This is a genomic window from Novosphingobium subterraneum (assembly GCF_000807925.1).
Classification (GTDB): domain Bacteria; phylum Pseudomonadota; class Alphaproteobacteria; order Sphingomonadales; family Sphingomonadaceae; genus Novosphingobium; species Novosphingobium subterraneum.
Window position 1 is genome coordinate 337652 of sequence record NZ_JRVC01000001.1, and the last position, 56481, is coordinate 394132.

Sequence of the window (56481 nt, forward strand, 5' to 3'; positions counted from 1 at the left end):
TCTCGCCTTCCTGAAGTGCTCAGGCGGCAGCTAGCCGCCTGAGCACCGAGTTGCCTACTTGTGTTCCATGCCGCCCATGGCGTGGCCCGCATGATCGTCGGACGCTGCCTCGGCTTTGTCCTGACAACAGGCCATCTTGCCATGTTCGTCCTTCTTGCAGCAGCACTCCTTCTTCGGAGCGGAAGGCGGTTCTGCGGCAAAAGCCGCTGTCGACAGGGTGAGCGCGAACGCGCCAAGCAGATAGTTGAGTTTCATGATCTATTGCTCCGTGATCAGGTTGAATGATTTGGCATGGCCTGATCTCGCGGCGGCGGATGCGGTGGTTTGAGGGCAATTCCCTTAATCGAGGTTGCTGCCTCCTCTTTGGGCACCGGATCATTCCAGACTGCGACCGGCTGCACGGTCGGCGGCTCGGCCGCGCGTGAGGCGCAGGCATGACAAGCCATGGCAGAATCTTTCGCGTGACCATCGGGCACCGGAAGATGACCGTCTTGCGCGTTCGAGCAATCCATCGCCATCGATGTCGCCGCGGCTAGCGGTGCCGCATCAGCACACAACGGCCCGGTCTGTAATGCGAGGCCGAGAGCGAGAAACAGAACAGCCAAAAACTTCATGCCGCCCGCCTTTTCCGGCGAAACGGCCAGCGCATGAAGAGCAGGATCGCGCCCGCAATAGCGAGCACCAAGCCGCCGCACGCAAAGGCCAGCAACCACCAAGTGTTGAAATTCTCGTGGTTCTTCCAGTCCATGATGTGGAGGCTCCAGAAGAAATCGTAGAGCCGCCACGTCCCGTTGCGAACCGCCGTCAACTTGCCCGAGTCCGCCGCGACGAAAACGCTGGTGCTGTCAGGATCGGCAAAGGCCACGCGCCATGCGGGAAGCGCGCCGCGATATTCGGGGCTTTCGGCAAGGACGCGAGAAACTTTGGCATCGGGCTTGACCGGAGCCTTCCACGCATCGCGTGCAATTGCGAGGGCAAGCGCTGCGTCAACCGGCAGTAGTGGCGCGCCGCTCACCGCATCGAAAAGAGTGGTTCCCTCCGCCGTCGCGACCAGGGCGACTGGGCGATTGGCGAGCATGGCGAAGGATACCGACTCGACCGGGGTCTTGGCCGCCGCGACCAGGCGGGTCGGCGCGACGAAATCGACGCCTTTCGGCATCGCGACAACGCGCTCGCGGTCCACAAGATGTTCGCCGCGCACTTGCTCGATGGGCAGATAACTCATCAGCACACCGCTCGAAAACCAGATCAGGAGCTGCGCCCCGATAACCAGCGCCAACCATTTGTGAATGCGGCTCGCGGCGACATGAACCCTTACCTTCGCTCCCATTGGTCCCCCGATTTGCACCCATTGCGACCGCCTCCGATCACCATCGGCGTTCCGATTGTTGCCTTATCTTATGTCGCTCATGTCATGGCCCGCATGAGGATCGGCTTCGCCGGGCGGCGGTGCGGTCTTGGTGGGCACGGGCGTTGCAGCCTTGGATTCCGCTCTCTGTTGAGGTTTTGGTGCGCCGGCCCTTGAAGCTGGTTTTGGTTTCGGGGTGCTGGGCTCTGGTACCGGTTTTGCTTCGGATCGTTGCGGCGCGCCCTCCGGCCCCGCCGGTGATCCGCTTGCGCCACTATCCGTTGCCGTCACGTCTGCCTGGGCTTCCGCTAAAGCCGGTCCCGAATTTGCCGATTGGTCGGGCGCAAAGGGCTGTTTAGTCGCGCCGCAGCCGGCAAGCGCAGACGCCGCCGCTATTAATGCGAGAGGAGCGAGCTTATTCAAGAAAATACCCTTGGAAAGATGGATCTGCTGGTCCGCTACGAACCGTTCCTCCAGACTAACTCCTCTAGAACCAGACCCGCACGCCCATCACAAAGTGCGGGTCAGAGACTTCTCCTCCGTTCGCTCTGACGAAGCGAGCGGATTCGCCAAACTGCCTAGTCCACTCAAAGCCTGCATAAGGTGCAAACTCCTTTCTGATTTCGTAGCGGAAGCGAACCCCAAGCTCGAGGTTCGAAAGGCCATCTCCGACCCCAAGCTCGGGAATGGCTTGCGCGGAAAAATTGGCCTCGATCCGGGGCTGCAAGATCAGCCGCTGGGTAATGCGCTGATCGTAAAATCCCTCGAACCGGCCGCGCAGTTCCCCCTTGTCCGACAAGAATGCCGACGCCGTGACCTCGAACCAATTGGGTGCCAGACCTTCAATGGCGACGACAGCATAGGTGCGCGACGGATCAGGCGTCACGTCGTAGCGGACACCCGCCTGCAGGTTCCAATAGGGTGAGATCGCGCGGGAATAGACGCCGGTCAGCTCAAGATCGTCCAATGCCCCCCTGAACTCGCCCTCGCCTTCATACTTGAACACGAAGCGGTTGATGTCGCCGCCGAACCAGGCCTCGCCATCGAAACGATAGCTGTCCTTGCCCTTGTGGACGACGTATTCGGCAAGATCGAAGGATACATAGCGAAAAGTCGTGCCCCCGGCTTCTTTCATCATCTCGTCGCGCGAGCGCCGCATGGTTTCACTCGGGAAAAACCGGTCGGCATACCAGTCCGAAGGCGGCGCGGGGGCGGGCGCGTTGCCAGGCGCGAAGTCGGTGCCGGTCGCCGTCCCGGACCCGCCTTGGGGCAATGAAGGAGCGACCTTTGGCGTGCAATGGCCCATCTTTGCATGCTCAGGTGGGCAGTCCGGATCGACACCGCTTGCTACCGACGAGGCCGTGCCCATAGAAATGCCTGGCATTTCATCGGCTGCGGATCCCGGAGCCGTCTCCGACGGCTTGGGAGTTTCGGCAGCCGGAGTGCAATGCCCCATCCTTGCGTGCTCGGGCAGGCAACCGTCATCGGATGGCGCGGGCGGCGGTGCCATCTTCATCGCTGGCATTGTGTCGGGCGTGGATGGCGTCGAACCCGTTGGTTCGGGAACGCAGTGCCCCATTTCCGCGTGTTCAGGCGAGCATGTGCTTGCCGAAGGAGGCGCCGCCGGCTTCTGAGCGACTGGCTTTGCAGAAGGCGCCTTGGGTTTGGCGGGCTCGCTAGCGGGCGGCATCGAGCCATGATCCATGCTTTGCATCGATTGTGCCGAAGCGGGGACGGCTGCCGCGCAAAACATCACGCTGGCGAGCAACAGTTCGGCTCGGCTCATGCGCCTACCCCCCGCGGACGCACGCTGACAACGCGCATCATCCCTGCGTGCATGTGATAGAGCAGATGGCAATGGAACGCCCAGTCACCGACGGCATCGGCGGTAAAGTCGAAACTTGCCTTACCGCCTGGCTGCACCAGCACGGTGTGCTTCCTTGGAGAGTATGCGCCCTTGCCGGTCACCAGCTCGAAGAAATGCCCATGGAGATGGATCGGGTGGCTCATCATTGAATCGTTGATGAGGTTTATCCGCACCCGCTCACCTTCGATGAACGGAATGGGCTCGTGAAAGTCCGACATTTTAACGCCGTCAAACGACCACATGAATCGCTCCATGTTGCCGGTCAGGTGAATGTCCAACGAACGATCAGGAGCGTTGACATAGGGATTGCGCTCAAGCGCTACGAGATCGTGATAGGTGAGCACTTTGTGCTCGACATTCTCCAATCCCTGGCCCGGTTCGCCCATTCGGTCCACAGGCATCGGCGAGATCGTCTGTACGCCCGGATTTTTCTCGACTTGCGGTGCCACACTGAAATCACGCATGTTCATCGAACCGTGGTCCATCCCGGACATGGTATCGGAATTGGACATCTCCATGCCGGGCATCGAGTCTGTCGACGGAGCGGGTGCTCCGGGCATGTCCATCGAGCCGCCGGAGCCATGGCCCATCGCTGCATGATCCATGCCGGACATCGAGCCACCGGACATGTCCATCTCGCCCATGCCCATGTCCTTCATATTGGCTAGCGGACGCTCACGCAGCGGCGGGACTGCGGCGACCATCCCCGGGCGCGGCGCTAACGTTGCGCGGCCCATGCCCGAGCGGTCGTTGGCTTCGGCGACCAGCGTGTAGGCGCGGTCTTCGGCCGGCGTCACGATAACATCATAGGTTTCGGCAACCGCGATCTGAAACTCGTCGACCTCGACCGGTCGAACGTTGAGCCCATCGGCTTGCACGATCGTCAGGCGAAGCCCCGGGATGCGGACGTTAAAAATCGACATTGCCGAGGCATTGATGATGCGCAGTCGCACCCGCTCGCCCGGCTGGAACAGCGCCGTCCAATTGTCCTTCGGGCCATAGCCGTTGACCAGAAAAGTGTAAGTCGAACCGTTGACATCGGCGATATCGGTGGGATCCATGCGCATCGCGCCCCAATCAAGCCGGTCCTTAAGCGGCTGATCCTTGCCCGACAGCAGACCTCCGAGCGTCTGGCGCTGCATATTGAAGTGCCCGGGATTGACCTTGAGCTTGTGAAAAATCGCCTCGGGCGAGAGTCGGCTGTGATCCGAAAGCACGACGACATGCTCCCGATCATAGGCCACCGGATCGGCACCCTTGGGATCGATGACGATCGGTCCGTAGTGTCCAAGCTGCTCCTGAAGACCCGAGTGGCTGTGATACCAGTAGGTCCCCGACTGCATGACAGGGAATTCATAGACGAAGGTTGAGCGCGGCTTGATGCCAGGGAAGCTGACGCCTGGAACCCCGTCCATCTGGAACGGGAGCAGCAAACCGTGCCAGTGGATCGAGCTGTCTTCGTCGAGGTCGTTCGTAACAGAGAGGCGAACATTCTGGCCTTCGCGTAGACGGATCAACGGTGCCGGGACAGTCCCGTTGATCGCGATCGCGCGGCTGACCTTGCCATCGACACGCATGGTCTGACGGGCAATCCGCAAGCTGATGTCGTTACCCGAAACCGTTGGAATCGGCTCCGTGATCCCCGGCGAGACGGGCTGCGCCCATGCCGGAAACCAGGGTGCAAGGGCGGCTGTTACGCCACCGGCGGCAGCGACGCCGATAAAGGATCTTCTGTCGAGGGTCATATCTTGTCCAGGTTCGACGATGGGGATTACACATGGCTTTACGCGGCGGGCACATGCATCCCTCACGCATAATCAGAAAATATTCCGCCAATTGCCCCGCCGCATCGCCATGCAAGTACGGCTCGCGAGCGACCAAACCCCACCGGCTGTCCATAAATGCTGCAAGCGGTGGTACGCTTTGCTAATGACGTGCGTGATTAGGGCCGACCGGATACAGGCTCGGCCGCCAACTGCGCCTTCAGTTGACCTCGCGCTCGATAGAGCCTCGTTTCAACTGCCTTTTCGCTGATCCCCAGGATCGCGGCGGTCTCGGCTTGGCTCGCTTCCTCGATAGTTCGCAGGATGAGCACTTCGCGAAGCGGCTGCGGCAATTTGGCAATCTCCCTTTCAACCCGCAGCAGCTCCGCACGGCTCTCGGCTTCGCGCGCAGGCCCAGGCGCATCGCTCCCGAAATCCTCATCGCGTTCGATCGGGCGGGCCAGCGAGAAGAATGAGCGCACGGCCCGCCGCCGCGCCCAGTCGCGGCACTTGTTGAGCGCGATCCTGGCAATCCAATGCCGAAACGGCCGATCCGGGTCATAGCGGCGGATGGCGCCAAACGCCGAAACAAAGCTCTCCTGTAGCAAATCGAGCGCCTCGTTCGGATCGCCGACATTGTTGCGGATTAAACGATAAACCGGATCCTTGTGGCGACGCATCAATTCCCGAAATGCCTGCGCTTGACCGGCTACCGCAAGGCTTGACAGCTCGTGGTCGTCACATTGCGAAAGATCGAGTGTCACTGCGCATCGGCGGTCAGGGCTTTGACCACAGTGTTGTCGAACATTTTGGCCTGTTCGGGGTTCAACACCCCGCGCATGGCGAAGAGATGCTCCAGCGTCTCCTTCTGCAGTTTTCCCATGACCACATGGTTATGGTCGATCGCGGCGGTCACCTTTGGTCCGTACCCGTGCTCTTCCGCGATGGCTTCAGCGAGCCGTACATTCGACGCTCGCATTTCAAGTTCGAGCGCCTTTCGCCGAACGGCGAACTTCGCTTCAATCGCCTCAACCTTCGAGCGCTGCTGCGGGGTCAACTCGAGCTTGTCGTGAAGCAGCGCGTGCAACTCGCTCTCTTTTGCTCGCGGCTGATCCGCGACAAAGCGCCCGATAAAGACGCCTGTCAGCGCCGAAACGAAGGCGACCACGGCGATCAGCAGAATTTTTCGGTAGCCCATCGTTAGCGTGCATCCAGCAAGGTTGAAGGGGCCAAAGCGGTGCTCGGCGCGAATGGCGAGAGCGGGCGCGCCGCGACAATCGGGGCACGCGTGGTGACCCCCGCGAAAGCGCCCCAGCCAAGGGAAACCACTGCAGCCAACGCCATGAGGCGGTATGACGCACCAGTCTCGCGTCGACGATCCGAGAGCATTGCCAATACGTTATCGTCGACGCCGTCCAACAGGCCCACCGGCGGGGGGTGCCGCAACTGTTTCAGGAAATCGTCCATCACACCCTCATCCAACAATTGTTCTGCAGCGCCATACGCGCTCGCGCGAAAAACCCCTCAACAATTTCCGTCCTGAGGGGTGCGACCTCGACATGCGTATTCATGACTGGCACCACTTTTTTGGAGACCGAATATGCGCAAGACCCTTGTTGCCTTCTCGTTGGCCGTGCTCTCGCTGACCGCCCTTTCCGATACCGCTCTCGCCCATGCCAAATTGGTCAGTTCGGCGCCTGCCGCAAACGCAACCGTCTCAAATGTCACGTCGGTAAACCTGCAGTTCAATGAGCGGGTAATCGCTTCGACGATGAAGGCTGAGCTACTGATGATCGGCATGCCCGGGATGTCCGATCACGCGCCAATGAAAATCGCTTTCACGTCGATGATGGGCAAGGACGGGAAATCCATGATGCTCATGCCCAAGAAGGCACTCAGCCCGGGCACCTACAAAGTCATATGGTCGGCCGCTGGTGCTGACACGCATCGTATGGGCAGTGAATTCAGCTTCACGGTCAAATAGAACGTGGACACTGATTTTGGGATGATTGCCATCAGGCTCGGATTGTATCTGAGCCTGATGCTGCTTGTCGGGCTCGCCGCCTTTCCGCTCTACGCCTTGCGGCACGATGAAAGGCCGGAAGGGCAGGTGCTTTCACTGCGGTGGGCGCTCACTTTCTGGTCAGTTACGGCAATTACCTTGTCGGGTCTGGGATTGGCTGCACTGATCGCGGCCATGATGGGCGGGCCGTTAACCGATATCGACTGGGAAACCAGCCAATCCATCCTGTTTGAAACGCCGATCGGCACCGCGTGGTTGGTGCGGATGGCGGCGCTTGCGGTTGTTTTGATGGCTGCCTTCCCGCGGCGCTGGACCGATGAGCAGCAGCTTGGCACCATAGCGCTTGCGGGCGCAGTGGCGCTTTCATCGCTCGTCTGGACAGGTCATGCTGGAGCAAGCGAGGGCGGCTTGGGTCTCATCCACAAGCTGAGCGATATGCTGCATATGCTCGCCGCTGCGATCTGGCTCGGCGGGATCGCCGCCTTCCTGCTGCTCCTGCGGTCCCCGCTCGATCAGCATTCGGGCCGCAAATTGGTGGTCGGGCATCGCGCTCTCGAAGATTTTTCACGGGTCGGCACGATCTGTGTTGGAATAATCGCTGTTACCGGACTGATCAACGGTCAGGTTCTGATCGGCTTTTCGAATATCTTGCGCGTTTTTGACACCACATACGGGCAGGCACTTTTTCTGAAACTGGTTCTGGTTGCCGGGATGCTGCTCCTCGCTGCGCGAAACCGCTGGCGCCTGACGCCAGATCTGGCACTTGGGCTGAACGACGGGGATGCGTCCAGCGCTGTCGCGGCACTTCGCAAGAGCCTGATGCTGGAAGCGGGGGCGGCGATAGCGATCCTGGCGCTTGTGGCGTGGTTCGGCATGCTTGAGCCGCCCGCCAGCACGATGGGGCCTTGAGCGGAAGGGGCTCGCCCTGGTCGGGGACAATGGTGCTTGGCGTCGGCTGGGCATTGCTCGACGTCCGTGCGGGCGACAACCGGCCGCATCGCCACTTGGCGCACCAGGTCAGCCTTGCGCTCGATGCTCCCTGCGCAATCGGCGGAACGCTTTCCTTGCACCTAGCCGCGGGCGAGGCCGCAGCCATCCCGGCCGGGACCTTGCATAGCCTCGGCCCCGCCGGATCAGCGGTGCGAACCATCTATGTCGATCCGCGGTTTGGCGGGCGGTGCGACCTGTTCGGACGGCCCGAGCCATTCCGCCTCCCTCCCACGCAGACTGCGGCGCTGCGGGCCGTGCGATCCGGGACCGAAGCCAAAGAGTGGATTGCCCGTTTCCTGGGAACCAGTCCCGTGAGTTTGATCGATAGCCGGTTGCGATCGGCATTGGCAGGGATCGAACCAGGGATGAGCGCCGCCGAATTGGCCCAAGCAATGGGGCTGTCGCGAGCACGCCTTCGTGAAGTCGTCAGCCGCGATTTCGGGTTTCCGACTGTCAAATTGTTGCAATGGTTGCAGCTCCAACATGCGATCGACGCACTCCGCCACTCCGCCAGCCTCGCCGATGCGGCTGCCGCAGGGGGCTTTGCCGACCAGGCGCATTTCAACCGGCGGCTGGTCGAATGGTTCGGGGTTACGCCATCGCTCGGGCTCGCCCAGCTCGACATTTCGATCGTCCGCTAAGGTTCGAACCAGCGATTCGTTCAAGACCCGGCGCTGCGCTTGCCGCAGAGAACCGAGCGAACCGTATGGGATCGCCCGAATGTCTCTCTTCCGAACTCTCTATGCACCTGTCTATTTTCTCGGCTTTGTCGGGGCCGCGGCCGTGCTGGTTTCGTCCGGTGGATCGCCCATTTGGCTGATCGCGCTGTTCGCTTTGGCGATTGTCACCTCGCTTGTATCGGAGCGCGTTGCGCCGTTCGAGCCGGTTTGGAATCGCAGCCATGGCCACGCCCGCCGCGACATCGCCCATGCGCTGGTCAACGAAGGCTCGATCCTCGTGCTGGTGCTCTTGCTTCCCTTCTTTGCCAGCCTCGTCCCCTGGTCCCCGCTCTGGCCTTCCTTGCTGCCGTTCTGGGCCGAGCTAGCGCTGGCGATCATCTTGCTTGATGCCGGGATCAGCCTGACCCATTACGCCAGTCACAGGATCCCCCTGCTGTGGCGCTTCCATGCGGTCCACCATTCGGTGCGCCGAATGTACGGATTCAACTGCTTGCTTAAACACCCGATCCACCAGCTGATCGAGATTTCCGTCGGGACATTGCCGTGGCTGCTACTGGGAATTCCGCAGGACGTCGCGATTGTCGGATCGTTCGCGGTCGCCATCCAGTTACAGCTGCAACATTCGAATGTCGACATGCGGGTCGGGCCCCTGGCATTGCTCTGGGCGATCGCGCCGGTGCATCGCCACCATCACCTCGCGTCCGAGACCGAGGGCGATGTCAATTTCGGTCTGTTCCTGACGATCTGGGATGTGATGCTTGGGACGGCTCAATTCCGATCGAGCGCCCAGATTCGCGCTAGCTCGCTCGGTATTGCCGGTCGCTCCGACTATCCCGAGACCTATCTAGCACAGCTTGTCGAGCCATTCACTGCGGAATTAGCAGCGACTGATCCCGCACCGCAGCGCAGCGGGGTACGCCGATGACCGGGAGCGGCTCCTACACGCCCGCCGCTGGCTATCACTTTTTGACGCCGCTTTACGATGCCGGTGTCCGGCTATCGACCCGCGAGGCAGTCTGGCGCGAGGCTTTGGTCGAATTCTTGGCTCCTGAAGACCACGACCTGTTGCTCGACATCGGTGCCGGAACCGGCAGCCTTGCCCTGCTGGTGTCACGCAAGAATCCGGCCACTCGCTATTTCGGCATCGATCCCGACCCTCATGCCTTGGACATCGCCCGCAAAAAAGCGCGACGAGCCGGTATCGATGCCCAATTCAGGCAATCGTTCTTCTCGGCAGAGGCGGTAGCGGACTGGCCGGTGCCCAGTCTGGCGACGCTGTGCCTGGTGCTTCATCAGGTTCCGCTCGACGAGAAACTGCGACTGCTGCGCGAAGTGCATGCCATACTCCAGCCAGGAGGCCGCCTCTTCATCGCGGACTATGGCGAGCAGCGCTCTTGGCTCATGCGCAGACTGTTCAGGGCAACGATCCAGCAGCTCGATGGGATTGCGGACACCCAGCCCAATGCCGACGGCGTGCTCATCCCTTTATTGCGCGAGGCGGGCTTCGCGAAGGTGCGCGAACTCCAACACGTGAAGACTGTGACTGGATCTATCTCGATCCTGTGCGGTGAAAAAGACTTCGGGGCCGCGGGTGGCCAGAAAAGCGATGCCAGCTTGAGGGATGACGGTTCGATCCGCGTATCCAAGATTAGCAGCTAGCCGTTCCTTCCCGTTCGGCATGCCCGTCGGGTCGCCCAGCCTGCGGGCCGGAGGCGGGAGGATAACCATGGAGCAAACACATGGCCTCCCGCCACCACACTACCGAATCGTCGAGGCTTCACGATCCGGTCTGCGGCATGACTGTCGAACCTGAGGATTCGACACCGACAGCTACGCACGAGGCTGAAACCTTCTATTTTTGCAGCCAGGGTTGCCGGACGAAATTCATCGCCGACCCCCAGCGGTTTACCCACCAATCGGGTGGAACAGCACCGCAGCTGCAGCACGAAGCACCCGAAGGCGCGATCTGGACCTGCCCGATGCATCCGGAGGTCCAACAACCGGGTCCCGGAAGCTGCCCGATCTGCGGCATGGCGCTGGAGCCGATGACCCCCACGCAAAACGACGGCCCTTCCCCAGAATATGCCGACATGAAGCGGCGCTTCGTCATCGGCCTCGTGCTCTCGCTGCCGGTCTTCGCGCTTGAAATGGGCGGGCATCTGACCGGACTGCGCCACATGCTCGATGGCGGGATCGCCAATTTGGTCCAGATGGTGTTGGCGACGCCGGTGGTCCTGTGGGCCGGCTGGCCATTCTTCGAGCGTGGCTGGGCTTCGTTGAAAAGTCGCCATCTCAACATGTTCACGCTGATCGCGATGGGAACCGGCGTCGCCTGGGCCTACAGCATGACGGCCACGCTTGCCCCCGGCGTGTTCCCTGCCGCGTTCCGTGCCGAGGATGGATCGGTCGCGGTCTATTTCGAGGCGGCGGCGGTGATCACCGTTCTGGTTTTGCTCGGGCAGCTACTCGAACTGCGCGCCCGCGAAACGACCAGCGGGGCGATCCGTGCGCTCCTCGATCTCTCGCCCAAGCTCGCCCGGCGGATCCGCTCTGACGGTAGCGACGAGGAAATCTCCCTCGACGAGGTCATGGTTGGAGACACCTTGCGTGTCCGTCCCGGCGAGAAGGTGCCGGTCGATGGCGTGGTGCTCGAAGGCCGCGGCACGGTCGATGAATCGATGGTGACCGGCGAGTCCATGCCGGTGACCAAGGAGGCCGCCGCCAAACTGATCGGCGGGACGATCAACCAGACCGGCGGGCTGGTCATGCGCGCCGAGAAGATCGGCCGCGACACCATGCTGGCCCGCATCGTCCAGATGGTAGCCGACGCCCAGCGCAGCCGTGCGCCGATCCAGCGGCTTGCCGATACGGTGTCGGGCTGGTTCGTTCCTGTCGTGATCGCGATTGCCGCGATCGCGTTCATCGTCTGGTCGCTGATCGGCCCGTCCCCGGCGATGGGCTACGGGCTAATCGCAGCGGTCGCGGTGCTGATCATCGCCTGCCCCTGCGCACTCGGGCTTGCCACACCGATGTCGATCATGGTGGGCGTCGGTCGCGGCGCACAGGCTGGCATTCTCATCAAGAACGCGGAAGCCCTCGAACGGATGGAAAAGGTCGATACGCTTGTCGTCGACAAGACCGGCACGCTGACCGAAGGCAAGCCCGCCGTAGTCGCCATCGAAACCGCCGAGGGGTTCGACGCAGACGAAGTGCTGCGTCTCGCCGCCAGCCTCGAGCGCAGTAGCGAACATCCCCTGGCGCTCGCGATCGTGCGGGAAGCAGAAGCTAGAGGTTTTGCAATCAGCGAGCCGAGCAGTGTCGATCAGCCAGTCGGCAAGGGCATCACCGGCACTGTCGATGGCCGCATTCTCGTCGCCGGAAATGCCCGCTTCATGGGCGAAAGCGGCATTGCGACCGGTGCGCTCGCGGAGCGCGCCGACCGGATGCGCAGCGAGGGCGCAACCGCGATCTTCCTCGCCATCGACGGCAAGGCCGCAGGGGCGATCGGCATCGCCGATCCGGTCAAGGAGACGACCCCCGCTGCGCTCAAGGCACTCGGCGAAGCGGGCATCCATGTCATCATGCTGACCGGCGACAACCGCGTTACGGCCGAGGCGATTGCGCGGCGGCTCGGTATCGCCGAAGTCGAAGCCGACGTGCTGCCGGACCAGAAAAGCGCCATCGTCAAGCGGCTGCGCGACCAGGGCAAGATCGTCGCGATGGCCGGCGACGGGGTGAACGACGCCCCTGCGCTTGCCGCCGCCGATGTCGGCATCGCGATGGGCTCGGGAACCGACGTCGCAATCGAAAGCGCGGGCGTCACCCTGCTCAAGGGCGACCTGACCGGGATTGTCCGCGCCCGGCACCTGAGCCATGCGACCATGGCGAATATCCGTCAAAACCTGTTCTTCGCCTTCGCCTACAATGTCGCGGGGATTCCCGTTGCGGCGGGGGCGCTTTACCCGCTGTTCGGACTGCTGCTGTCGCCGATCATCGCAGCTGCGGCCATGGCGCTGTCCTCGGTCAGCGTCATCGGCAATGCCCTCCGCCTCAAGCACGTGGAGATCTAGCCGATGCGTTTCACCCGTCCCGCCATTCTCGCAGCGGCATCTTTCGCCGCGATCGCGCTGTTTTACCTGCTGCGCGAACATTGGGCACACGCGCTCGGGCTATTGCCATACGCGATCCTGTTGCTCTGCCCGCTCATGCACTTCTTTCATGGCTCGCACGGACACAATCATCCGGGCGGAAAGCCTTGAGACCCGCCAATCCAAAACTGAACAGGGGAGAGAGACAATGCGTAGAACTTCACTAGCTGGCAACGCGCTCTTGCTGATTGCCAGCATTTCTGTCGGCACCTCTGCCGTTGCCCAGCAAAACGGCCAGGAAGGCGTCGCAGCGGTTTTGTCTGCTTACAAGTCTGCGGTTGAGCGGCTCGATATTACTGGCACCGACCAGCTGTTTGCGCCTGACGCCGTGGTGGTTGAATCGGGCAAGGTCGAAGGCAATTTCGGCGCCTATCGCGACCATCACCTCGGGCCCGAACTCAAGGAGTTCAAATCTTTTGCGTTCGGCGACTACGAAGTCGATATCAGGCTCGAAGGACCCATTGCGGTCGCAACCGAGACCTATACCTATCGAATTGTCCTCAAATCGGACGAAGCAATCGAGCGTCTTGGCGTTGCCACCAGCGTGCTCAAATGGGATGGGCAAGCATGGCGGATCATCTCGACGCACAGCTCCTCGCGCAAACCCAAGCAGCCCGCCAGCTGATGGCTATAGCATGAGCGCCTCTGACCGACCCGCGCTTGTGCGCAAGCTTATCGAAAGCTGGCGCGAAGACCCGGGTGCGACCTATCAAAGCTGGTTTCTGTGGGACGAACGGATCAAGAATTTCCGCTCCATCCGGCGCGGCATCCAGCAGGTCGTGGCCGAGATCGACAATGGGTCGTTCGGCGTTGCCTATCGCGGCTCGTCGCTCGAAACGGTTGTCCATTCCATCGCCGAGCAACGCCAAATCTTCAAAGGTGCCGACCATGCCTTCCTCTGGAAGCCCAAGTTGCGCATCCCGGATATCTATGAAAGCCCGACCAACCAGCGCGCCTTCGGTCGCCTGCTGCACAATTGCGTCTGCTGTGATGAGGCGGAAGATGTCATCTCCCAAATTCGTGAAATCGACGCACTCAAGATCAAGGGGCTCGGTCCGGCGGTCGCCAATCTGCTCTATTTCCTGCATCCAACGCTGATCGCGCCGTTCAACACCGCGATCGTCAGCGGCTACAACGCGCTGACGGGCGCAAAGGTAAAGCTGGGCAGCTGGGAACAGTTCCTGGCGATGCGGAGCGGAATACTCGATCTCAACGACCAATATCGCGACCTCCTGTCGAACGACCTCGGGGCAATCGGAGGACTGCTGTTCGACATCGGCTCCGGCCGTTACCCCGCCCCGCCTTTGGGCGGGGAAGAAGCCGACGACTGGAGCCGAAGGCTCGACGTTGTCCGCGAGGAAGCGGCCCGGCTCGACAAGACGCAACTCGCCCAGGGCGAGAGCGAACGGACCCACAGCGAAATGCAGGCGTGGCTTCGCGACATCGGCATGGCGCTCGGATATCGCGTTTGGATCGCTGCCAATGACCGGGGCCGCCTGTTCGAGGGCGCGCCGCTCGGCAAGGGCTGCCTCGACTTGTTGCCCGATGAAATCGCCACTGCGCCAGGTGCGGACGCAATCCGATTGATCGACGTGCTCTGGCTTGAACGGGATAACGCTCAGGTTGCCGCCGCCTTCGAGGTCGAGCACTCGACCTCAATCTATTCCGGGATCGTCCGGATGCTCGATCTGGCGCTCAGTGGCAGTAAGTTCCACGCTGCGGCGGGACTGTTCCTCGTCGCTCCCGGCAACCGGGAAAAGGATGTGCGCGCCCAAATTGCCCGGCCTGCCTTCAGCCGCGTGGCGGACCTCGATATCTCTTATCTGCCCTACAGCGAATTGGAGGCCCATCGCGAGCAGATTGCGCGGTTCGGGAGCGGGCTCAAAGCGATCAGGGCAATCGCAAGCCCGTTGTCGGCGTAAATTCGATTTGAGCCCGGTCAGAGCAAAGATCAACAGACAAGGCCATTGAAAGGATTGGCGCTGAGTCCAGAGACCGATTTCGTGCGGCTCTGACTTTCCCCGATGCTCCTTTTGGAGGAGATGCGTCGCATTTCTTGTAACCAAGAAGCGACGTTCTCGCGGTGCAGACCGATGAATGCCGCATCGGCGCCCTCGCGCGCAAAATGCGAGTCGAGACACAGAACGCCGACAAAGTCGCAGTAGAGCTTTGAGGCGGCAACCGTTTCAAAGCGCCCAATGAGAGGGGCTTACTATTTTATCTACGCCTCGCAAAAATTGAAATGCCTTGCGGATGCTTGTCCGAAAGCGATCGCTCACCGGACACTTTTGAGGGAGCAGAGGTCAGACCCCCCTGCCCTCCGCAAATCCGGCTTGCAGGGTCTCTCATTAAGGTGGTACGCTTTATATTCTCACACAGGGGCCTCATCCGTTACAAATGACCAACACCCTCATCGGATATGCCCGCTGCTCAACCGACAAGCAGGACCTCACTGCTCAGCGCCGCGCGCTGATCGAGCTCGGTGTGCCCGAAGACCGCATCTACACCGACCACGGCCTGACCGGCCGGAACCGCGATCGCCCCGGCCTCGCCCAAGCACTGGCTGCGGTCCGCGCCGGCGAGACGCTGGTCGTGCCGAAGCTTGATCGCCTCGCCCGATCGGTCCCGGACGCGCGGGCGATCGCCGATGAGCTGGAGAAGCGCGGCGTGAGCCTGGCGCTGGGCAAGCAGGTTTATGACCCCAATGATCCCATGGGCCGGATGTTCTTCAACATCCTCGCCACCTTCGCCGAATTCGAGAGCGACCTCATCCGGCTGCGAACCCGCGAGGGCATGAAGATCGCCCGGGACAAGGGCAAACTCCGAGGCAAGCCGCCGAAGCTCTCCGACCTCCAACAGCGCGAACTGCTCAAGATGCACGCCACCGGCGAATACTCGATCAGCGACCTCGGCAAGCTGTTCAAGGTCTCTCGGCCGACCGTGTATCGGACGATCCGGCGGGGTGGACTTTGACCGCGCCTTATTCGGGCGAGCTTAGAGGCGCGGGGGCAGGATCAAGTCGTCACGATCTCCATCAGCTTGTTGTAGCTATCAGCTACCCCGTACCTGACATTGGGCGTCGGGTTCGATTCCGCTAGCTTGGCGAAGAACTTCTTGGCGCAGTCGATTTTCGCCCGCTCGAGGTCTCGAAGCGCAAGCGACGACATCGACCCCTTGGTTTCCGCCACGAAATAGATGTGCTTCACGGCACCGGCGCGAAACACAATGGCCCAATCGGGATTGTAGTCGCCCACAGGGGTCGGGATGAGGAAGCCGCGTGGCAGCTTCGCATAGACCTCGACCTCCGCACTTGTATCCAGCTCCCCGACGAAGTCGCGCTCGACCCCTGAGTCTGTGATGCAATAGTCGAAGACATGGTTCTTCAGCCGCTCGGTCGCCCGTGAAAAATCCTGGCCGATCTCCGCCGCAGTGAAGATGTCGGCGTCATAGCGCTCATCGATCGAATCGTAGACGAGCTGCTCGATCAGGTGCCCTGCCTTCTGTTCCTTGATCAGCCGCGCCGCCTCAGAAATGAAGTGCTCGGGATTGGCGCGATATTGGTCGAAGATCGCAGGCTCGATGCCGGTGAGGATCTGGGCCACGGTCCGCCGCAGGAGGTCGGTCGCCTCTGAGACTTTCCCCAAAAGATCGTACTTCACCGCCGAGCGGGCCGACGCGGCCTGGACGGTTTCGTTACGCGTAACGCTGAAACCAGTCCCACCCCGCAATTGCTCATCAGTGACCTCGTCCGTCTGGATTCCCGTCTGCACGGTGTATTGCAGCTTGGTCACGCGCAATTCGCTGTTGAGGGCACTGATACATTTCTGGATCAGCTCCGCCGTGTCGAACTCCACGCGGTAGACGGCCTTTCGGTTGATCCGGCTCCAGAGTTCCTGGAAGGCACCCTTGTGAAAATTGTCGTTCAGCGGGTTGCGCTTGGGCTTCCGTCCGTCCTCGAACTTGGGAAGAGCGGCATCACTGTAGACGCTGTCGATCAGGCTGAAGACCTCAGCCTGGTACGGGACCAGATCGTCATGCAGCACGGCCAAAGTGCCCTCGGCCTTCGCGGTATCATAGGTGTCCGTGATCTGATCTGCGTCGTCGATGTAGTCATGCTTGATCAGGTAACGGTGAATCTGCGTCGCCATCTGGTCGGTGACAGTCACGGGCCCTTCCGGCGTGTGCAGCTGTTTACCCACGAAGAAGGCTTGGCTGGCCTTGCGCGGCCGGGCGGAGAGGCTTTCGGCGATCTCCTTCTGCAGTCCCGCTACGAAATCAGTGTAGCTTTCGCTCGCGATCACCGAGAGAATATTGATGTCGTGGACGGTCGCGGGATGGTCGAGCCTTTCGCCAAACCGGTCTACGGCCAGTCGGAGACCGCGCCCCACTTCCTGCCTGCGTGAAACCGTGTTTTCGCTGTGCTTGAGCATACACATCACGAACACGTTCGGGTTGTCCCACCCTTCCCTCAGCGCGGAATGGGAGAACAGGAACCTGACGGGCTCATCGAAGGAAAGCAGTCGCTCCTTGTTCTTCAGGATGAGATCGTAGGCATCGCTATCGTCGGAATCCGTTGACCGCGCGCCAACCTCGGGGTCCTTCAACCGCTTGGTCTTCTTGTCGATCGAGAAATAGCCATCGTGTGTCTTGGCTACCGGGATCGCCTCGAGGTGCTTGCGCCAAGCAGCCTCATCAAGCGGAAGCTCAGCGAGCACGAGCGCAACAGCCTCGGCATATTCTTCCTCGAACATGCGAGCATACTCGCCGTTCTGATCGTCACGGCTGTAGTCACGGTACTTGGCTACCTCGTCGATGAAGAACAGCGACAACACCTTGACCCCTTGGGCGAAGAGCTGACGCTCCTTTTCAAGATGGGCGCGGATCGTTTCGCGGATCTGAATCCGGCGGATGTCCCGCTCCGACAGGTCGCCATAAGCCTCGCCAGCCTTAAGCGTGATCCCATTGGTGAACTCGACGGTATCGGCGGTTGCATCGATCTGCGACACGACGAGGTCACGGTACTGGTCGAGCCCGCCTGACAGATCGTAGAGGTCATCGCGGAACTTCAGGCGTTTCAGCCGGCGCTTGATCGTTCCGGTGGTGTCCTTGATCTCCATCTCCAGACGGGCAAAGGGCCCGCCCTTGCCGCGGCCGACCGTCTCAATCCCCTCGAGATAGAGATAGGCCGTCGTGCCGGTCAGTCCCTTGAGCGCAATGCCCCGGACCTGGATCTTCTTCACCAGCTTCTGGTTGTAGGCGTCCAGCGCATCAAGCCGGTGGATCTTGGTGTGCTCGGTCCGGTGCGTTGCCGAATAACGCATGATGAACAGGGGGCGGAACTTGGGAAGCGCTTCGACCGTAGCCTTGCCTTCCATCTTTTGCGGCTCATCGAGGATCAGGATCGGCCGGTTGGCGGCGATCACATCGATTGGCTTGCGTGACTGGAAGTCATCGAGGGCGTCATAGATGCGGCGGTTATCCTTGCCGCTGGCGTTGAAGGCCTGGATGTTCATGACCATCACGTTCAGTCCGGCATCGGACGAGAAGCTCTCGAGCTCGTGCAGACGCTTCGAGTTGTAGATGAAGAAGCGCGCCTTCTTCCCGTAGGTCTCGGTGAAGTGCTCCGCTGTGATCGAAAGCGACTTGGCGACACCCTCGCGGATGGCGATGCTCGGGACGATGATGATGAACTTCGACCAGCCATAGCGCCGGTTCAGCTCGAACATCGTCTTGATGTAGCAGTAGGTCTTGCCGGTCCCCGTTTCCATCTCGACATCGAGATGAAGCGGGGCGGCGGCGGCCATATTCTTGAGATAGGCAGCCGGAGCGGGCACCGCCCTGCCCTTCGCATCCCGCGTGACAAAGCTGGTCAGGGATGGCGATTGTGGGAGATTTTGCCGGCGCTGGACCGCATTGATGTTCGTCAGCAACTGCGCGTCGGTGAGCGCGATATCCGGGTTGCGGAACCCTTCATCGTCAAACGCCTCTGCCTGGTTCCGCTTGCCCGGGTCGATCCTGTAGGCTGGACCGACGCTGAAGGGCTGGCCCGCAAAGCAATCGACCACCGCGTCGACGGCCATGGTCTGGTAGGGCTGAACCTTGAATTTGAGCTTCATGGCCGACGCAGGCCCTTTCTGCATTCATAACTTTGGAAAGAGAATTTTCCGCTGTGCAGAAAGAGGGAAACGACGGAATCCCTTGGACTTATCCGCCCGACCTTTCTGCAAGAGGCCGCAATCATCGCGCATTTCATTCTGCAAGCATCCATTGCGGCGCCGCCCGCGGACCCTTGTTCACGATCACCCCCTGGCGCCGCAGCTTGGTGAGCAGGTTGGCAATCTTCTTGGTGCGCTGTTCGGGCGTGAGGGCGTCGCTCAGCTTGTCGAGCAACAGCTGGTCGACCTCCCGACGTGTGGCACGGCCTGCGCCCGCGAGATAGTCAGTCAGTAGCTTAGCATAGAACTCATCATCCTGCGCGCGGGTGCGGACATAGTCGGCCATCGTGGCCGTTGCCGCTGCCACCGTCGCTGAGACATGGAAGTTCGGTTTGCGCCCCTCGATAAGCTTCCGGCGGCGCAGGTGCTTGATGGCATCGTCGGTAATGGGCAGCTTCTTCTGTACCCGGTCAAGATTGACGACATCGACCAGATCAAGCTCGGCCTGCTGCATCAGCAAGCGGCTATAGGCGGGGTCGACCACGCGGCCATGAATTGTCAGGCTGACCGCGGTCGGATCCTTCACATCATAATCGGGCAACGGGAAGAACCGCCTCCGCTGCGCCTCATAGATGCGCTGAATGCCATACCCCATCTGGTCGATCATATTGAGCTCGGCCATTGCCTGAACCAGCCAGCTGTTACGATAGCGGCGCGGTGTCGAGCGGGCACCAGTGGCATAATCCGTGGGCTCGCCATCCACGAAACCGCCCTCGCTCTCGAAAGTCAGCCTATCGAGGTATTCGGTGACGACGATACGGCCGTTGCGGGTGTAGTCCTGGTGGGCGATGCAGTTGTGCAGGGCCTCAAGAACCACGCTTTGGTCATATTTCGACACCTCATGCGCCAGCAGCTGGTCCTGTGGCAGGATGCGGATCTGCACGTTGCGGATACGGGCAAAGACCTCGGAGGATGTGAGCAAAAACGGCGGGTAGAAATGCTCATAGGCCTGCTCTTCCCCGCGTAGGCTCCAGGTGATCTCGGCCGGGTGCGGACTTAGCTTTCCTGCCGCCTCCATCTTGCCAAGTAGCAGCAGTGCTGCGCGGGTTATCGCGCCATTCTGGGTGACCTTCGCTCTGTCGAGGAAGGTAGCGTCACTCCAGCCTGCCACTTCTTCTGGCGAGACCCGCCGTGCATGCTTCTCAGCAAATCGTTCTCGCGCAACAGAGATCGCCTTTGGGTCAAGGTCGGCCAGCGTTGCCCCCTCAACAACCTGTGCCGTCCAATCCGTAGCAATGGTTTGGCCGCGGATCTCATCGAGTTTGTCGAGCCCCAAGGGCATAAGGCTTTCGCCGGCTCGGGCAAAATAGTGCCCGCTCCAGCTGATGGGCATGCCACGAGGTGCGGCAGGGATCTCAAAGAGAATAACCCGGTGCCCATCCTCGTCGATCAGTACATGAATGTTTCGAAGCGTGACGCTCGGCTCAGTACCGTCGCGCATCTGGTTCTTGAGGCTGAGGAGCCGGTCGATCTCAGGACGATAGGCTGTACCCACCACCTTTCGGCTCTTGTCATTGACACCGAAAACCAGCCATCCACGCTCTGCGTTGCGCAGATTGGCTTCATTCGAAAGAGCCGAGAAGTAGCGCCCAATCTTGTCCGTGTCGTAGTCTTTCCCGGCCTCCTTGAACTCCACCACCTCATCCTCCCAATTGGCGATGAGCTGGGCGAGCAGAGAGGTGAGCGCGGCCTGATCCATGGCTCAGATGGCCTTCAGTTCGGTGACCGGTGAGAGCTGGCGGAAGAGCTGCTCGGCGTTGATACGATCGGCATCGCGGGCGAAGCTGGTGTCGCGGAACACGGCGCGCAGTGGCGCGCGGGCGGCGATTTCCTTCACCAGCTCATCGGTGACGCCGGTGTCGAAGCAGGCGATCAGCGCATTACCATCCACCGAGTAGACGGTTTTGCCATGCAGCGTTTCGCGGTTGATCGGCAGGGTCAGCTCCACACCCCAGTCAATGAGCACCTGGAACAGCAGGTCCTCTCCGGTGCGATCCGATTTCACGCTGTCCACTTGCCCGAAGAGCTCGTCCTGGCTCACCTCGTCGGGGCTGTAGTAGACCTCGCTCATGTTGGAGCTGTCGACCTTGAGCACGCGAAAGCCGACGTCACGGTTCCAGCCCTCACTGACATTCCCCTTCAAGGCTTCCATGCCCGCGCGGCGAATGCGCTCTTTCGTCACTTCGGAGAGCAGATGCGGCCTACCCACCTTATCCAGTAATTTGATGGCGTTTTGCACCGTCTTTTTGGCTGCGCCCGTCGTTGCTGAAGCGGCCTGATCAAGGTCTTCAGGCAACTGCACGACCACGAACTTATGATTTGTACCTGCGGTTGCATTCGCCGTCAAAACTGCTTCAGCTGTGCTCCCAGATCCCGCGAAAAAATCCATGATAATTGCGTCAGGATTACGAGGCGTAGCATAGACAATAAGTTTTGCCAGTTCTTCATGATCCTTGGGGTTATTAAATACCTTGCCACCCATCAAACTTCGAAGGTATTTCACAGCGACTTGAGACTGTTTGTAAATCACCGAGGGCCTTACCTGGGTCGCCAGTTCGGTATCGCCCTGCTCATCATCTACTTCCTCGAATATATCAGCGTCGTCATCCAATTCCTCCGGGATCGGTCGAATGTGGGTCTTACGCTGAGGAGGGTCAGTATGGTCTGCACGGAACTCGACAATTCCGCTTTTAATCTTCTCCATCATGGTCTCATGAGACGAATAGATCCATCCGCGCTCCGGGACGGCACAAGGTTGTTTTGTAACCGGGTGAATGACATCGTAACGTGGACCATCTCCTCCTGGCCACGATATGTTATCATCTCGCCAGGGTCCATTTTTGTCGATACGCTTGTATCGCGACCATTTCTTAGAAGGGTGAGACTTAGGTAATTCTGCAAACCAGGCTCCTAATTCCTTCTCCATCAGACTAAAGTTGTCACCATGGATGCTGCGCAGACGCACAAATTCATCCCAAATTTCTTTAGCGCCAGGCTTTTCTTCCCGCCAAATTTCGCCTCGCTCGCGTAGAATGAGCTGATTTCGTGCATATACAAGCATGTACTCATGGCCGAGTGAAAAGAATTTCGCGTCGTTCTTGCGGCCTTTTTCCCAAGTCAGCTGGGCAATAAAATTCTTCTCACCGAATATTTCTGCACAGAGCTGCTTAAGGGCAGCCTGTTCCACATCATCGATACTGATGAAAATCAGACCGTCCTCGGCTAGCAGGTTTCTCGCAACCTTCAGGCGAGAGTAGATCATAGTGAGCCAGTCGGAATGGTACCGGCCCTTGGTTTCAGGATTAGCTACCAGCAGACCGCCTTCGGCGTCGCGCTGCTCAGTAAGATTCTCATACTGGGCCTTCAAAGATGAAAATTTATCTCGATAAATGAAGTCTTTGCCGGTGTTATAGGGCGGATCGATGTAGATCAGCTTTACCTTACCAAGATAGCTTTCCTGAAGGAGCTTCAAGGCATCGAGGTTGTCGCCTTCAATGAAGAGGTTTTGGGTGGTGTCGAAGTCCACGCTCTCCTCGCGGCAAGGCCGTAGGGTCTTGGCAATGGGGGCATTGGCAGTGAGAAGCGCCTCGCGCTTGCCGGGCCAGTCGAGCCGATAACGCTCCTGCGGGCCTTCGACGATATGATCCGAAAGCGTCTGGCGCAGCTGATCGAAGTCAATGGCGAGCCGGATGTTGCCCTGCTCGTCGGCGGCCTCTGTCACGCAATCAGGGAAAAGGGCGCGGATCTTGGCAATGTTGTCCTGAGACAGGTCCGGGCTGTGCATTTTCATCTTGTCCATGGCCCGAATTCCTAGCGGCCACGATGGCTTTTGTCGAACAGTCAGCGGTACTTGATCGGCAAATTTGGATGGGGCAGCCATGGGAGCATCCCGCCCAAAGGATGGATGTCGATACCCCTTAGCGGCTACGCCAGCGTCCACCGCCCATCCAATACAATCAGCCCCTTAGTTCCCCGAGCTTTGCTTTTGCCGCACGAAGCGCCGCGTTGACCTCAACCTTGCGGTTGAACTGCTTCTCCCTTGCCAGAGCATTTTCGAGGCGCGCGATCTCGCGTTCGATCTGTGCGGCCTCTTCCGCCCGGGCAACACGCACCGCAATCGGCTCGTCGTCGCTCCGCCGGGGCGGTAGCAGAGGCTCGAGCAGCCGCGCATAGAGCGTGCCCATGTCCAGCGCGGTGGGCAGAGCCTGACGCGGTGCATCCCCCGCTTCCCAAGCGGTGAAGGCGTGCGTTGCAGTGACCCACTTGCCCGCCTCCGCCTGACTGGGGCGCTTCCACGCCATTGCCATCCGAGTGCGCCCGGCATGGTTGAGTTCGAGGATCAAAGGCCGCGGAATGGCCTTCTCGATCGCCACCAGCACCGCCGGTTCGACGTCCGGCGCATGGAGGTCGATCGCGATGACCGCTATTTCCTCGACGTCTGCCGAAGGTCGTAGGTTCAACCGATCCGCGCGAAGCACGTGGGTCCACTCCATGCGCTCGACCTGATCGACGAATTTGGCCTGCATAGCGCGCGGAACCTGCGCGGCGCCGTATATCCGGCTCTTCGGGATCGCGCGGCCAAATGCCGTTCGCGGCGGCCACGCATAGAGGGTCACGAAGCAGCTCCGGCCTCTGCCTGCTCCACAACGACGAAGGCGATCAGTTCAAAGTCCTCAAGACCGCGGATGGTGTGGGAGAGCGCAGTGGTGGCACCGGCCGAGAACAGGCTGTCGAGATCCCGCTCCTCCTTGGCGTCAATCATAGCGCGGATTGCGGCGTTGAGCAGCTGGGACGGCCCGCTCATGTCCTGTCCGTCGGCCGTTCGGGCATTGAAGGGCCGGAATGCTGGCGGAACCGGGGCTGTCACGCCTTTGGCCGCAGTCCGCACCAGATCGAGCAGGCGCTTCACCTGGGTCTGATCGGCGACGACGCTCCCATCATTTCCCATGTAGATCAGATAGTAGGGATGCAGGCGGTTCTGCCGGTTGGCCGAAGCATCTCCGCCCACGGCTTTCAGCGCGAAGATGATGCCCGGCTCCAGCCCCTTGGCAGGTTCAGCCGGGACCACTGCATGAAGTCCCTTAGGCGTCGTGGCGAGGTCGCCGTGCTCTTTCACGTAGTTGAGCAGGTCCATGCGGAAATCGTTCAGCCCCAGGTCCGTGATCGAAATGCCGGTGCGCACATCCTCGAGCTCGATGACCTCTTCCTGCAACCGGCGCAGCTGTTCGCGGCGATAGGCTGTGTCGCTGGCTTTGGCGGTCAGGACATTGTCATCGCCGGTCGCGGTAACATCGGCGATGATCATGCGGTTTTCGACGCGCTCCTTGAGCTTGATGTAATCGTCGAGGGTGATGTCCGGCCAGTAGTTCGCCAGCTGGATCTGCGCATTGGGCGAGCCGATGCGGTCGATCCGCCCAAACCGCTGAATGATCCGGACGGGGTTCCAGTGAATGTCGTAGTTCACCAGGAAGTCGCAGTCTTGGAGGTTCTGGCCCTCCGAGATGCAGTCGGTGGCGATTAGAATGTCGATCTCACCCGGCTCATCGGGCATGATTGCCGCCTTCTCCTTTGAGCGCGGCGAGAACAGAGTCAGCAGCGTCTGGAAATCGTGCCCCTTGCCGAGCGTGGACTTCGGAGCGTCCGACCCTGTCACGCGCCCGGTGTGAAGGCGGTGCTGGGTGAGCATCTCGGCTGCGATCTGGTCATAGAGATAGTGCGCCGTATCAGCGAAGGCGGTGAAGATGATCACCTTGCGGTTGCCGGGGTTGATCGGCCGGTCCAGCTTCTCGCCGATCAGGCTCTTTAGATGCTGAAGCTTCTTGTCATGCTCAGGCGTGATGCGGGTCATCTCACCCAGAAGGGCATCGATCAGGGCGAGATCTGCTTCAAGATCATGTGCGAAGCCGGGCACGTCCATGTCCGCAAGATCGATCCGGACCTTGCCGCCGACACGGTAGGCCCCGAAACCCTCAAGCTCATCGTCTTCGGCCTCGAGTGTTTCGATGTCGTCAGCATAGTCGACGATCGAACTGGCGCCGCGGCCAGAGCGGTAGTCCTCAACCACCTCCAGCGTCTTGCGGATGTTGTCCGCCAATGAGCCCAAGGTCAGCCGGAATGCGTGGATTGAGCTTTCAAGGCGCTTCAGCAGGTTGACCGTCATCAGGGCCTGCAGGCTCTTGTCGCGATCGGCTTGCCGCAGCTTCCCACCACCGCTCGAGACGTCCGTGTCGTAGAGCGCCTCATACTTGGCGAGGCGGCTCGGCAGGATGTAGCTGGTTGGCGCGTAGACCGAGAGCTTGAGCAGCGTCAGCTGCGCAACAATCTCGTTGAGGTCCATGGCGCCAGGCACATCGGTCAGCGGCGGCCGGAAGGACAATGGCTTCAGGCGCTGCGGGAAATGGCCGATGTCGGTCATGTCGTAGAAGGTCGTGATATGCTTGCGTGACCGGGCGATCGTCACGCTGTCGAGCAGCTCGAAGAAATCGAAATCGAGTTCTGTCAGGATCGTCTCCGCGGTCCTTTGCTCGGGCGGCAGTTTGGACCAGCGATTGAAGGCAGCCTGTGCCCGGCGGAAGATCTCCTCGACGCTGGCGGTGGTATTCAGCTTCTCCGACAGCGTGTCGGAGTGACCCTCATAGGCCAGGGCCAGCTGGTTGCGCAGATCATTGAACCGGTTGTTCACGGGTGTCGCGGACAGCATCAGCACCTTCGTCTTCACGCCGGCCCGGATGACCTGGTTCATGAGTTTCTGGTAACGGGTTTCTTTCTCCTTGAACGCATCGTTGTTCCGGAAGTTGTGGGACTCGTCGATCACCACCAGATCGTAGTTGCCCCAGTTCACCCGGTTGAGCGGAATGCCGTTCGATGAGCCCGAGCTGCGAGACAAGTCCGTGTGGCACAGGACGTCATAATTGAACCGATCCCGGGCGAACGGATTGGTTTTCAGGTTGGTGTTATAGTTCAGCCAGTTATCGGTCAGCTTCTTCGGACACAGCACAAGGACCGAGCGGTTGCGCAGTTCGTAGTACTTGATCACCGCCAGGGCGGTGAAGGTCTTCCCCAAACCGACGCTGTCCGCCAGGATGCAGCCGTTGAAGGTCTCGAGCTTGTTGATGATCCCGGTTGCTGCATCACGCTGGTAGTTGAACAGCTTCTGCCAGACGAGGCTCTCCTGATAGCCCGTCCGGTCATTGGGCAGAACGTCTTCATCGATATCCTCCAGGAACGCATGGAAGATATTGTAGAGCATAATGAAATAGACGCGCTCGGGGGAATTCTCCCGATAGACCGAGGCGATGTGGTCGCAGATCGCCTCGGTGACATCTTCCACGCGCGACGGGTCGGACCAGATGGTGTCGAAGAGCTGGATGTAGCTCTGGGTGTGCATCGCCTCGTCGAAGCGGTTCACGAAATTGGAAACAGCGTTGCCCTGAGCATAGCCCAAGTCGACTGCCGTGAATCCCGATAGGGGCATGTAAGCGACGCTGGCCAGCGCTCCGTCAACCGCAAGAAACTGCTGCATTGGGGCCGAAGACGCATTCGACTTGAAGCGCGCCTTCTTCCGGATCCATTCAGCGCATTCCCGCGCGATCGCTCGCTGAGTCAGCCGGTTGCGAAGCTGGATCTCGAACTCTGAGCCGGAGAGACCGGCAACCCGTTTGGATTTAGGGATGAAGAACTCGCGGCGCTCACGCGTCTTCCCGTCTGTCGCACGCTCCGCAGTGAACGTCTGCTCGGTGAACAGAAATTGCAGCTCTTCGATCTGGTGAAGCTCCTTGCGCAGAGCCTCGAACGCGAAAATGGAGAAGCTTGATGCGGCAATGCGGAGCCGCTGGCCGCGCTTGATGTCTTTCTTGAGCTCGTCACCAAGCAGAACGTTGATGTTGTCGATTATCTGCACGGTTTACAGGATTCCTCCAATTCAGGACTGCATAAACCACGAAATCGATTGATGAAACAGGTCAGCGGCCTTCCGCAAAAAGCATGACGAGCATGCAACCTCAACGCCAAGGCAAAACCGTCTTGGTGGCCAGCATAGCTTGAGCGAGGTCTCGACCATCTGAAAGCCTGCAACTGGCAACGACACGGCCGTAGCTCTGCCCGTCCGCTGAACATCGCATCGCTGGCGCCCGCACGATGATGTGACCACTGTCGCGCTGGCCCTTCGGTCCACCTAGCAAACGAACCAAGGCATCTCTGGCCGCCACGGCAGAAGACGACGGGCATGGGTGCCCTCGCGAGCAGGTCCCATCCATTTCGCGGGCTGCGATGCCGGCGATCCGGATCTTCGGCCCCTCCTTGCACCAGATCGGGCCATCTCCGTCCCAGACGGCAACGGGCGTGCAGACAAAGGTTGCAGCCGAGACGAGCGTAAGAAGCCCCATTAGTCGTGTCCTGTGCTGGCAGTGGTCAGCTTATGCCGCCGCGCGGCCTTGCTGGTCGCGATTGTCATTGTCGGGTCGTGCCTTTCGAGATGCTCCCATGGAAAGAAACGCGCACAAGCGCTCCTCATCCTTTGCCATCCTGTATTTCGGGTTCTGGGTGAGTTCAGACCGTATGGCGTCGAGCTTTGCCCTCAGCTTGCCCGTCCGATCGTCGCGATACAGCGCCTCTTTTGTTCCAAACCTGCGTAGCATGTGGCCGAAAGCGAGAAGCAGCTCGGGGTGTTGGTGGATGAGATGATGGCCGAGCTCAGTGAAACTGCTGTAGCCGAAGCCAACCGGCTTTCCCGCCCTTGCGCTCTCGATGAGATGGACGATGCGCGTAGCCGTAAGCAAGTCCGGGTATTCCCCGTCCAGACCGTATCCCATGGAACGAAGGCGGTCATTGAGGAGAGCCCATTCCTGATTTCGAGGCATGTCATGGTCATCGCGCGTGGCATCGAGGACAAACCGAAGCACTTGCTCGCGCAGATCATTCGCCCGGTCTTCTAGGACCTGCCTTGCAGCGGCCTGAGCAGCTGCGATCCTTTCCAAGTGCGCTGCTCTGAGTTCTTCGCGGAGCCTTGCTACCTCCTGGGCATAGTCGAAGACGATGATGGTCTCGCGGTCTACTTCGACCGTGATCTCATCCCACCGGACCAAGCGCTCGACCCACTCATCAACGATCTCATCGCCCTGAATGATCGGCTTGCGGTACCAGCATGTCATGATGAAGCTTCCTGCCGCTTCCGACGCGGCAGCACTTCGTTCATCGACAACGAAAACGTTGGAGTTGTTGCCGAACAGGATGTCATCATCGGTCATGCGACGATAGGTCGGATGGAAGTACGGCAAGACCCAGACGAGCGCCGCTCCTTCGGCACGATAGAACTCCTTCCGGCTCAGCACGACGTCCATGAAGGTTGTGCTCAGCTGCACCTCGAAGGCGAGTCTGTCGGTGTCTGTCCGCGCTGAAACGTCAGGTCGGCGCAGGCCGCAGAGACCCTCGCTTGCTTTCCAGGTCCTTTCTGAGGCCACATCCTTGAACCGTGGATCGGCCGAGAGGCTCCGCAAAAGAAGTGCCTTGACCCGCTTGTGCGCCCCGCTCTCCTGGGCACCGCGGTACTTCATGGCCCTGATATCGGCTTCGCTCAGCTGCGTCCGCGTGACAGCGGGGCACGAGCCATCTTCATGGCGATGCCGGAAGAAGAACCGCTTGGTCGTGCTGCACGCCAGATAAACCGGAACACCGCACGTCGCGCACACCAGGCGTGCGTCTTCACGTTTGACGAGCGCCTTAAGTCTCTGGCGTAGCAGAATTGCGCGCTCATACCGGAATGCCCGGATCAACCGGCGGACATTGAGCACATGGCCAGTTCGCGGGTTCCTGACAGCGTCAATCTCGGGCTTTGTCACCGCCGATGCCCATGCCAGCGGATCGACGGTCGTGTTTCCAACCATGGTCGTCTCCTTTCCTTGTGGCAGCAGAATTCCCTCGCCCGGGAGGGCTAACAGCGTTCCAATCGCGCGCCCGCCTGTTTGAGCCCCCAGCGTCGCTCGACATAGAATTCGAGCGACTTGCGGACCTCGAAGCTCAGAACTTCCTGCGTGAACCCATATTCCAACCGGACAGCGGCCTGCTGTTCTTCCGTCAGACTGCTCAGCGGCCGAAGCCGGATCTCGACGAACTCCTCCCAGTCAGCATCGCGCGGAAGGTCTTCGCCGACCGGTGCCACATCGAAGGTGCTGTCGGGATGGACCCGAACCGGAACATAATCGCGCCATTCGCGGTGGTGGAAACTCCACGCCCGAACGTGCAGGCGCTCGCCGTCGGAGGCAAAATGCGCCGGTGCGATCCATTGGTTCTGACGCAGCCCACTCGACATCGACACATAGCCGATCTCGATCTTCTGCCGCTGCTCGACCGCCTGCCATAGGCGACGCATCACAAATGGGGGGCACTGCCGGGCCGGTGATGGAAGAACAGAAAGGCCGCTCGATGTGGGATGGCCGACAAACTCATCCGGCGAGCCTGCATCCTCCACAAAAGGCAGGCCGCGATGGTGGGGGTTGGCAACATAACACTTTCGGACCGTGTCGTAGCGAGGCTTCGGCTCTGCAACCCGGTCGAGATATTCCCTCAGATCGATTGCCGCTTGCGGAGACGAGATCCCGAAACGCTCGATCAGGTCCTTGCGATTCACCTGTCCGCGCCAAGTCAGGCACCGGTCGAGATAGACCAGGCGGGCGAGCATTGCCGGCTTGAGTGCAGGATCGTCCATGTCCGAACCCTACTTGACGAGCTACCGCCCGTCTATATAAAATTTATATGCACTTGGATTCGAGGACAGAATAATGCGCATCTTGCACACCAGCGACTGGCATCTGGGCCGCCAATTTCATGGCCTGTCCCTCGATGAAGACCATGACCACATTCTCGTCCAGATCCTCGCGGTGATCGATGATGAACGCCCCGATGTCGTGATCATCGCCGGCGATGTTTTTGACCGGGCAAACCCGCCCCAAAGCGCGATAACCCGCCTCTCGCAGTTCCTCACAACGGTGCGGGCAGCATCCGATGCAGCGATCGTTATCATCGCGGGCAACCACGATTCCGCCGCACAGATCGGTGCGATGGGCGTTCTTGCCGATGGCGGCGCGGCGATCGTGCGCGGACCATTGGATGAAGATGAGCGACCGCTCGTGGTTTCCGATGCGCATGGGCCAGTGGCCATTTCCGCCCTGCCCTTTGCCTTCGAATACGCCGCCCGCCTGTGTTTCGACGACGACGGCATCGGCTGCCCTGCAGATGTCATCCGGGCCCAGCTTGCCAGCGCTCGCAAGCACGTGGCCGAGGGAATGCGCTGGGTTGTCGTGGCCCATGCCTTTGTCGACGGCGCAGCAACCAGCGAAAGCGAACGTCCGCTCACGCGCATGGTCGGCGGGATTGAGACGGTATCGGCGGCCGCCTTTGAGGGCGCACACTATGTGGCTCTTGGGCACCTTCACCGCCCGCAACCGGTGGGACTGGATCACATCCGTTATTCCGGCGCACCTTTGGCATTCGGATTCGATGAGGAAGGTCAGCAGAAGTCGGTCAGCCTGATCGACCTTGCGGCCGACGGCACTGTCACGGTGACCGAAGTGCCGCTGCGGCCGCTGCGTCAGGTCAGAACCATCCGAGGCAAGCTGCTCGAGCTGCTCGCGGCCGCGGAAGTGTCCAATGACATCGTCCGCGTCGTTCTCACGGACGACACCCCGCAGATCGACCCGATGAAAAGGATCAGGGCCGTGTACCCCAATGCGGTCCAGCTCGCTTACGAACGCAACGAGCGACCAGTAGAGCTGCGCCTCGAAGAGCAGCGCGCGGCGATTGATGACCCGCAGACGCTCTCCTCCGCATTCCTCGAGTTCATCCGTGGTGAGCCCCTGTCGGATGCGGAGGGGCAGATTGTGGCCTCCGCGCTGCAATCCTTCGCTACGATGGAGGAAGAAGCATGAGGCCGATCAAGCTCACCCTCAGCGCTTTCGGTCCCTATGGCGGCGCGGAGACGATTGATTTCCGCGAAGCGACGGATGCCGGCCTTTTCGGGATTTACGGTCCAACCGGATCAGGCAAGTCGTCGATCTTCAGCGCGATTTCTTTCGCCCTGTTTGGCGAGGGGGCCAAGGAGGAGCAAGGCATCGGTACGATGCGCTCTGACTTTGCGCCTGAGGATCTGCTGACCGAGGTGAGCCTGCAATTCGAACTGGGCTCCAAGCGATATTATGTCAGGCGTCAACCTGACCAGGCACGGCCGAAGGCGCGAGGCGAGGGTCACACCATGCAGCCACACGCTGCCTGGCTGTTCGACGTATCGGACGTCGCCATCGATGATGTCGGTCCGGATAACTCGGGCGTTCCGATCGCAGAAAAGAAGGTCGGCGCCGTCCTCAGCCACGTCGAAGGTCTTCTCGGCTATGGCGCACAACAGTTCCGCCAGATTGTCCTGTTGCCGCAAGGGAGGTTCGAGCGTTTCCTGGTGTCGAACAGCAAGGACCGGCTCGAGATTCTGCGGGAGCTGTTCGACGTCTCTCTGTACCGCCGGCTCACCGAAAAGCTCAAAGCCGATGCCGCGAACATCAGACGCGAGATCGAAGACGGCTACCGCTTACACGCAAGCCGCCTTCAAACCGAGGGCTACAGCAGCTCGGACGAGCTCGCCGACGGCATCGCCTCGGCACTTGAACGGTACGAATTTGCCCAGCTGGCAGTCTCGGAGACAGCGGCCGTGCTCGCTGTTGCCAACAAAGCCTATGCGGCCGCTGAAGAGCAGGAAAAGCGCTTTGTCGAAGTCGAGGCTGCGTCGGCTGCACTCAAGCAGCTCGAGGCACAGGGCCAGACTTTCGAGGCGATGCGAACCCGCAGATCCCAGGCCGATTTGGCGCGGCGCATATCGGACCTCGACGCCAGCGTTGCCGATGCCCAGAGGCGCTACCGCGAAGCGATTGATGCGCACGCCAGCGCTGAAGTCGAAGCACGAGAGGCAAGCGAGGCTCTTTCGGCAGCGAATGCGACGCTGCTCGATCTCCGCTCCCGCGATCATGAGATCGAAGACATCACGCGCAAGATCGACCAGCTGAACCGCCACAAGCAAGTTCTGGTGGATGCCGCCGAGCGTCTGGCTGGCCTTGAAGCCGCCGAGGCAGGGCTGGAAAAAGCAAAACAGGCTCACTCTCAAGCCGCCGACGCTGAGGCACAGGCTGCTGATCTCTGCGAAGAGAAGGAGGCGGCGCTCGCGGCGGCCCAAGCCAATGGTCTTGAGCGACAGAGGCTGAACGCAACTCGCGATGGTTTGAAGAGCGAAGTAGATGCAGCACAGGCCTTCGCAAAGGCAGCGCAAGATTTGGAATTGTCGCAGGAAGCCTGCGAGAAGGCATCAAAAATCGCCCGCGACGCACAGGCCCGCCATACCGAAGCGGTCGCTGTAGCCGAGATGCACGAGCGCGCCTTCCTTGCAGCCCAGGCCAGCGTCCTTGCCCAGCGATTGCAGGACGGGCACCCCTGCCCGGTTTGCGGCGCCAGCGACCACCCCGATCCGGCGCATGATTCAGGCGATGCGGGCGCACTCGAAAAGGCGTGGCGCAATGCTCAGGGCGCTGCGCTTGCCGCTTCAAAGGCTGATCGCGAGGCCCAGGCTGCCGCCAGCTCGGCCCGTGCCACGCTCGACGCGAAACGTGCCGTTCTGGACGGGCTCATGGAGCCAAAGCGCGACGTGAGCGAGATCGATGGCGATCTGCAACACGTCCTTGGCCAGATCAGCGGTTTGGGCCCGGACGTCGATATCGGCCTTCTCACCGAGGAACTGGATGACGCACGCACGCGCAAGCTGGCAGCGACGGCGGCCCTCCAACAGGCTCGAGACGCCCTCGGTAAGGCAACGCTTGCAGAGGCACTGGCCCGGCAGGCGTACGACGAGAAGATTGCATCGGTCCCCGAGAACCTGCGCCAGCAAGACACTCTGCAGACCACAATCGATACCGCCAGCGCAGACGTGAGCAGCCGGAAGCAGGCTCTTGCCGATGCCGACGCGAGGCAGCGCGAGCTCGATGCCATTGCGATCAAGGCAGCAGCCGCACTGCAAAGCGCTTCGACCGCAGTCAGCGAAACCGGCATCGATCTCGCCGCAAAGCGATCAGCATTTGAAGCCCGCCTTACCGAGCTTGGGATCGCCGAGGCAGACTATCGCGCCGCGATCCCCGACATTGCCGAGATCCCTGCACTGGAGCAGGCAATCGCGGGTTATGACACCGCCCTTGTTGAAGCCCGCGCGCGGGAAACGATGGCAAGAAACGCGGTCGGCAACGCGCAGCGGCAAAGCCTCGAACCCTACCGTCTGAGCTGCGCGCAGGCACAGGCCGCCGCCGACGAGGCAGTGAAGCAGAGCGCTGCTGCTCAGCAGAAACACCAATCGCTTGTCGAGCTGCAGACCAGTCTGGCAGACCAGCTTGAGAACCTTCAAGCCCTTGAGCAATCGTCTGGCGCGCTGCGGGGAATTGCGGAAGCCTTCGACGGTCAGAACGAGATGCGGACCAGTCTCGAGACATTCGCCATCGGTGCGATGTTCGATCAGGTTCTCGAAGCAGCGAACCTGCGCCTCGATCCCATGACCAGTGGCCGGTATCGCTTTGAGCGCGATACCGTCAGTGTTGGAGGCCGATCCAAGAGAGGGCTGGACGTTCGGGTCCACGACATCGAGACTGGCCGCGCCCGCGAGATTATCACGCTTTCAGGCGGTGAGACTTTTATCGCAGCTTTGTCCCTCGCGCTCGGGCTGTCCGACATCGTCGAGATGACAAACGGTGCCATCCGGCTCGACACCATTTTCATCGATGAAGGCTTCGGCAGCCTCGATACGGAAAACGACGCCGGAACGCTCGATCAGGTTCTGCAGGTGCTTCAGAATATCGTGGGCGAACGGCGCGCGGTAGGGCTTATCTCGCACGTGCCTTTGGTCCAGCAGGCAGTCCCTAACGGCTTTACGGTCCACAAAGGAACCAACGGGAGCCAGATCACGGTCAGGGCTGCCTGAATGGGCAATCGGCAGTCGTTTTGCATTGTAACACAATGAAGTAACAACATGCGGAGCGGTCTATAATCGGCAAAGTGGCTCGACAGTTCGCGGATTATCGGCCTAGATTTGAATCAGTTTCCAGCGGGAGCGTTGATGAGGCACTACGAGGATTTCAAGCGTTTGCTTGCCGCGATTGAAGCATATCGCGCCGACGCAAGCATTCCCGTTGATGCTGAACAAGTCGACGCCGCTTGCGCACGAATTCTGACCCATGATCCCTTTGATGAAACCGCCATTGAATGGAAACGGATTGCTGAATTTGTGAAGGAGCTCAACGGGGGCGATTGGCCGCCGACCGGTTGATGATCCACTCTTCGCTGCTATCCTCCGGCAATGCCCAACGGAATCGACCAGCTCTATCGGACCGCGATCGAGAAGCTCGCCAAAAGCGCTGATGCCGATATCGAGCATCTCCGCCGCGCAGTGATCCGGGGCGACGGTGTACCCCTTGAGCCCGACCCACGCCTTCTCGCCGAGGCGTCTGGTAAAGGCGCGGATTGGGGGGAATATGCGTTTGGCGAACTCCGCGCATTTGGCTTCATTGTGGCAGATGTGGCTAGGTTTGTTTGGTATCGGCCGACCAAGAACGAAATGTGGGAGCGGCAGGCGGTTCTAGCCGGGATCGAGGCTACGGCTATCGTCAGACTGGTCTCGATGGACCTTTCTCCTGCCATCCCTGAAATACAGAGGCGGCTAGAAGCATTCGACCGAACTGCGGCTTCCGGCAAAGCGCTCGCCTCACTCCTCGCGCACCAGAAATTGATGGTCAGTGTCGTCGCAGCGACAGGCGAAGTCGCCACGCTCGAGGAATATGCAAGGCGCGCCAGCGTTGCACAGGTCTATGCGCGAGCAGCGACCCTGGAGCTGACGGATGTAGAGGGCATGACGACATCTGCCCGAACCATGGTCCAATTGCTTTGTAAGGGCGACGCGCGCGATTGCGCTGCCGCTGCGACTGCCATGCGGATCCACCCCCGGCAGCCCGCCTTTGCGGCTTGAGATGTGAGCGCTGCTACAAGGGATGCGCGGCCACGCCGGCATCACTCAGTGGACCAAGCAGCGGGCGCGCAGCCTTCGTACTCCCTGTATACGTCGGCAATCCGCTGACCTGGGGCTCGATGGCCTGAAGGGCGTGATACTGGGCGCTTTTTGGAAAGTCTTTGCGCTCCATCTGCTCGATCAACTTGTGGAGCGCCGGCGCGGTTGAATCGAAGAAGAAGCGGCTCGCTTTCCGTACGCCATCAAGATCACCCGCGCGCGCCGCGACCAGATAGCTGTCCGCAGCTTCAACCAGGAAACCCGTGCGCTCGGCATAGATGTCAGAGAGCCAGAGCAGCCTGAAAAAGGCCTGCGGGATGAACTGCTCGACCAGCTCGGACAAGGTGCTCTGCGGTCCTCCCAGAATGATCGTCGCGAAGGACATCGCCCCGAGAAAGAACGCCTCATCCTCCACTGCATGGCTGCGGACGTCCTTTTCAAGGCTCTCGGCCACCGCCTGCAACCGCGCACCTCCCGCCAATGCCAGACGAAGGGCGCCGATCTCGACGATCGCTCCCAGCGCAAGGCGCCATTCCTCGATCTGTTCTCTCGTGAAGGTCGAAACAACATAGGCACGGCCACGCTTGGTGAGATAGCCCCCGACACCCAGCGAAACCAGAAGATGGCGAGCCATCGACAACGACACGCCGGTATGCGCGACAATGTCGTCAGCTGTCATCGACGTACCGGGCGGCAAGTCGCCCAGCATGACCCGCTCACGCAGCTCGATATAGGTCGCGTCAATCTTCGACAGCATGAATTCCCCACGGCTCGCCCACCATGGCGCTTGCCGCTCTCTACGGGCTTCAACTTAGCATAACGCCTGCGAAATGCAGCCTCCTATGCCGCTTCGCTCAACTCCAGCCAGTCCCCAACACCACCTCCAATCGTTGTCATCGAACCATGATAATGGTATGTTCAGATTGGAGAAAGACGATGGAAGACTATGAAAACTGGCGAACTGTCGATTTCTCGAAACGAGCAATACCTGACGACCTGACTGGGAATGGTGATCCAGATTTCTTGAAATCACGTATTCCAGAAAACGATGCCCGATCTCATCTGGATAGCCACCCCAGAAACAGCGCTGGACCTTGGATCGTGATTTTGGTTTCCATCGGTTTCATCGCATTCAGCTTGCTCAGCTGATAACTGCGAGATCGTATCCGGGCGCTGCCACAACTCCCCATCCGCTCTACCGCTGATCTCGATCATAGAACCGTTCATTGAAGCGCTCGTCAGCGCCACCTGAAGTAGAACGACCCCCGTCAAATTCCCGACGCCGATCATCAAAGCGGGTGCCATTGGCCTCGTAGCGCTCCTTCAGGCTCCCCTGCCCTTCGCTTATCCGAGCACCAATCGAGTCATCGGTCGATCCCTCGACAAGATTCCGGGAGCTTCCGCCAGAACGCTGTGGCGCTCGAGCCCTAAGGTCAGTTTCGGTGAAGCTACCGGGCCCGGCGACTTTGCCGGTAAGCGTTCCCTTTTCCGGGATGAGATCATTGAAAGGCGCCACCCGCTGATCGTAGTAGTCGGAGATGATCTCGCGCGCGACAAGCTCGTAGACAGCCTGCTCTTGCGGGCTGTAGTCGGTTCGAGCAAGGCTGGGTGCAGTGATCCCGAGTTCCGCCGCCTTTTCCTGATAGCGGCTTGCCACGATCTGGCTCATGTCGAAGGCGAGACTGGCACCAAATCCCTCCCGTGTAGAGGTACTGTCGGTGAGTGATGTCGCCAGCTCGTCAATCTGGGCGATCCGCTGATCGATCCGCCGGATCTCCTCGAGTGCACGTTCACGCGAGTAGGCGTTCTCGGAATAGCCCTCACTCCGGCTGAAGCTTCCGCTTTGAGCGTAGCTCCCACTGTCTTGCGTGACATTCGAACCATTCGAACGATTGTCCGAAGTCGAGGACTCGAAGCCCTGCGTTTCGTTCCGATCATTTCCTCGAGAGACAACGTCTGTTCGCTGGCGGCTACCGCTGATGCCAGCTTGGACACCTCCATTGGCGCCCACACTCCCCTTGCCCCCAGGCCCGCCATCGCCACCTCGAGTGCCTGCAACGCTGCCGGACAACCCGACACTGCCGCTGCGGCTCGTCTCGAGACGATCAATATTGGTTTGCTGATCCCCCCTCGACCGCGTGACACGATCGCTTTCGCTGACGGTGTCCCTGGCATCCAGCGACTGATTGTCGAACCGCTGCAGGTTCTCACCCGAGCGATACCCGGACGAGCTTTCACTTCCGCTGGAGTTGCGCACTCCGCTTGTTTGCCGCGTCGACGCGCGGTCAAGGAAGGCAACCGCGCGCGACCGCTCTTCCGAAAGAGTGTTCCGCGCCGTCTCAAGTTCAGAAAGGGTCTGCTGCCGCTCGGCATTGGCGAACTGGCTGAGCGACGCGCCGAACGCCAATCGGCTCATGCCCGGCGACGTGTCAAAGACGCTCGCACCATCTGTCATGGTCTTTGTCGTTGTCCCATTCGCATTGACCGTCGACATGACCGGCGCCCCGCCGGTGAAGGAGGGAGCGGCATTCCATTGTTCGGACTGCCGGTTGAAGCTTGAGAGGTTCATGAAGCTCTCGTTCCCGTAGGAATAGTTGCCGGTCGTACGCTCGACGGCAGCCGCTTCGGCTGCCGCCTGCGCTGGGGCAAGCATCGAGGTCGCTTGCGACGAGACGGCCATGGCCCCTTTCGCCATTCCGCCGGCGAGGAAGGGAATCGACATCATCAGAAAGCCCGCGATCGTTGCGGTATCCGCATTGACCGCATCGATCCCCGCCATCCCCGCCATGGTAATCCCGCCCGGTGCGGTGGCGTTCAGGGCATCGGAAGCGCGGTCCATGATGAACATGTGCAGGACCACATAAAGCGGCCCCCACGCAGCGAGGTAGAAGAACCCTGTGAAGTAGCCCTTGAGCGCCATCGTACCTGTCCGCGGCATGAGAAACAGCGGAAAGATGACCGGGAACATCGCATAGAAGACCACCGTCAGGACGATGTTGAGAAGCGGCACCCATGTCATCGCCTGCTGAGCGATCGAGCTGTAGGTGTTGCGCGCCTGCTCCTCCGCTCGAAGCATCGCAAAGGTATCGCCGTCCGCGGCCCCAAGATTGGCCCGCGCCTCGAGGAAAGCGTTCACCAGAGAGCGCTGCTGGAAAACCTGCTGAGCTGTCTGCGAACTCCCGTGGAACTGGTTTGCGATGACAGGGAGATCAGAAACCAGCTTCGCTCTCGCCAGAGCCGGCGTCAGGCCGGGGAACAGCTTGCGGCCTTCTTGCTGCAGACCCAGCTCGGTGTAGGCGGTGATGCCAGTCTGCAGCTCGTTATAGGCATTCTGGCAGGTGACGATGATCGGTGGCCCGCTCGCAGGCAGAAACTTCATTCCCCGCGCCGGTGACCCAGGCCCCATATCGGCAAGGATGTTGTTCGAGTTGGCGATTGTGTCGAAAGAGGTGTGTCCGAGCAGAATATCGTACAACAGGCATTGCTTGAAGTACTCACCCAGGTTCGCGCTGATACGCGGGTCGCGGATCTGAAAGTCGCGGGTCCGGTCCCAAAGCCGCGCACCGTAGATCATCCCGTTGGTCGACATCTGCAATGCACCTGGCATCACGAAGACCGTTTCAGCGGTGCGTGTCAGCCAGTCCCCGGCCTGGCTGCTGACCGAAGCGACCATCGCCAGACCGATGGGCACGTTGGCAACCGTGGCCGGCGCGAGCGAGGGATTGAGGCGATCGGTAATCCGGACCGAGGTCACTGGGACGACCAGAGCGCCGTAGATCAGCGTCGCGCCGAGAAACCAGTTGAACCAGGCACGCCAGTCGAGACTGAACGCCACGATGAGCAGGGTATAAATGAGCCCGATCACCATCACGACACGCAGCAGCGCGCGGAAGCCCCCTCCCCCGGTCCAGGCGCTGACCGCATTGAAGATGTTGACCAGGTACTCGCCCCCACCGATCGTGAAGATCTCCATCATGGCTCGTCCCTCCTGCCGCGCGCCGGGCCTATTGCAGGCCCTGATTTGAGAGGGATGTGCTGAATCGCAGCGCAGCCGACATCTGGGGCGAAAGGTTGTTACGCAACGTGCCCTCGAGGAAAACAGCCCGCTGAACGACATGCTGGGTCCGTTCGAGGCGGAGGTTCATCCCTTGGGAATATGTGTCGAGCACCTGACGGACCGAGACGATCTGCGCGCGCCACTGTGACAGTGCTTCCTCATTGGCATTCTGGAAGGAGCCGACGCCGCGCGAGGCATAGCCGTAATACTGCTGTGCCAGCGCATCGAGGAGGTCCATCGCGACGATCTCGGCAAGATCGTTCATGTCATTGGCTGTCATGCCGCCAAGCGTTGCGGCCGCGTTGACCGAGATGATCTTGTAGAGCGGGATGGTGGTGGCCCCCAGAAGACCAATCTCGTCAGGCGTGAGAGCCGCATTGCTGCGCACCTTGCCGTTCATGCTCTCGATCATCGCCCTCACACGCGGCTTCAGGGCCTGCGAGGCAGAAACAGACATGCTCTGCGTGGTGGGATTGAGGCACTTGTCGCTCGTGTCACACTTCAGCATCGTGACCGAGCCCCCGCCATCCAGCAGGGCGGTCAGCAGTGCCCGGTCTCCCTGCCCGACGAACTGGTAGCCGCGCTTGCCGCTGGCATCGCCGTCCTGATAGAAGATTACGGTGCCGACAAAGGTCATCAGGTATTCGCGGAAGTTCACCGAGAAACTGGGGTAGCTCTGCTTCAGCATCTCCCACGTGAAGTTGTAGCTTGCCGCGGGAATGGTGGGATCCTTGTTCGCCTTCAGGGTCGCCTCGCGCTGCCCACCCGTCCCGCATTCATGCCGCCCCTTGGCCCAGTCGGAGAACAGGCCCTGGCTGTTCCCGATCGACTTGCAGATCTCCGACGACATGCGATCGGACTTGCCCCACAGGCCGCCGACGAGGTTCTGTGCGGTCTCGCAGCTGTTCATGTTGAACTGGTTCATCTGCTGCGCCTTCTGCGCCATTTCCTCAATCGTGGCCGAGATCTGCGGACTGATCGACTTGATCGCGAGCTGGAAGGCAAACCCCAGCGCATTGTTGGCTGTCGCTTTGAGCATCGCCACGATCTCGTCCGAGTTGATGAACGAGAAGGATCCGGAAAACACATCGATCCCGCCGCAGCCAGCCTTGACCGAGGGCAGCTGGAGATTGACCGGGTTGACGCTCCTTTGCGGAAAGCGGGTCCAGATATTGCCGCCTGAATAGTAGCCCGCAGACTGGCCCTGGTAGGCAACCGGCCCGGTGGCGTTCGCAGCCGCGCCCATGTCATTGAAGAAGCTGTTGAGCTCAGACCCCACATTGGCATGCACGGGGCCGGCGGCCATGGTGGCAACTGCCAGCGCTGACAGGGCAATGCCCGCTCGCCTCAGGACAGGAGCGAGCAGCCGGGTCGCCGAATTTGGCGTGGAGGTGCGTGCCATCAGTAGTCGCTCCCTGGTTCGATCTTGGTGAGGTAGAAGATGCGCTGCATGACCTCGTCGGCCGCCATCACGCCATAGCCGATCGGAATGGGCTGCTTCGTCTGGGTGTCGAACAGGACGAGGGCAGGAACGGTCCCGCCCTGCAGCCCCATGCGCTGGTATTGTCCGCTATCGACCACGAAGTTGGGAAACGCCTCGTTGGGGCCGCCGTCCATCGACACCGCCAGAACCTCGAGGCCGTAACTATCGGACAGGGCCCGCATGACTGGCGAGAATGTCCGGCAGGCCGAGCATGACGAGGAGTAGAAGTAGAACACGCCGTAACGCTGAGTGAGCGCTGCCATCGATCCCTCGCGCTGCTGGCGGCGATCAGTCAGCCAGGTCTGCTTGGCGAGGGTCGAGACTGGACGCTCAAGCGTGTAATCGAGCTCGGGGTTTTGCCAGATTGCACGGCTCCAGACGTCGGCGAAGGTCGACGCACGATCGAGTTGCTCGCGCTGGAAGCGGATGTAGTTGACGATGTTCTCCGAGGTCGGCTCGAGGATCGCGCGCGCCTTGAGCTCGTCGAGCTGGCGGGTAATTGCCGCCATGCGGTCAACCGCAGGCGGGCTCTGGGTCGGCTGCTGTTGGCTTCGCTCCCGCGCCTTTCGTTTGGCCTCTTCCGAATTGCAGTAGAACCAGGTGCCAAGCTTGCGCTCATCGCAATAGAACGCATCGCGCGGGGCGGGGGATGCGCTCTGCGCCACCAAAGGAGCACCGAGCGCCACGCCGAATGCGCTCAGGGCAAGGAAAACAGGCTTATTCATGGGCATTGTCCTTTCCCGAGGTCGAGCATCTGGAGGAGGAAGGCGGTTTTGAAGAGACCACGGCCGCGGTCGATCATGCGGATCATTCCCCCCGAAAGAGTGGTCGTGGCCGCGACGCCGGCTTCTGTCAGGCACAGGCCGCAGTCATCTGTGCCCGAACGGCGCGCCCAATCCTTGTCGAGAAGGCGCGCAACCGAACTCGCGACCTCGCTGCGTGTCGCCGGATGCAGGAACCAGTCTTCGATCCGCGCAAGAAGATCGGCCTCGGTCCGCGCGAGATCGCGACCGATCGCAACCGCAACCGCCAGATCGAGAACCTCAGCAGATGGGAAGGGTCGTTCTCTCCCGAATGGCAGGACCGTTGCACCGGTCATGATCCGGTCCCTCCATGACGAGTATAGTAGCTCTCGATTTTCTGCTGAATCTGGATCGACATCTCGATCTCACTGGGCAGCTTTGCCGCGTCGACGAACTCGGCGTAGACCTCTCGGAAGTCCATGCGGCTGAGATCGAGCTGCTGGAATTGTGCGATCAGGAAGCCGTCGCAGTCAGGTTGCTTCGGGGTGCCCCACTGCATGCCGAGCTGGGCCTTCCCCTGCTGATTGAGGATGCGGACCAGCTTGCTTCCGTAGCAGCAGTAGGACTGCTTGCGGGTTACGCAGACGCCGAGGACGCGCGCTGAACAATAAGTGCCGACAAAGTGGCAGAGGCCAGCATCATCGCGCTTGTCGACCTCGCGGTCCTCGCGGTCGCACAGGAACGGTGTCAGGAGCGGAACGCCCTTCCCGCTACAGCAGTTCGAGAGGCCAAAAATCTTCCGGGTGCAACGCAGATGCTCGCCGCTGAAGATCTTCAACTGGTCCGGATCGAAGCCATCGCGCAGGTTCCCCATCACGTTCATGGCGACCATCGCGTCCTTGAACTCGGTGGACGCCTCGCGCGTCACCTGCGTACATTCGCCGTCGATGCAGTAGAGGTCGCCCGCGCAGACATAGGCGGCTGAAGCGGAGGTGCCCGTTTGGGGAAGGGTGCACTGGTACCAGCGGTCGTGGACATTGCAGGTCACGCCATCGGGCTCGAAGCTCAGGCATTCATCATGACTGAACTTGCAATCAGAGCGTGCTTCCAACGCGGCGCAGTCATTGGCCGGTGCCACACCCTGGCACTGATAGGTGCGCTGCCACTCCCAACAGCTTCGCGTAACCGAAAGACCATTGATCACCCGCGTCTCGTCAGGGGCCGTGCAGACCTCGCTGGCAAGGGTGCAGGTGGCGCCATTGGTGGCACTCCGGCAAGCAGCTTCGTCTATCGTTTCGCCGACGATCCGAGCAGTGTTTCGCTCGACTCCGCCCGGCACGCCGCTGAGCCTTGAAGGGCATTGCCAGACCTGGCGGTAGATCGGCTCTCCAGGCTCCGAACACCATTTGCGGCCATTATCTTCTGCTACCCACTGCAGACACCGCTGACCGACGCGCACGCTCCTCTCGAGGGTGCAGGAACCCGAACCCTGCGCATTGGCAAGCATCGGGCACATGTCGGATCGCTCGGCAAACTCCTCGGTTTCACAAGCATATTCCCAGGAGCGCCGCCCTTCGGTCTGAACGCTAAGCGCGGCATTGCAAGTCCGTGGTGCGTCAAAGGGCTGGGACCCGCTGTTGCAGCTTTCAAGATAGGTCATTGCGCCATCGCCGCCCGGGGGAAGCGGCGAACAGGTGTTGGCTTCCCCTCCGATCCCAGCTCCCGCCCCGAGGTAACGATCGGGATCGCCCTCAATTGCCGAGGCAGACGACAAATCGATCGTCGCAGGATCGACGACCTTGCGGCGCGGATCAACGACCGTCCGGTATTGCTCCTGGTAGCGCTGTGCTTCGCCGGCCGTCGTCAACCCCTTGGGGTCATCGACATAGCGCCGTGCTGGAATGTCCGTCCCGCCAAAACCGGGCACACTTGCTTCACTGCCGGCGCTCAGAATAGCCGAGTTCGTGCCATCGCGCAGGCTGCGGGCCATGGCCTCGCCATCGGCGCGCGCATCGCCAGATGTCATCTGGGCATGAGCAAGGTGCCCGGACGCAAGCAACGCAAGACAAGCAAATGAAAGCCGCACCGGGTTCACCGCGCCGTCCTCATGTTCGCGAGCGCGACCCGAGACACCGGTGCGCCCGGGCCGTTGGCGTCAGCAAAGGTTTCGAGCACATAGGCCACGCTCACATTGCCCGCGATCCGGTCGTGGGGTGGCGGCGCGGTTACGCAGTCAAGCTGGTCGCAAGGCTCAAAATCCGTCGAGAGCGCCACGAAGGTCGGCACCCGGTCGACACGGAGCGAGCGGAACAGCCGCGGGTCGATCGCGACGTTGGTGGCCCCCGCCTGGTCCACAACCTTGCGGATACCCGTGATGAAGGCTTGGGGATTGCCGGAGGAAAAGCCGCGGAAAACCACGACGCCCCCAGCCTTGGTCGTGTCCGCAATAAGCCCGGCGAGCGCGTCCTCCGGCATCGACAGGCTGGCAAAGGCGATGAAGAGCGGCGCGCCCTTGGGCTGAACATTGCCGGCCTTTGCGCCGGTTACGATCGCGTCGAAATCTATGGGGCCCTTGACCCCGCCCATGTCCGATACATCGAGATCCTGCACGGAAGCCTTGGCTGCATCGACGACACCTTGCGCCTCACTGCGATGCGCTTCGCTCCTCGCGGTGGCGAAATCGAACAGTTCTTGCGCATCGGCCTGCGCTGCGTGCCCGCGCGCCTCGATAGCCTGAATATCGATACCTTCAACGGTCTGGGCGAAGACCGTCACCGCAAAGCCTGCAAGACCGACACCTGTAAGACAGAAAGCGAGCGTGCGGTTCACTATCCCTCTCCCGGCTAAAGGACGCAGCAGTTGCGCTTGCGCCAGACAAGGAAGCCCACGTCTTCACCCTTCACAGGGTAGACCTGACCCGCCTTGGGCAAGAGCGTTGTGGCGCCGATGGGCGAACAGGCCTCGCGTCCGCTCACCATTGCGGTTGGGTTCACCTGCTGCAGGCGGTACTGGCTCTTCTTGAGGATCGGCATGAGATACTTGGAGCACAGCGCCTTCGGACCGCTGGTGCCCCAGGCCAGACCCTGCCGGTGCATCTTGTAGATCATCCGCTCGGCCGCGAGCCGGGCAGATTGCTTCATGCCAACGTTCGCGCCGATGTTGCCGTTCATCGGGTACATCGGACCCTGACAGCCAGAGCACCAGAACAGCTCATCCATCGGCAACTTTGTGCTCGCCGAAATGCAATCGGCCGAGCAGGCAGCTTGAGCCAACGGCGAGGTGAACAGGGCCGCCTCGGGATTGAGCAGCGTGGTCAGCTCATCGTCCTGCCAAAGCGGATCGATCTCGCTCAGATAGGCCACATCGAAGGAGCTTGCCTCGAGGCACAGAAAGTCCGTTACCACCTCCAGCCAGTAGAGCAGCGGGTAGATGTAGTAATGGACGTGGTACTTCGCGCTGTTCTGCGCCTGACCACCGACCTGTGAAGAGTCGGAGGCATAGCCATTGCCGATCGAGAAACCGGGATTGAGTTTGATCCCGCCGAGATTGGGGAAACACCACGGCTTTGTCGTGACGTCGACGAGCCGCACCGGCTCCCAGAAACCCATCGCAAGGCCAATGCGCGGAACAGGAGTGCCGCACGCACAGATCGGGAGGTCCGGATTCTTGGTGTCGGCCCGGGAGGACGGCCAGATCTTGAGCGAGCCGAGCGAGAGCGGGAACATGCAACCCCAACACACATCGGTGACAGGATTGACGAAACTGCCCGAGCAGCGGCCAGGCCCGGTCGGAAGACCTTGAGCCGCTGCCGGCGTTGCCAGCGCTGCTACCAGCAGAGCCACGATGGGAGTCAGAAGCCTACCCAGCATCCTGGTCCTCCCTGCCCTGCATGAGCCACGCATCGTCGGCTGCATTTTTCGCCTTCAGCCAGAGCCAGCCCTGAACAATGACAAAGGTGACGGTGGCGCCCAGCCAGGGAAACGCCAGAGGGCGTGATAACGTGCGCAGCTCGCCAAAGAAGAGAACTGTTGCGGAGAGCACTGCGCAGCCCATGATCACTCGGATGCGGGCGCCGCGCAGCATCGGCGTTTCGGGGGCAGCGAGCGGGACCGGCAAAAGATCGCGCCACCCGGTCATGTCGGCTGCCCCTTGCGGCGGATGACATGCTCGGTGACCTGAAGCAGATCACCCTTGCGCTCGACCACGGCGGGCGTGTGGCGGATACCGAAATGCGTTGTCAGGCGCCCATCCTGGTCGAAGTAGAAGCGCCGGCGATGCGTTTGCATCTGGGTGAACGGCGAGCCGTTGACGAAGATGATCTTGGCCGCTTCATCGCCTCCCCGCTGCATGGCCCAGGCGAGCTCTGCCGGATCGTTGCCATTGATGAAGACGAGCTTCTTCGAAAGACCCGTATAGCTCAGCGGATTGACGCGCTGACCTGCGACAGCAATGAGATTGCCGTGATCGTCGCGAATGTCGTTCTCGACCACGATGGCAGGATCAAACTCCCAGCTGCGGGTCTCGCCCGCAGGGCTCATTCCGGCAACAGCCACCGGCTGCTTGACCCGCTGCGTGACCTTCTCGGCAAACTGGCGGTTCAGCGCATCGATCTTGCCGCTCGCCTGCGCCGTATCGAGACGGGCCTTGATGACCGCCAGGAGGTCAGGCTCGATAACGGGCCAGGTCTGACCCATTTGTCCATGATCGACGCCCACGCGCGTGGGCGGAGCGGGCACGCCTGCACCGATCGCGAACGGCGCCAGCAGCGCAAGAAGGATTCCGCGCTTCACAGGCTTGCCCCTCACAGGATTGCCCTTCCGGTGCCAACCAGACGGTCGCGGCAGACAAAGCCGATATGCGCGTAGCGGCTGTCGAACCCGTCCTTGTGCGAGGTCGCTGCAAAGATGCAGCCCTTTGGCACTATGCCCAGAGGGCCTGCCTCGAGCGCGTCGCCGCGCTTGGTTACAGGCTTCAGCGATGCAACCTGCTGACCATTGACCAGAACGTCTGCGCCCCGCCGCGTCACGACGTCTCCCGGCAAACCGACCGCGATCTTCGCAAAAGGAGGCGGGTTGGTACCAAAGTACTTGGTCGTCACCCGGTCATGGCCCGGATGAAAGATCACGTAGTCGCCGCGCTTCGGGAAGCGGCCGCTCTCCACCAGGAAGGCCCAGTTTGGAAGCGAGTCCGAAACATTGACCATGAGGGCGTGCGTTCCGCTCCACCGGGCCAGCGCGCTGAAACCCATCGCGAGGGAGCTCAGCACGGCGATGACCGCCAGCTTCTGTACGAGCGAAAGGCCCTTGGGATCAGCGCGCTCCACCACCCTGCCCTCCGCCATTCGCGGCCATGAAGGCCTGCATCTCGGATTCGACGCGGGCCGCATTTGCTGCCGAGCCCTTTGGTCTCACGCCCGATCCCATGCCCTGCATCGCTTGAGCGGGCGTCGGCCGCGGGACCTTGGCATAAACGGCAGCCTTCACGCTTTGCGTCACGTCCGGCACATTGCCGCCAACGATGGCCTCGTGAACCAGCACGACTTTGCCGCTCTTGGAGAGGCTGGCGACAGTTTCATCGAGCGCCGCCATGAAGACAGCCGTCTCGCGTGCAGCCGTCGTTTCGTCCGCGCTCGAACGGGACTGCGCCTGCAGATATTCGCCGATGATCCCCTGAAGCTGCAGCTGGACGAACTCCTGCCTCGAGTCCGGCGAAGCTGCGATGTTCCGTGTCACCCAGGCGCCCCAGATGAACATGGCGATGCCGGCTACAAGCAAGACCAGTTCCCGCGTCGACATGCCGGCAAAACGGCGTTGCATGAGCGTTCCGGTCGGTTTTCGCGCCGCTGTCGAGACAGCCTCGTGGGCAGGTGGCAGCTCATCAAACAGATCTCTCATTGATCCTCTCCCCCAGTAACAAGAGGCACGGTAAGGGCAGCGCGAAGGCTCGCGCGGCGGAAAAAGGCGGTGAGCGCCACGACAGTCGCGAAGATGGCCAGCACGAGGGCCTCGAATTCACTCTGTCTGGCAGGGCCCGCTGCTGCGAACCGCGATGCCAGGTTGCCGAGCTGCAGCATCAGCCCTGCAAAGGTGAAACTGCCCAGCGCAACGAACACGAGCAGCCCCGTGCCGAGCGCCGCGAGCAAGGTCGTCGCGCCCCACCCTGCGAGGCGCAGGGCCACAAACAGCGTGTCCTGGCCGCGCTGGACAAGATCCGCCCTCTGCCGTGAACGAGGCAACGCGATCATTCCGCCGCCTCCGCCTGCTGGTAGCCTTCGGGAAATGCGACGGCCTCGATCGCGTCGTGCATCGCCATCCCGCGCTCGATGTTTGCCTCGATGCGCGCGAAGACGTCGGGGCTCGATGAGTAGAGTGCTGCTGAATAGCGGTCGAGGACGAGCCGTCCGATGCTTTCGGTATCGGGTCCGCGGATGAAGATATCCGAATAATCGGTGCCATTGCGCTTCAGCGAGCGCAGCAGCGCCTCGGTAAGGTTGTCCATCTCGAAGCGATCCGAGTTGCGGAAGTCCGAGATGGTCTCGCCCTTTTGCTGGAGGATCAGGAACCAGTCAGAGTTTTCGAGCGCGGCCCGCGAGCCTTCCGACTTGTAGTAATCGTGAATCGACTGGGTGGCCGTGATCAGCGCCCCGCCGTACTTTCGGCACGTGCGCGAATAGGTCTCGACGAAGTCGGCCATCGCACCGCCCTTGAGCATCTGCCAGGCCTCATCGATGATCAAAGGCTTCGGCGTCGCGCGGTCCATCCGGCGCATGACCTGCGAGGCGATGAACATGATCGACGTGAGAACAACGCCGCGCAGCTCCTCGCGGGTCGCAAGATCAGAGAGCTCGAAAACCGTCAGATCAGCGGACAGGTCAAGGTTGGCATCGCCCAGAAAGAAGCGGCCGAAAGTGCCCTTGGCCGCGAACGGCAGGAGCGAGGTAGCCAGATCATAAGCACAAGGGTGCTGGGCCTCCCCGAGCGCCGCGATAACATGGTCGACAGTCCCGTCACGGCCATGCTCCTCCCAGACGAGGTTGACCGCCTGGTCGATAAGCCCCCGTTCGGTGTCGTTCAGCCGGGTCTCATTGCGCGCCATCTGGGCGATGATCGATTTGAGCATCGCGAGGCAGTCGACCAGATAGTCATCGTCCTCGCGCGCAAGATGCTCATCGATCATCCGGAACGGGTTGATCGAGATGCCCGAGGACAGCTTGAACTCGGTGAACGTGCCGCCAAGAGCCTTGGCCATATGCTCGAAGCTGCGGCCATCGTCGATCACGATGGTCTTGGCTCCAACCCCTGCAAAGCTCGCTGTCAGATCCTGGAGGAGAACCGATTTGCCCGAACCGGACTTGCCTGCAATCGCAACATTGTGATTACCGGCAGTATTCTGGAACGGCGACCAGAACTGCGGTTGACCGCGCCTGCCAATGAACAGCAGATGCGGAATATTCCCCCCGACATACTCTCCCTGGATCGGCGCGATCGCTGCAACATTGGCCGAGCGCATCGTCCGCAGGCGCTTCATGCGTTTCAGATCATGGTCGAGCCCGTCGGCGAGGAGCAGCGGGAAGTGCGCCATAAAGGCGGGCAACTGGATATGGGTCTCGTCGATCAGGTCCCATCCCGTGGCCTTGTAGAGCGCTTTCAGCGTGCGCTCGCAGGGCTCGCCCCGGCCCTTGGGCGCGATGATCGAGACGGCATAGTAGCAGGAGACCAGCTTCTCGCCCTGCTTGACCCTGTCGGCCACGAACTGCCATTCGGCGGCCTCGGTGCGCAACTTGGGAACGAGCTTGACGCCCTTGCCATCGGCCAGCGATGTCGTTCGCGCGAACTTGTATCCTGCCCTTGCCTCCGAGGATTCCGGGCCCGGGATGATCCCGCAGACCGTCTGAAGCACCGGGCAGGGAAGACTGAGCTTGGGATTGAAGATGTCGCCGATGATCTTCTGGGTATCCCAGGGTGCCCAGCGATCAGGGAATCCTCGCACCGCCATGGTACGGACGTCGAACCGCTCGGGCACAAAGTCCTTCAGTTCGGGGACACCCGATGCGACTGCGCCGGTCGGCCGCAGCGATTGAGCATGGAGGACAAGGCGGTCCTTCTCGACATGCGTCACCAGGTCGCGCCGGACACATTGTTCGTTGATCGGATCGAACCTGTTGTAGTCCGGGACCTCGTCTCCTGCGCCATTCGATGGCGCGAGAATTTCGTCGAACAGGCGGATGAGATCGACTGGCGCGAACTGCCGGACCGGAACGTTGATCGATTCCAGCGCCGAAATGATCCCGTCGCGCATCGTGACGAGGTCATCATTGGTGAGACTGGACCCTTGCCCGATGCCCACCGACATCACGACACGGAAATTGCGCACGAAAAATGGTCCATCGCTCGCGAGCGTTGACCAGGCACCGGCGAGCAGCTTGTCGAGGCGGTGGCGCGCAAGTGTCCGGAAAACGCCCGAAGCCGTGAATCGGGGCAGCGCCCAGGCCTGCAGCATCTCGGCTACCCTGGGACTTGAGAAGTTTGTCACGCTGAAGCGCGTTCCGGGCTGAAGAATATCGGAGAAGATCGTGCCGATGATCTCGCTGACCCGGTCATTCGCACCCACGAGCGGTGCAAGCTCGAGAATGAAGCCTTTCGAACGGACCTGGTGGAAGATGCGCTTCTCCTCGTCGAAGGAGCGATACCCGAGAAAATGCGACAGCATCGGCACATCAGGCGCGCGGGCGCTGCGCTCCGGCTTGCGGCTGTCTCCCACAACGAGATCGACGAGCGAGCCCAACATCGCGCCTTACTCCACGACGCCGCTGAAAGCGGCAGGCTTGGGCCGGGCGCGGGATCCCTTGGCAGAAAGCCGCTGGGCAACCTCCGCCTGAATCTCGGCGATCGGATTCTTCGCGTCGGCCGTGGCGACCTCAGTCCCGCCCGCGCCCTTGCGAGGATCGGGCTTTGCGTCGCTCCCCTCCGGCAATGGCGCGAGCAAAGGCGGAGCGCTTTCTGCTGCGGCGAGAAGACCGCGACTGCGCGCAACCTTCGGACCCCGCTGAGCAATCTGTTCCATCGCGTCCCCGCGTCCGGGAAGCAGTGCTTCGGTGCTCACGACCCGGCGCGCATGCGTCGTGCCGCTGGCATCGGTGAAGCCGGGGAAGACCACAGAGAGCTGATAGCGCGGGGCGCTGCGCGCCACAGGCGCCGCACTTGCCAGATGCGTGTCGTGGACAGGCGCATCGATCCCGTCATCCATCCGATAGGGGCCGGCGGGATTGAGAAGGTCGGACGAACTCGTCTCTTCGATCCGGGCGAGCGCAGTATCGTCGATCTTGGAGGATGGGGCGCAGATGCCGTCGGGCGCATTGCAGCGGAAGTTCGCGCTGACATTGGTGCCAAGCGTCGAGCAACCCGACAGCAGGCTCCCGAGGACCGCAGCGACCATGACAGCTTGCGAACGCAGATTTCTGTGCATCATGATGCCTTTCCTTCGATCCAGCTGAGCAGGAAGTCGCGCGGGCGGTAGCCGTGGAGAACCGCGCCATCTTCGCGGACGATGACCGGCGTCCCGCTGAAGCCGTGCTGTCTTGCGAAGGCCTCGTTGGCATCGAGCCCGCTGGTGTCACAGGATCCTGCAGATGTGACCGCCCCGCCCTCGTACGCCTGAGTTACTGCCCGGCGCCGGTCGGGTGCGCAGATCACGGCCTCCGAGATTGGCCTTGTGCCGAGCACCGAGATCGGGCGCTCGATCACCTTGACATTGAGGGTCCCCAGCGTCTCGTGAAGCCGCTTGCAGTAGCCGCAGCGAAAGTCGCTGAAGACCGTTATGGTCCTGGTTCCACGGCCCATCACGATGCTGCCGTTCTTCGGCAAGGTCGCAAGGGCTGCCGGATCAATCCGGGCATCGGCTGCTGCAGACGGCGAACCAGTAGCGCCTGCCTGCGGCTTGGCCTCGGGCTCATCGCTTGCACCGGCACCGCCGACAAGCATGTCCGGGTTCATCTGGAGGAGACGGGCAGCCGTGAGGTCCTGTTTGGTCTCCATGTCGTAAACGCGCCCGATAATCAGGTAGCGCGCGCGATGGTCGATGTAGAACAGGTTCTGGCGGGCCTGAATCTCGCAGACGCCGTCGATGGACTTGCAGTCGATTGATGTGATCTCAGTCTTTGGCAGGCGCTTGGTCAGCGCTGCCTGGATCGAAGCGGGGTCACTCGCTGCCGAGGCATGAGCAACGGCCGCGATAGCGGCTAGGCCACTGGCTGCCAGACCTCCGGCTGCCGCGATCTGCCATGTCTTCCATTTACGCTCCATGGTGGTCCCCTCAGTTTCTGATGAAGGTGCCGTCGAGGAAGACGACCTCGACCGCCGCCCCGGTGGGCATCTCGACAACCGGCTGATATTGCTCGGCGCGCTCGATGAGATATTCCGAGACCGTAGTGCCGGCCTGCTGTCCGCCGCCGCCGAGCGCACGCAGCCCGATCTCGCCAGCGCCGGGGGTCCGTCGGCCCTCGCCCGCGATGATCGGCTGATTGAACCCTTCACTGAGCGCGTTGCCGACGCCGCTCACGAGACCTGCCAGAAAAGCCTGGGTGGTCAGTGAGCCCTCGCGGCTAACCACGCGGCCGCGCACGCCCACTTTGCCGCCGAACGCGATGAACCCCTTGACCTCCGATACCGCAAAGCGGCCGCCCGGCTGCGCGCAAGTCATGCGCTGGAGCTTCACATAGACCTTCTCCGAGGAGAGGTCCCCGTAGGCTGCGCCGTTGACCATGCACCCCTGCACCCGGGTCGCGAGGAGCTTCCCATCCCCGTAGACCGAGCGCGCGGGCCCGGTAATCCGGAGCAGGACGGGGAGCGGATCGCTCTGGCTGCGCGTATTCGTCGTGGCATCGACGCCGACCACCACCGTTGCCTTGGCAATCGAATTCGGGGGCAGATAGTTGGGCGAGTCCGTATAGACGGCGGGCGACTTTGTCGGGTCGATACGCGATGCCGTCCCGCTTGCTGACGTGAACGAGACCATCTGGACGTCGCTACCGCGGCGAACGGGCGGGGCTTCTGCCGCTCCGGCCTCTGGTGACGCCGGCACGCCCATCTCGCGGGCCGCCGCGACAGGTCCTGGCGCTGTCGGCCGCGCGTTGCCCCTCTGGACTTGCTGGCGCAGTTGCTCGTTCTCGCGCTCGTAGGCTTCCAGGACACGCTGGCCATCGCGCGCCATGGCCGCATTTTCGCCGCGCAGCGCCTCGATCTCGGATTGCATCTGGGCGAACTGCGCGCCCTGCGCCTCAAGGCCCTTGAGACGCACGTCGGTCGAGTTCATCTCGCCCTCGTACATCGCGACCCATTCCTGATCGACGCGCTGCCGGTTCAGAAGTGCATCGGTCGAGACAGTTGTCTTGGCCCCCTTCTCCGTCGCCTCTTCGATGGTCTCCTCGGTATCGAGGACATACATGGCCCCAGCCACCGCGATCACGCCGGCAAGACCGAACATCAGCATCTTCTGCCGCTTCTGGACCAGTGAGTTCTCTGCAATGGCACCACTCGCATCGAGGGTGTCATGTTCCTCAGCCTCGCTGGCATCGAGGTCCTTGGGTTTGCGCTTGAGGAAATCCATCTGACTTACCCTCCTGACGGTACGACGACGTAAGCGGCGGTGGCCTGGCCGCTGGCGAGGTTGGGATTGGAAATGCTGACCGCGATGGCGCCGTCTCCGGCGATGATCTCTTCCTTGAGCGTCATCGGCTCAGAGCCATTGTTCTCGATGCGCAGGACCTTCCCGGTCATGGTCGGGCTGCGATATTCGCTGACCAGCTGGACCTTCAGATCGCCGACATTGACCGGGGCACGGGCAGCATCGCTGATCTCGAAACCCGCAACGCGGCGCTGCTCGAACATGGCCCGGACGAGCGAGACCGCACGATCATCGAGCGTTGCAGAGGCCTCGAGCGACTGAGGCGCACCCTGAGGGTTTTCGAGATCGGCGTTGGCGACGAAGACCTGCAGCGCCGCTTCGCCCGATACCTCGCAGTCGAACTTGTAGACGAAGCCACGGCGCGTCGTCCCGAAGAACGAAATATTGCGCTTGGAATAGCCGTCCGGAACGGAAAGATAGATGTCGCCGCGGGTCGGCTCGTGCACGATTGAGAAGTCTTCCTGCGGAACACCCGCCTGGACACGCGAGACCGAGACAAACTGGTCATCCTTCAGCGAAATCCGGGTAAGGTCCGACTTCGACGCCTGGCAGCGCACCTCGCCATTGTCGGCTGCCAGAATATGCTCGTCGGCGAGAGCCGGAACGGCGGTCAGAGCGAGCGCGCCGCCGACCAGTACGACCCCGCACAAGCGAAGGAGCTGGCAGTCAATGCGGGAAGCGAGGACGCTGCCGGTCGCAATCAGCAACGAAGGCACAATCGGGTTCATTGTTCCTGCTCCTTCTTGACGACCACGCCAAAGCCCTTGAGGCGGAGCGAGACGCCGGTGTGCTGCCAATGGAATTCGAAGATCTTGTGTTCGCGGCGGACGTCGCGCGATCCGACGATCGTATGGAGCACGCCGCCGACCTGACTGGTCAGGTTCTCGGGGTCCGTGCGGATCCAGTCGATCGTGATGAACTGGGTGACCTGCGAGTCCTGTTGCTCATCGATGATTTTGAGAAGGTTGGCCTTGAGCGGACCGCGCGCCTCGGGCGCGGCAATCGCAATGAGCCCGTCGAGCCAATACTGCAGGTTCTCAGGTGACCGATTGAGCGCAAGCTGTGCCGTGTCGCGGGTCACCGCCTCGAGATATTCGGGGCTGACCGCCGCTGAGCTCAGCACCATTTCGCTGGGAAGGATCGGCTGAAGGACAACCTCCCGGTCCCGCGTCGTTGCCGCGACGAACATCACCAGCACCAGGGCGCCGAGAATGATGCAAGTCAGAGCCAGAATGTTGCGCTGCTTGAGGGTCCGCTGCGACGCCTCGTGTGCGAATGAGAGTTCCATGTCAGCCCGCCATCACACGCAAGTGGGAAGGCGGAGCGACCTTCAGACCGAAGAATTCACCCGGCAAATGCCAATAGGCAAAATGCAGGACCCAATACATCGAGCGCCCAGCTTTGAGTTTGCGGTACCCAAGCCATGCAGCAACGGCCAGAAGCAGGCCTATGACAACATGCTGCGCCAGAATTCCCCAGGTGAACGGGATCACCAGCACGAGGAATTCATCAAGCGACCAGAACCCGATCAGTTCGGGATCGTCGAGATGCTTTGGGATGGAATACTTGTCCAAAGATCGTCTCCGCCAGAAAGGTTTGCTGCCATTCCCATGCCGGTGATGGAGCAGCGCCCCCCGTTCGCGATGACCTGTGCTCTCGCTCAGATCGTCGCTGTGACCGTGGAAGTGACGATCGGCACGCCGGTGCCAGCGCCCACGCCGACGCCGACGGGGATCGCGACCTGGCCGAGCGAGAAACGCCCGCTGGCCATGGCAACGATGCCGCCGGCGAGCGAAAGCACGGTGACGATCCGACCGCCCGAACCCTCGAGGAATCCGGTGAAGCGGGTGAGCGCGGTATTGAAAGTGTTATCGGTACCGGCCATGGCAGCTTCGACACCAAAGACGCTCATGGCGGCAGCGACAGCAAGGGCGACGGCGAACGTCCCCCCTGCCTGCTTGAGATCGTGGACCTTCATTGTCTTCCCCTTCTGGTTGACCAAATGACGTGGTGCGTCGTCACCAAGGGGGCCGCAGCCGAAAGGTTTTCTCAATCACTGTTGTGTAGAGCGAAGTCGGAGAAGTCCGCGAATCACCGTTTTTGATGCCAGGTGGTCCGATTTTTGATACCGGGTGGCTCGATTTTTAGGACCACGTGGTCATGGATTCAGGACCACGTGGTATCACCAACACGCCACCCTGGTCCTGAATCCCTGACCACGTGGGTCTGTTTTTCATACCACCGGTCCGAATCGTTGCAGCTGCTCGGGGAGGCGATAAGGAACCGACGCCAAGGGGCCCCGATCAGTAGCGAACAATGGCGGGAGGAAACGCAATGGCCAGCGGAAAAGAGGTCGTCCACGAACTGCTGGTGAGTCGGGATGCTTTTGTGATCATTGCGGACGCCATCAAATGGCTGACAATAGAACGGTCGAAGTTTCAGCGCCTTAGAGATGTGATCACAGATGTGATCCGCGCTCCAGACCTTTCCAATCAGGAATTGCTTGCCGCATTCAACCGGCACAGGCCCTGCGATGGGCGGGTTAGGATCTATCTCAGATTAAGCGGCGCTCTGAATGCCGAATTTGACACCCTCAAAGCCCGCCTTGGAGAGGTCACAGGCGACCAGTGCGGCGTGCGCGAGACGGTGATCTTCTGCGCCCTCGCCATCAGTCTGCGCCAAATTTCTCTTGCCAAAGCCGCATTTTAGAATTCACATCATGCAGTTGCATAGGGAGAATTTACGGAGACAAGGATGGGTCAGGGGGCGAACCCAAACGAGCGCAAGAGCTGTCATAAGCTGCAAGCTGAGTACGCCGATTTGATCAAGTACCAGATGAACCGGCAGGGGATCAGTCTTCGTAGGCTCGTCGATGAGGGGATCATCAAGAGCAGCCACCGCAGCGGTCTGTTCGAGCGCATCGCTGATGGCAGTGTGTCGACAGCCGAGTTTAACCGGATCAACGAAAGGCTCGGCATCGATCCCGTCAGAGCAGCGATCGCCGTTCACTGCTTTGTCAGCCCGGAATCCTATGAAGACCCGTGCTGCGAAACCTCTGCCCACCTTGCCATTGCCCTCGCGCTTCAGCTCAGCGAGGAGATGGCCGCGTGCGATGGGACTTTTGAGCCGATCCGCGAAGCCCTTTGCCACGGCATCGCGCAGCGCACCTCGAGCGCTATAGCCAGGCACCATACAGCGCTGGAAGCACGGCGGCACGACCCTGCGCTGTTTGACCGCCCATTCGGCTGAGCAAGCGAACTGCTGCATCAGCCAAGCACGCACGCTTAGTAGAAGCGCCGCTGATCTATTGATGATATGGTCACTCAGCTTGGGACATGTTCGCCGCCAAGCTCGCTTTGCGGAGCAATCGCCTCCAGGATCAGGGACCAGTCTGCTGGTGAAGCAAGAAG

General features: G+C 61.0%; 54 protein-coding genes (1 of these 54 running past the window's edge). 18 read left to right on the plus strand and 36 right to left on the minus strand.

Translation table 11 applies throughout. The features are described from left to right. Positions 1-54: 54 nt before the first annotated feature. The 8 genes from NJ75_RS01625 to NJ75_RS01655 form a co-directional block, all read right to left on the minus strand. Positions 55-255 (minus strand): hypothetical protein, encoded by a 201-nt coding sequence (locus NJ75_RS01625; protein WP_039330754.1) that lies wholly within the window; start codon positions 253-255, stop codon positions 55-57. 17 nt (positions 256-272) lie between these two features. After that, positions 273-614: a hypothetical protein gene (locus tag NJ75_RS24220; RefSeq protein WP_137775969.1), complete on the minus strand. Its 342-nt coding sequence runs from the start codon at positions 612-614 to the stop codon at positions 273-275. Next, a complete protein-coding gene (locus NJ75_RS01630; RefSeq protein ID WP_039330756.1) occupies positions 611-1330 on the minus strand; it encodes a PepSY domain-containing protein in 720 nt (239 codons plus the stop codon). Before NJ75_RS01630 ends, NJ75_RS24220 begins: the two co-directional genes overlap by 4 nt. A 505-nt stretch (positions 1331-1835) precedes the next feature. Continuing rightward, positions 1836-2732, minus strand: coding sequence for a copper resistance protein B (locus NJ75_RS01635; RefSeq protein WP_236727031.1), 897 nt, complete (start codon positions 2730-2732; stop codon positions 1836-1838). 398 nt (positions 2733-3130) lie between these two features. Further along, positions 3131-4960, minus strand: coding sequence for a copper resistance system multicopper oxidase (locus NJ75_RS01640; protein WP_039330760.1), 1830 nt, complete (start codon positions 4958-4960; stop codon positions 3131-3133). A 197-nt stretch (positions 4961-5157) separates the two neighbouring features. Then, positions 5158-5742, minus strand: a complete 585-nt coding sequence (locus NJ75_RS01645) for an RNA polymerase sigma factor (protein ID WP_039330761.1) — start codon at positions 5740-5742, stop codon at positions 5158-5160. Further along, a complete protein-coding gene (locus tag NJ75_RS01650; RefSeq protein WP_039330763.1) occupies positions 5739-6176 on the minus strand; it encodes a periplasmic heavy metal sensor in 438 nt (145 codons plus the stop codon). The genes NJ75_RS01645 and NJ75_RS01650 overlap by 4 nt, the downstream gene beginning before the upstream one ends. A 2-nt stretch (positions 6177-6178) precedes the next feature. Continuing rightward, on the minus strand, positions 6179-6445 hold the full coding sequence (locus NJ75_RS01655; protein WP_039330765.1) for a hypothetical protein: 267 nt from the start codon (positions 6443-6445) through the stop codon (positions 6179-6181). 133 nt (positions 6446-6578) lie between these two features. Between NJ75_RS01655 and copC the strand changes: the two genes are divergently transcribed. The 10 genes from copC (at position 6579) to NJ75_RS01705 (ending at position 15792) form a co-directional block, all read left to right on the plus strand. Further along, positions 6579-6962, plus strand: coding sequence for a copper homeostasis periplasmic binding protein CopC (gene copC, locus NJ75_RS01660; protein WP_039330766.1), 384 nt, complete (start codon positions 6579-6581; stop codon positions 6960-6962). A 21-nt stretch (positions 6963-6983) separates the two neighbouring features. Further along, positions 6984-7910, plus strand: a complete 927-nt coding sequence (gene copD / locus NJ75_RS01665; protein WP_039330768.1) for a copper homeostasis membrane protein CopD — start codon at positions 6984-6986, stop codon at positions 7908-7910. Then, positions 7907-8632, plus strand: coding sequence for a helix-turn-helix domain-containing protein (locus NJ75_RS01670; protein ID WP_137775968.1), 726 nt, complete (start codon positions 7907-7909; stop codon positions 8630-8632). Before copD ends, NJ75_RS01670 begins: the two co-directional genes overlap by 4 nt. A gap of 79 nt (positions 8633-8711) precedes the next feature. Beyond that, a complete protein-coding gene (locus NJ75_RS01675) occupies positions 8712-9596 on the plus strand; it encodes a sterol desaturase family protein (protein ID WP_039330770.1) in 885 nt (294 codons plus the stop codon). Beyond that, positions 9593-10330, plus strand: a complete 738-nt coding sequence (locus tag NJ75_RS01680) for a class I SAM-dependent methyltransferase (RefSeq protein ID WP_067511735.1) — start codon at positions 9593-9595, stop codon at positions 10328-10330. The genes NJ75_RS01675 and NJ75_RS01680 overlap by 4 nt, the downstream gene beginning before the upstream one ends. An 80-nt stretch (positions 10331-10410) precedes the next feature. After that, a complete protein-coding gene (locus tag NJ75_RS01685; RefSeq protein ID WP_052241820.1) occupies positions 10411-12741 on the plus strand; it encodes a heavy metal translocating P-type ATPase in 2331 nt (776 codons plus the stop codon). Between the two features lie 3 nt (positions 12742-12744). Beyond that, positions 12745-12930 carry a DUF2933 domain-containing protein gene (locus NJ75_RS01690; protein WP_039330774.1) on the plus strand — a complete coding sequence of 62 codons (186 nt, stop codon included), beginning with the start codon at positions 12745-12747 and terminating at the stop codon, positions 12928-12930. A gap of 37 nt (positions 12931-12967) precedes the next feature. After that, positions 12968-13444: a YybH family protein gene (locus tag NJ75_RS01695; RefSeq protein ID WP_039330776.1), complete on the plus strand. Its 477-nt coding sequence runs from the start codon at positions 12968-12970 to the stop codon at positions 13442-13444. Between the two features lie 10 nt (positions 13445-13454). Continuing rightward, a complete protein-coding gene (locus NJ75_RS01700) occupies positions 13455-14741 on the plus strand; it encodes a hypothetical protein (RefSeq protein WP_052241822.1) in 1287 nt (428 codons plus the stop codon). 475 nt (positions 14742-15216) lie between these two features. Then, entirely contained in the window at positions 15217-15792 is a 576-nt protein-coding gene (locus tag NJ75_RS01705; protein WP_039330781.1) for a recombinase family protein, read from the plus strand. A gap of 41 nt (positions 15793-15833) precedes the next feature. Here NJ75_RS01705 and NJ75_RS01710 read toward each other — a convergent pair whose 3' ends face one another. From NJ75_RS01710 to NJ75_RS01740, 7 genes are all read right to left on the minus strand, one after another. Further along, the gene (locus NJ75_RS01710; RefSeq protein ID WP_039330934.1) at positions 15834-18935 is read right to left on the minus strand and encodes a type III restriction-modification system endonuclease; all 3102 of its coding nucleotides are present in this window, start codon (positions 18933-18935) and stop codon (positions 15834-15836) included. Positions 18936-19068: 133 nt separating this feature from the next. Continuing rightward, a complete protein-coding gene (locus NJ75_RS01715) occupies positions 19069-20733 on the minus strand; it encodes an RNA-binding domain-containing protein (protein ID WP_039330783.1) in 1665 nt (554 codons plus the stop codon). A 3-nt stretch (positions 20734-20736) separates the two neighbouring features. Further along, the gene (locus NJ75_RS01720; protein ID WP_039330785.1) at positions 20737-22833 is read right to left on the minus strand and encodes a site-specific DNA-methyltransferase; all 2097 of its coding nucleotides are present in this window, start codon (positions 22831-22833) and stop codon (positions 20737-20739) included. A 157-nt stretch (positions 22834-22990) separates the two neighbouring features. Then, on the minus strand, positions 22991-23650 hold the full coding sequence (locus tag NJ75_RS01725; protein WP_039330787.1) for a DUF4391 domain-containing protein: 660 nt from the start codon (positions 23648-23650) through the stop codon (positions 22991-22993). Beyond that, a complete protein-coding gene (locus NJ75_RS01730) occupies positions 23647-26934 on the minus strand; it encodes a helicase-related protein (protein ID WP_039330788.1) in 3288 nt (1095 codons plus the stop codon). Before NJ75_RS01730 ends, NJ75_RS01725 begins: the two co-directional genes overlap by 4 nt. Positions 26935-27448: 514 nt before the next feature. Then, the gene (locus NJ75_RS23175) at positions 27449-28870 is read right to left on the minus strand and encodes a DUF6035 family protein (protein WP_169745685.1); all 1422 of its coding nucleotides are present in this window, start codon (positions 28868-28870) and stop codon (positions 27449-27451) included. A gap of 92 nt (positions 28871-28962) precedes the next feature. Next, positions 28963-29709, minus strand: coding sequence for a WYL domain-containing protein (locus tag NJ75_RS01740; RefSeq protein ID WP_156135675.1), 747 nt, complete (start codon positions 29707-29709; stop codon positions 28963-28965). 100 nt (positions 29710-29809) lie between these two features. On the opposite strand from NJ75_RS01740, the gene NJ75_RS01745 reads away from it, so the two are divergent. From NJ75_RS01745 to NJ75_RS01760, 4 genes are all read left to right on the plus strand, one after another. Continuing rightward, positions 29810-30955: an exonuclease SbcCD subunit D gene (locus NJ75_RS01745; RefSeq protein WP_022677993.1), complete on the plus strand. Its 1146-nt coding sequence runs from the start codon at positions 29810-29812 to the stop codon at positions 30953-30955. Beyond that, positions 30952-34026: an AAA family ATPase gene (locus NJ75_RS01750; RefSeq protein ID WP_039330789.1), complete on the plus strand. Its 3075-nt coding sequence runs from the start codon at positions 30952-30954 to the stop codon at positions 34024-34026. The genes NJ75_RS01745 and NJ75_RS01750 overlap by 4 nt, the downstream gene beginning before the upstream one ends. Positions 34027-34161: 135 nt before the next feature. Then, positions 34162-34371 (plus strand): hypothetical protein, encoded by a 210-nt coding sequence (locus NJ75_RS01755; RefSeq protein ID WP_039330790.1) that lies wholly within the window; start codon positions 34162-34164, stop codon positions 34369-34371. Between the two features lie 30 nt (positions 34372-34401). Continuing rightward, positions 34402-35067 (plus strand): hypothetical protein, encoded by a 666-nt coding sequence (locus tag NJ75_RS01760; protein WP_039330791.1) that lies wholly within the window; start codon positions 34402-34404, stop codon positions 35065-35067. A gap of 13 nt (positions 35068-35080) precedes the next feature. On the opposite strand, the gene NJ75_RS01765 is transcribed toward NJ75_RS01760, so the two are convergent. Next, positions 35081-35863 (minus strand): GntR family transcriptional regulator, encoded by a 783-nt coding sequence (locus NJ75_RS01765; RefSeq protein ID WP_039330792.1) that lies wholly within the window; start codon positions 35861-35863, stop codon positions 35081-35083. 179 nt (positions 35864-36042) lie between these two features. Between NJ75_RS01765 and NJ75_RS24225 the strand changes: the two genes are divergently transcribed. Then, positions 36043-36255, plus strand: coding sequence for a hypothetical protein (locus tag NJ75_RS24225; protein WP_137775965.1), 213 nt, complete (start codon positions 36043-36045; stop codon positions 36253-36255). A 46-nt stretch (positions 36256-36301) separates the two neighbouring features. Here NJ75_RS24225 and NJ75_RS01770 read toward each other — a convergent pair whose 3' ends face one another. The 20 genes from NJ75_RS01770 to NJ75_RS01865 form a co-directional block, all read right to left on the minus strand. Beyond that, positions 36302-39082, minus strand: a complete 2781-nt coding sequence (locus tag NJ75_RS01770) for a conjugal transfer protein TraG N-terminal domain-containing protein (RefSeq protein ID WP_082013217.1) — start codon at positions 39080-39082, stop codon at positions 36302-36304. 28 nt (positions 39083-39110) lie between these two features. Continuing rightward, positions 39111-40565: a conjugal transfer protein TraH gene (locus tag NJ75_RS01775; RefSeq protein WP_052241834.1), complete on the minus strand. Its 1455-nt coding sequence runs from the start codon at positions 40563-40565 to the stop codon at positions 39111-39113. Continuing rightward, positions 40565-41371, minus strand: a complete 807-nt coding sequence (gene traF / locus NJ75_RS01780; RefSeq protein WP_039330942.1) for a conjugal transfer protein TraF — start codon at positions 41369-41371, stop codon at positions 40565-40567. Before traF ends, NJ75_RS01775 begins: the two co-directional genes overlap by 1 nt. After that, on the minus strand, positions 41368-41745 hold the full coding sequence (locus tag NJ75_RS01785) for a hypothetical protein (protein ID WP_039330795.1): 378 nt from the start codon (positions 41743-41745) through the stop codon (positions 41368-41370). The genes traF and NJ75_RS01785 overlap by 4 nt, the downstream gene beginning before the upstream one ends. After that, positions 41742-43415 carry a conjugal transfer protein TraN gene (locus NJ75_RS01790; RefSeq protein ID WP_052241836.1) on the minus strand — a complete coding sequence of 558 codons (1674 nt, stop codon included), beginning with the start codon at positions 43413-43415 and terminating at the stop codon, positions 41742-41744. The genes NJ75_RS01785 and NJ75_RS01790 overlap by 4 nt, the downstream gene beginning before the upstream one ends. A 65-nt stretch (positions 43416-43480) precedes the next feature. Continuing rightward, a complete protein-coding gene (gene trbC / locus NJ75_RS01795; protein WP_039330799.1) occupies positions 43481-44218 on the minus strand; it encodes a type-F conjugative transfer system pilin assembly protein TrbC in 738 nt (245 codons plus the stop codon). Positions 44219-44232: 14 nt separating this feature from the next. Then, the gene (traU, locus tag NJ75_RS01800) at positions 44233-45258 is read right to left on the minus strand and encodes a conjugal transfer pilus assembly protein TraU (RefSeq protein WP_039330801.1); all 1026 of its coding nucleotides are present in this window, start codon (positions 45256-45258) and stop codon (positions 44233-44235) included. Continuing rightward, positions 45248-45526: a hypothetical protein gene (locus tag NJ75_RS01805; protein WP_039330803.1), complete on the minus strand. Its 279-nt coding sequence runs from the start codon at positions 45524-45526 to the stop codon at positions 45248-45250. The genes traU and NJ75_RS01805 overlap by 11 nt, the downstream gene beginning before the upstream one ends. Then, a complete protein-coding gene (traW, locus tag NJ75_RS01810; protein WP_052241838.1) occupies positions 45523-46179 on the minus strand; it encodes a type-F conjugative transfer system protein TraW in 657 nt (218 codons plus the stop codon). Before traW ends, NJ75_RS01805 begins: the two co-directional genes overlap by 4 nt. Positions 46180-46190: 11 nt before the next feature. Then, positions 46191-46712, minus strand: a complete 522-nt coding sequence (locus NJ75_RS01815; RefSeq protein ID WP_236727033.1) for a S26 family signal peptidase — start codon at positions 46710-46712, stop codon at positions 46191-46193. Beyond that, a complete protein-coding gene (locus tag NJ75_RS23180; protein ID WP_052241845.1) occupies positions 46699-47283 on the minus strand; it encodes a TrbI F-type domain-containing protein in 585 nt (194 codons plus the stop codon). Before NJ75_RS23180 ends, NJ75_RS01815 begins: the two co-directional genes overlap by 14 nt. After that, positions 47280-47633 carry a hypothetical protein gene (locus tag NJ75_RS23185; protein WP_022678009.1) on the minus strand — a complete coding sequence of 118 codons (354 nt, stop codon included), beginning with the start codon at positions 47631-47633 and terminating at the stop codon, positions 47280-47282. The genes NJ75_RS23180 and NJ75_RS23185 overlap by 4 nt, the downstream gene beginning before the upstream one ends. After that, entirely contained in the window at positions 47630-50176 is a 2547-nt protein-coding gene (gene traC / locus NJ75_RS01830) for a type IV secretion system protein TraC (RefSeq protein WP_039330807.1), read from the minus strand. Before traC ends, NJ75_RS23185 begins: the two co-directional genes overlap by 4 nt. A 6-nt stretch (positions 50177-50182) precedes the next feature. Continuing rightward, positions 50183-50857, minus strand: coding sequence for a hypothetical protein (locus tag NJ75_RS23190; RefSeq protein WP_052241847.1), 675 nt, complete (start codon positions 50855-50857; stop codon positions 50183-50185). Further along, positions 50854-51690 carry a DsbC family protein gene (locus tag NJ75_RS01840; RefSeq protein ID WP_052241849.1) on the minus strand — a complete coding sequence of 279 codons (837 nt, stop codon included), beginning with the start codon at positions 51688-51690 and terminating at the stop codon, positions 50854-50856. Before NJ75_RS01840 ends, NJ75_RS23190 begins: the two co-directional genes overlap by 4 nt. Before the next feature lie 10 nt (positions 51691-51700). Further along, entirely contained in the window at positions 51701-52993 is a 1293-nt protein-coding gene (locus tag NJ75_RS01845; RefSeq protein ID WP_039330809.1) for a TraB/VirB10 family protein, read from the minus strand. A 5-nt stretch (positions 52994-52998) separates the two neighbouring features. Beyond that, positions 52999-53799: a type-F conjugative transfer system secretin TraK gene (locus tag NJ75_RS01850; protein WP_039330811.1), complete on the minus strand. Its 801-nt coding sequence runs from the start codon at positions 53797-53799 to the stop codon at positions 52999-53001. After that, positions 53796-54359 (minus strand): type IV conjugative transfer system protein TraE, encoded by a 564-nt coding sequence (locus tag NJ75_RS01855; RefSeq protein WP_039330813.1) that lies wholly within the window; start codon positions 54357-54359, stop codon positions 53796-53798. The genes NJ75_RS01850 and NJ75_RS01855 overlap by 4 nt, the downstream gene beginning before the upstream one ends. A 1-nt stretch (position 54360) precedes the next feature. After that, a complete protein-coding gene (gene traL / locus NJ75_RS01860; protein ID WP_039330815.1) occupies positions 54361-54645 on the minus strand; it encodes a type IV conjugative transfer system protein TraL in 285 nt (94 codons plus the stop codon). Positions 54646-54731: 86 nt separating this feature from the next. Next, positions 54732-54983, minus strand: a complete 252-nt coding sequence (locus tag NJ75_RS01865; RefSeq protein ID WP_407668280.1) for a hypothetical protein — start codon at positions 54981-54983, stop codon at positions 54732-54734. Positions 54984-55405: 422 nt separating this feature from the next. Between NJ75_RS01865 and NJ75_RS01870 the strand changes: the two genes are divergently transcribed. The 3 genes from NJ75_RS01870 to NJ75_RS01880 all read left to right on the plus strand — a co-directional run. Continuing rightward, positions 55406-55780 (plus strand): hypothetical protein, encoded by a 375-nt coding sequence (locus NJ75_RS01870; protein WP_022678018.1) that lies wholly within the window; start codon positions 55406-55408, stop codon positions 55778-55780. A 45-nt stretch (positions 55781-55825) separates the two neighbouring features. Continuing rightward, on the plus strand, positions 55826-56320 hold the full coding sequence (locus tag NJ75_RS01875; RefSeq protein WP_039330819.1) for a hypothetical protein: 495 nt from the start codon (positions 55826-55828) through the stop codon (positions 56318-56320). A gap of 148 nt (positions 56321-56468) precedes the next feature. Continuing rightward, positions 56469-56481, plus strand: partial view of a hypothetical protein gene (locus NJ75_RS01880; protein WP_039330821.1) — the 5' end (the start) only. 263 nt of this gene lie beyond the right edge of the window; only the first 13 of its 276 coding nucleotides appear in the window; its start codon is at positions 56469-56471; the stop codon falls past the right edge of the window.

What these genes read in the sequence shown, in the direction of transcription:
- NJ75_RS01625 (WP_039330754.1), bottom strand. Translation starts at nt 255, where the DNA reads ATGAAACTCAACTATCTGCTTGGCGCGTTCGCGCTCACCCTGTCGACA.
- NJ75_RS24220 (WP_137775969.1), bottom strand. Translation starts at nt 614, where the DNA reads ATGAAGTTTTTGGCTGTTCTGTTTCTCGCTCTCGGCCTCGCATTACAG.
- NJ75_RS01630 (WP_039330756.1), bottom strand. Translation starts at nt 1,330, where the DNA reads ATGGGAGCGAAGGTAAGGGTTCATGTCGCCGCGAGCCGCATTCACAAA.
- NJ75_RS01635 (WP_236727031.1), bottom strand. Translation starts at nt 2,732, where the DNA reads ATGCCAGGCATTTCTATGGGCACGGCCTCGTCGGTAGCAAGCGGTGTC.
- NJ75_RS01640 (WP_039330760.1), bottom strand. Translation starts at nt 4,960, where the DNA reads ATGACCCTCGACAGAAGATCCTTTATCGGCGTCGCTGCCGCCGGTGGC.
- NJ75_RS01650 (WP_039330763.1), bottom strand. Translation starts at nt 6,176, where the DNA reads ATGGGCTACCGAAAAATTCTGCTGATCGCCGTGGTCGCCTTCGTTTCG.
- NJ75_RS01655 (WP_039330765.1), bottom strand. Translation starts at nt 6,445, where the DNA reads ATGGACGATTTCCTGAAACAGTTGCGGCACCCCCCGCCGGTGGGCCTG.
- copC (WP_039330766.1), top strand. Translation starts at nt 6,579, where the DNA reads ATGCGCAAGACCCTTGTTGCCTTCTCGTTGGCCGTGCTCTCGCTGACC.
- copD (WP_039330768.1), top strand. Translation starts at nt 6,984, where the DNA reads ATGATTGCCATCAGGCTCGGATTGTATCTGAGCCTGATGCTGCTTGTC.
- NJ75_RS01675 (WP_039330770.1), top strand. Translation starts at nt 8,712, where the DNA reads ATGTCTCTCTTCCGAACTCTCTATGCACCTGTCTATTTTCTCGGCTTT.
- NJ75_RS01680 (WP_067511735.1), top strand. Translation starts at nt 9,593, where the DNA reads ATGACCGGGAGCGGCTCCTACACGCCCGCCGCTGGCTATCACTTTTTG.
- NJ75_RS01685 (WP_052241820.1), top strand. Translation starts at nt 10,411, where the DNA reads ATGGCCTCCCGCCACCACACTACCGAATCGTCGAGGCTTCACGATCCG.
- NJ75_RS01690 (WP_039330774.1), top strand. Translation starts at nt 12,745, where the DNA reads ATGCGTTTCACCCGTCCCGCCATTCTCGCAGCGGCATCTTTCGCCGCG.
- NJ75_RS01695 (WP_039330776.1), top strand. Translation starts at nt 12,968, where the DNA reads ATGCGTAGAACTTCACTAGCTGGCAACGCGCTCTTGCTGATTGCCAGC.
- NJ75_RS01700 (WP_052241822.1), top strand. Translation starts at nt 13,455, where the DNA reads ATGAGCGCCTCTGACCGACCCGCGCTTGTGCGCAAGCTTATCGAAAGC.
- NJ75_RS01705 (WP_039330781.1), top strand. Translation starts at nt 15,217, where the DNA reads ATGACCAACACCCTCATCGGATATGCCCGCTGCTCAACCGACAAGCAG.
- NJ75_RS01710 (WP_039330934.1), bottom strand. Translation starts at nt 18,935, where the DNA reads ATGAAGCTCAAATTCAAGGTTCAGCCCTACCAGACCATGGCCGTCGAC.
- NJ75_RS01715 (WP_039330783.1), bottom strand. Translation starts at nt 20,733, where the DNA reads ATGGATCAGGCCGCGCTCACCTCTCTGCTCGCCCAGCTCATCGCCAAT.
- NJ75_RS01720 (WP_039330785.1), bottom strand. Translation starts at nt 22,833, where the DNA reads ATGGACAAGATGAAAATGCACAGCCCGGACCTGTCTCAGGACAACATT.
- NJ75_RS01740 (WP_156135675.1), bottom strand. Translation starts at nt 29,709, where the DNA reads ATGCTCGCCCGCCTGGTCTATCTCGACCGGTGCCTGACTTGGCGCGGA.
- NJ75_RS01745 (WP_022677993.1), top strand. Translation starts at nt 29,810, where the DNA reads ATGCGCATCTTGCACACCAGCGACTGGCATCTGGGCCGCCAATTTCAT.
- NJ75_RS01750 (WP_039330789.1), top strand. Translation starts at nt 30,952, where the DNA reads ATGAGGCCGATCAAGCTCACCCTCAGCGCTTTCGGTCCCTATGGCGGC.
- NJ75_RS01755 (WP_039330790.1), top strand. Translation starts at nt 34,162, where the DNA reads ATGAGGCACTACGAGGATTTCAAGCGTTTGCTTGCCGCGATTGAAGCA.
- NJ75_RS01760 (WP_039330791.1), top strand. Translation starts at nt 34,402, where the DNA reads ATGCCCAACGGAATCGACCAGCTCTATCGGACCGCGATCGAGAAGCTC.
- NJ75_RS01765 (WP_039330792.1), bottom strand. Translation starts at nt 35,863, where the DNA reads ATGCTGTCGAAGATTGACGCGACCTATATCGAGCTGCGTGAGCGGGTC.
- NJ75_RS24225 (WP_137775965.1), top strand. Translation starts at nt 36,043, where the DNA reads ATGGAAGACTATGAAAACTGGCGAACTGTCGATTTCTCGAAACGAGCA.
- NJ75_RS01770 (WP_082013217.1), bottom strand. Translation starts at nt 39,082, where the DNA reads ATGATGGAGATCTTCACGATCGGTGGGGGCGAGTACCTGGTCAACATC.
- NJ75_RS01775 (WP_052241834.1), bottom strand. Translation starts at nt 40,565, where the DNA reads ATGGCACGCACCTCCACGCCAAATTCGGCGACCCGGCTGCTCGCTCCT.
- traF (WP_039330942.1), bottom strand. Translation starts at nt 41,371, where the DNA reads ATGAATAAGCCTGTTTTCCTTGCCCTGAGCGCATTCGGCGTGGCGCTC.
- NJ75_RS01785 (WP_039330795.1), bottom strand. Translation starts at nt 41,745, where the DNA reads ATGACCGGTGCAACGGTCCTGCCATTCGGGAGAGAACGACCCTTCCCA.
- NJ75_RS01790 (WP_052241836.1), bottom strand. Translation starts at nt 43,415, where the DNA reads ATGACATCTGGCGATGCGCGCGCCGATGGCGAGGCCATGGCCCGCAGC.
- traU (WP_039330801.1), bottom strand. Translation starts at nt 45,258, where the DNA reads ATGCTGGGTAGGCTTCTGACTCCCATCGTGGCTCTGCTGGTAGCAGCG.
- NJ75_RS01805 (WP_039330803.1), bottom strand. Translation starts at nt 45,526, where the DNA reads ATGACCGGGTGGCGCGATCTTTTGCCGGTCCCGCTCGCTGCCCCCGAA.
- NJ75_RS23180 (WP_052241845.1), bottom strand. Translation starts at nt 47,283, where the DNA reads ATGAGAGATCTGTTTGATGAGCTGCCACCTGCCCACGAGGCTGTCTCG.
- NJ75_RS23185 (WP_022678009.1), bottom strand. Translation starts at nt 47,633, where the DNA reads ATGATCGCGTTGCCTCGTTCACGGCAGAGGGCGGATCTTGTCCAGCGC.
- traC (WP_039330807.1), bottom strand. Translation starts at nt 50,176, where the DNA reads ATGTTGGGCTCGCTCGTCGATCTCGTTGTGGGAGACAGCCGCAAGCCG.
- NJ75_RS23190 (WP_052241847.1), bottom strand. Translation starts at nt 50,857, where the DNA reads ATGATGCACAGAAATCTGCGTTCGCAAGCTGTCATGGTCGCTGCGGTC.
- NJ75_RS01840 (WP_052241849.1), bottom strand. Translation starts at nt 51,690, where the DNA reads ATGGAGCGTAAATGGAAGACATGGCAGATCGCGGCAGCCGGAGGTCTG.
- NJ75_RS01845 (WP_039330809.1), bottom strand. Translation starts at nt 52,993, where the DNA reads ATGGATTTCCTCAAGCGCAAACCCAAGGACCTCGATGCCAGCGAGGCT.
- NJ75_RS01850 (WP_039330811.1), bottom strand. Translation starts at nt 53,799, where the DNA reads ATGAACCCGATTGTGCCTTCGTTGCTGATTGCGACCGGCAGCGTCCTC.
- NJ75_RS01855 (WP_039330813.1), bottom strand. Translation starts at nt 54,359, where the DNA reads ATGGAACTCTCATTCGCACACGAGGCGTCGCAGCGGACCCTCAAGCAG.
- NJ75_RS01865 (WP_407668280.1), bottom strand. Translation starts at nt 54,983, where the DNA reads ATGAGCGTCTTTGGTGTCGAAGCTGCCATGGCCGGTACCGATAACACT.
- NJ75_RS01870 (WP_022678018.1), top strand. Translation starts at nt 55,406, where the DNA reads ATGGCCAGCGGAAAAGAGGTCGTCCACGAACTGCTGGTGAGTCGGGAT.
- NJ75_RS01875 (WP_039330819.1), top strand. Translation starts at nt 55,826, where the DNA reads ATGGGTCAGGGGGCGAACCCAAACGAGCGCAAGAGCTGTCATAAGCTG.